The organism is Streptomyces sp. NPDC058221, from assembly GCF_042882365.1.
In the GTDB taxonomy this organism is placed as follows: domain Bacteria; phylum Actinomycetota; class Actinomycetes; order Streptomycetales; family Streptomycetaceae; genus Streptomyces.
On sequence record NZ_JBHVWF010000026.1, the window covers coordinates 1 to 57671 of the forward strand.

Here is a 57671-nt window from a genome sequence, read left to right on the forward strand (position 1 = left end):
GCGTCGCCGCCCGGACCGCGATCACCTGCGCCGACTCCAGCCTGCGCCCCGGCTTCGAGCGCCTCGACAAGGACGCGGCCCGCGTCCAAGCCGCCTCACCCGTCTTCGGCGCGGCCTGGTCCACCGGCGTCTACCTCTGTTACAACTGGCCGTTCGACGGCGAGCGCGCCACGCCCCGGGTGAACGCCGACGGCGCGACCCCTGTCCTGGTGGTCGGCGGCACCGGCGACCCGATCACCCCGTACCCCGGCGCCCGCCACATGGCCCGCGCCCTGGGCGACGGTGTCGGCGTGCTCCTGACGGCCGAGGAGGAGGGCCACGGCACATACCCGCAGAACCGCTGCGTCACGGAGACGGTCGACCAGTACCTCACCACGGGCCGTACCCCGGCCTCGGGGACGGTGTGCCGGGGCAGCATGTCCTGAGGCCCGTACGGATCCGCCGGGCGGCCGTCAGCACACCGGTTCGCTCGCAGGCACCCCGCGCGTGAGCCACCACACCGCCCGGTCCGAGAACGCCTTCGAGTGGGTGCCACTGTGGTGGTCGGGGCAGAGCGGCCGCACGGTGAGCAAGCGGGCCTCCTCCTATGCGGACGCTTCGAAATGGACGGTGCCGTCCTCGTCGAGGCGTGGGTGAAGGGCCTCGGGTCCGTGGGAGTTGATGTCGGAGGGGCGGGGGCCCTCAGGTCCGTCCGGTCCCCAGCGCAGCAGGCGGCGGGTGCGGACGATCCGGGAGACGGTGCCGTCGACCTCGATCTGGTTGAGCCGGCCTGCGCGGAGTTGGTCCGCGGCCTCGGCATACACCGCCAGTTCCGCGAGCGCGGGGCCGGTGGCCTCGACGACGGTGGTGTGCGCGTTGACGTCCACCGGGGCGTCGAGGGGGATCAGACCGCGCTGGCGGGGCTCCAACCAGGTCAGGGAGAAATGCAGGGTTCGGCGTGCGCCGTGTGGGGTGGCGTGCAGACTGCTGCCCGACGTCCAGGCCCCGTTACCGGATCGCTCCACGATCTGGAATGCGGACGGCATGAGCAGAACGTCGGGATGGCTCTCCACAGCACGCGCGGAGTCACGCAGCACAGGGTCGGGGAACCTGGTTCCCGTGTAGGCCAGGGAGCGCAGGGACAGCCTCTCGGCCGCCTGGACAGGGGACAGGGGTGCGTCCGGATCCAGAATCAGGTCCGCATCGACCCTTGGGCCCTGGGCGCCGGGGCCGGGGCTCCAGTCGAGGGTGTGCGGCTCGGGGTCGGTGGGCCGTGGCATCTCGATGTCTCCATGTGTGTCCATGCCGGTGTACTCCTCAGCCCTCACCACCCGGTAGCGAGTACCGAGCACCGTGAGCTCGTCCACGCACTCGGTCTCCAATCGTGCAACGGCCGCGAGCAGCGCACGCCGCTCCGGCCTGTCCTTGGCCTCGTCCTTCGCCCGGAACCAGAGAAGTGAATTCAACGCGTCGCGAGCCTGCTGCGGACAGCTGTGAGTAACTGCGATGGCCACCCGCCAGCGCCGCCCGGCCTCGTTGCCCTGCAAGGCAACCCCGAACAACGGGCCCCGGACGGCCAAGCCGCCATGCCGCACCATCGCGTCGCGGGCATCGGCCTCCATCGCCGCTTCGACGGGTTCCACCGGGACTCTCACCACCACCGGCCGCTCAGCCGGCCGCGTGCCCTCGTCATTCATGCCACCATCCTGGCGCAACTGCGCACCGGCACCCCGGGTTTCGCCGAATCATCCACCGACAGTGCTGTCCTCACCATCCACAGAGCTCGGGCCGAGCTCGGCCGCCGCCAGCACGAACGCCGCGAACGCAGCCGCGCGGCAGCCGACCTCGCAGATCAACGGTGAGCAGCCCGCACGACGTCGATACGCGTGCGCTCCTGAGCTCGCGCGCTGGCGTCAGGAACGAAGGGTGCGAAGGCCGGTGCGGATTTCGCTGACCAGGATCCCGGGCTGTTCCAAGGCCGCGAAGTGCCCACCCCGGTCGGCCTCGCCGTAGTGGATGAGATTGCTGTACGCGTCTTCGATCCAGCTTCGTGGCAGGCGTGGGATGTCCCTCGGGAAGACGGTCACCGCGACCGGAAGCGTCAGCTTCGGGCCGGCGAGAGTCGCGGATTTGTTCTCCCAGTAGATGCGGCTGGACGACGCTGCACTGTTGGTGAACCAGTAGAGGGATATCGCGTCCAGCATGTCGTCCATGCTGAGGGCGTCCTCGGCGAGCCCGTGGTTGTCGGTCTTGGACTGGAACTTCTCGTAGATCCAGGCTGCCTGACCAGCGGGAGAGTCCGCCAGGGCGAATCCGACCGTCTCCGGCTTCGTGCCGTGAAGGTGGTTCGACCCACCGAGATCGCCGGTGTAGAGGGCGAGGGTCTCCACGGCGTAGCGCTGTTCGGGTGACAGGGTGTCGGGGATCTGTGCAGGAAAGGCGTATTGGGTGTTCAGGTGAATTCCGAGAAGCCCTTCAGGTTGCATGGCCCCGAGGGCCGTGGTGACGACGGCACCCCAATCGCCGCCTTGCGCGGCCCATCTCGTGTAGCCGAGACGCTTCATCAGCTCTGCCCACGCGCTTGCGATGCGCGATACGGTCCACCCGGTCTCCGTGGGCTTCTGGGAGAACCCGAACCCGGGGAGCGACGGGACGACGACGTCGAATGAATCAGCGGCGTCTCCTCCGAACGAAACCGGATCGGTCAGCGGGCCGATCAGCTTCAGGAAATCGACGATCGAGCCCGGCCAGCCGTGCGTGAGTATCAGCGGCATCGCGTGGGGGTTCTTGGACCTGACGTGGATGAAGTGGGTGTCCAGCCCATCAATCTCGGTCAGGAATTGGGGAAAGCGATTGAGCTCGGACTCGAAGCGCCGCCAGTCGTAGCCGCGCTCCCAGTAGTCGACCAGAGATCTGGCGTTCTCCACGCGAACCCCTTGCGACCAGTCGCCCACCGTTTCCGGATCCGGCCATCGAGTTCTGGCCAGTCGCCGCTTCACGTCGTCGATCTCCGAATCTGAGATCGAGACGGTGAACGGGCGGACAAAGGCCGAGGTCGCCAACGTCGGTGCAGTCATTGCCTTCTCCACTTCTCCTGGGCTTCGAAAAACAGCGCAACCCTTCGTTGCACACCCATGTGCAACCTACTTCATTGCACACCGGTGTGCAATAATGGTGGCGTGCCCACCGAATCCGCACGCGTGCGCTCGATGAACGAGACACGCGATCGCATCCTCGATGTCGCCCTCGACGTGCTGGGAGAGAACCCCGACGCCGGGATGGGCGACGTCGCCTCCGCTGCCGGCGTCGTCCGCCGCACGGTCTATGGCCATTTCCCCTCGCGCCTCGACCTGGTTAGGACACTCACGCAACGGGCCGTCACCGAGATGACGGCCGTGCTCGCCGAAGTCAACGCCTCCGACGCGGAAGCGGACGCGACGTGGGTCGAATTCATCGCCCGCGTCTGGCCCGTGGCACATCGGTACCGAGTGCTGTTGGCGCTGCGCCGTGGCGAGTACGGCGAGGCGATCCACGGCCTGCTCGGGCCACTCGATGAGCTCCTCGCCGACCTCGTGAAACGGGGCCAGGACAGCGAGGTGTTCGCACAGCACCTGCCGCCAGGAATTCTGAGCCAGGTTGCCTACGGCGTCGTGTTCGCCATCGCTGACAGCGACCTGCCGAACGGGCCCCTCGGCGCCCGAGCAGCGACGATCACGAGCCTGTTGATGCTGGGAGTACCCGAGACGCGTGCGATCGCTCTCGTGGGCGACCAGCCCTGACCCGCAGCACTCGCGCGGAGCCGCATATCGTCCCGCTCCGGACACGACATCGCCATCACACCTCGCACCGGCTGCCAGTGACTACCTGCCACACGATCTTCGGAAGCAGTGCGGGGACCCGCTGTGACGGAAGGCTGCCACCCACGTAACGCCCCTACGTACCTGTGAGCGTGTCACCGTCGTCAATCGCGCGATGTGAGTCCTTCCCCGTGGTCACGTCGGCGCCGCCGCTGGTCAGCCCGCAACTCGAAGTCTCCATAGCTGTTGTCGACCGGGTTGACCGTGACCCCGGGGGTGACGACCTCGTCGACGGCGTCGAGCACGTCGGCCGGCAGCGTGACATCGGCGGCCGGCAGGAACGCCTCCAGCTGCTCCATGGTGCGGGGCCCGATGATCGCAGAGGTGAAGCCGGGGTGGTTGACGACGAAGGCGACGGCCGGCTCGATGAGCGTGAGGCCGGCCTTCTCCGGCAGGACGGCGAGTTGTTCGACTGCGCCGAGCTTGCGCTGGTTGCCGAGGGCACTCATATCGAAGCGGGCCCGGGGGCGCGCCGCGGAGGCCGGGCCCTCGATGACGTTCTTGCGATAGCGGCCGGAGAGCCAGCCACCGGAGAAGGGCACCCCGCAACACCCCTGGCCCGGTCAGAGGCCTACGGTGTCGGCGAGTCCGTCGGTGTGGGCACGGAGGAACTCCTCGGGATCGCTCAGCGTATCCGCCGTGTACTGGCCGAAGGTTTCGAACAGAATGGCGCCGATGACCGCGGACCACAAACCGTAGGCCCGGGAGACGTTGCCCACCGGCATCTCGAAACCGAAGACTCCCCGCAACCGCTCCATGTCCGCGCGGACAGTCGGGTTGAGCGCCGCCTCCACCGTTCTCAATTCGCCCGCTCGCCAAGCGTCATCGACCAGTCCGGCGAGAGCGAGAGCAAATCGTGTGCCGGGCCCCACGGTCTGGTCGCCGGGAGCCGCGTAGCCGGGCACCGGAGTGCCGTAGAGCATGGCGAACCTGGACGGTTCACGAACGGCCCAGGCGCGCGCCGCGAGTGCTGCCACCTCGAGCCGCTTGCGGTACGACAGGCTCGACGCCGCCGCGAGAGCCGCATCGACTTCGTCGGCGAGTTCGTTGTACGCGTCGACGATCAGCAGGGTGATGAGCGCTTCGCGGTCGCGGACATAGCGGTAGAGCGCCGACGGGACGACTCCGATGTCCCGGGCCACTGCCCGTAGGGACAGGTCGGCCGGAAGTACCGTCGCCAGGTGTTCGCGTCCCACACGCACGATGTCACGCATCATCTGCTCGCGTGCTGCTTGCCGTGGAGTGACCATGCATCCACCCTAGTTAACGGTGTGGCCCTCTTGAACCAACAGTCGCCCCTGCTCAGAAGCGGCGGCGGAGCCGCAGCGCCGGGCCGGCGGGTCCTTCCGGCCGCCTCCACGGAGACGAGAGCTCACAGCGCGTTCGTCGGGGCACCGTCACGCTTGATGACCCGCCACGATTCCCACCCGCGGCAGACGATGTACGCGAAGATCGTGAGCGCCGCGATGGTGGAGTCGATGATCGAGGACTGCATGCCCTCGGTGGTGTCCAGGATAGTGAAGGCGAGCACCGCAGCCGCGACCTTGTGGAAGATCACCATTTCCCAGATCGCCGGAACCTGACGTGGCCGGTAGGCGAGCATCGCCCACATCGCGCTGAATACGAGGTATCCGAAGGTTCGCCACCCCTCCACCATCACGCGGTCGTCGCTTGCGTCCGCCATCAGGAAGAGCCCGTTGATGAACACCGCGATGGTGACTACGGAGTTGAGGGCCATCAAGCCACGGCCGATGCGGTCCCAGCGCCGGGGCGGGGTACTGCGGACCGTGATAGTTGCCGTGGTCATGACGGACATCCTTTGCGTGAGGGAACCGAGGGAGCCAAGAAAAGAGAACACTGTTCTCCGTCAAGGGAGACAATGCCTCGCCGTCCGGGCAAAGTCAAGAACACTGTTCTCGTTTGCCGTTGCGCTGAAATGTCTGCTGGCGCCCGCCGCCTCCGCTTCCGCGGGACGGCCGGATTCGGCTACGCGTCGCGTCTCTGCAACAGCAGGCCGCCGACCAGCATCGCGGCCGCGGCCCACACTGTCGTGTGGCCGGTGGGTGTGGGGTGAGTGCGGTTGCTCGACCGCGACCTGCCAGGCATCCACGGCGACACCCTCTGCCGGATGATCACCGCGAGGGACGGCCAGGTGATGGTCCTGATGCTGACCGCCGCCGGCTCACCCGGCGACCTGTCAGCGGCCTGACCCTGGGCGCCGACGACTACCTCGCCAGGCCCTTCCACTTTCCCGAACTCGTCCTGCGCATCCGCGCCCTGGCCCGCCGCCGCCGCGCGGCCCGGTCCCGCATTCTGCGCACGGCGGGGATCGGTCTCGATCCGGTGCGCCGCACCGCCGACCGAGACGGCCGCCACCTCGACCTCTCCGTCAAGGAGTTCGCGCTTCTCGAAGCCCTCCTGAACGCGAGCCCCGCCTTCCTCAGCACGGAGGACCTTCTCGAGCAGGTCTGGGACGAGCACGCCGACCCGTTCACCAGCACTGTGACAGTGACCATCGGCCGCCTTCGCCGCAGACTCGGCGATCCGCCGGTCACCGTCACCACACCCGGCGTGGGCCATCGGATCATCGGTCCACCTGGCCTGCCCGACTGAGCAGTCAGCAGACGTTCGGCGTCGGGCGCTATGACATGGCGTGCCACGGCCCCGGCCTGTTCAACTGCTGGGGCCCGATCGGCGCCCGGGGGCCTCAGCCGGTCGGCGCCGGGGGCAGACAGCCCGTCTCCGGGGCGTGGCCGCCGACGTCCGACCAGATCCGATCCGGGGTGACGGCACCGGTGACGCACGCGGTCCTGCCGATCCAGATCCCGTACATGCTGCCCTCAGCGGGGTTTCCGTTCCCTGGGGTGGGCCGTTCCGTCACCTCCAGGTGAGCGGCGGCGGCCAGTGGCTCAAGAGCCTCCCGGACCTGGCCGGGCCGGGTCCGGTGTTGCCGCCGCAGGTCCTCGAGGGCGTGCCTGACTTCCTCGGCCTTCCGCCGGGCCCGCTCCTCGTCCGCAGGGTCCGGGCGGTCCGGGCGTCGTGCCCGGCTGTTGTCGCCGTAGAAGGGTGGCGCGTTCGGGCCGGTGGCACCGCTGTCAGGGGTTTCGCCGTCGGAGGCGTCGGACGACCTGGTGCCGTTGAGATTGGAGAAGAGGTCGTCCGCGTCCTTCCCACAGCTGGTCAGAGTGAGGACGCAGAGCACCGCGACTGCGGCCGTGCCGGTGCGACGGGTCATCGCATCACTGTCGCTTCGCGCGCGCGGCCCGGCATGAGTACGCGTACTCAACCGTGGCGCGCGTGCGGGGCCCGGCCAACCGGCGGGCGCGGCACGGCCCGAGCCCCCATCGCCTAATCGCGCAGCGCGATCACCGTGGTGCCCGAGCCGACCGGGCCCACCCTCAGGACCGTTCCGGTCAGGTCGTCGAACGACGTCACCCGGGCACCCCCGCCCGCCGCTGCGCCGGCCACCCGGTACGCCGCCGGGTCGGCGTCGCCGATTTCCAGCTCCACCACCGCCCGCGCGTTGGGCGGCACGGTTACCTTGAGGGAGTGCTTCCTCGCGGAACGGCGCAGGGAGACCGAGACCGGGCCGCGCAGCGACGGGACCGTTCCGTCGACCTCGGTCAGCTTCCCGGTCCTGGGCCGGACCCGGAACCCGGCCGCGCCCGCCTCGGTGACCTGGACGCCCAGCACATGCCGGGCCACGGCGTTGGCGGGGGCGGAGGCCCAGGCGTGGGAGAAGGTCATGTTCGACTTCAGCGAGGGGTCCCACGCCTCGCCGACGATGGTGGCCTTCAGATCGTCGATCATGTGCAGCCAGGAGTTGGTGGCCCTGGAGGTGAGCAGCGTAAGCGCTGCGTCGGCGCGGCCGAGCCGGAACAACGCGTCGAGCAGGAACTGCGCGCCGTACACGCTCATCTTCATGCCGCCCGCGGCGAGCGTGTCGCCGATCCGGGCCTGCACCTCGCCGTCGAGGGGGGCGGCGACTCCGAGGGCGACCGGGAAGGCGGTGGCGTGCTGGGCGCTGTGAGTGGTGCCCGCACCGTCGCAGAACCGGCCCGCCGAGGTGTCGAGCAGGGTGTCGCGCATGGCGGCGGCGAGAGTGTCGGCCCGCTCTTTCATCAGCTTTTCCTCACCGCTCCTGCCGAGGGCGGCGGCGCATTTGGCGAGGGCGTCGAAAGCTGCGTACTGGAAGGCGTTGACTACGGTGTTGACACTGGTGAAGACATAGCCGTCGCGGCTTGTGACGGGCCAGTCGACCAGGTCGCCGAGGTCCTCGCTGCTGTTTCCGGGCGACTTGTGGACCAGACCGTCGGCACCCAGATACGAAGTGAGGTTCTTGGCGGAGAGCAGGGCGTAGTCCTTGGCGAGCTGCCGGTCGTCGCCGGTGGCGAGGTAGTCCTCCCAGGCGGAGATCGCACACATCAGCCGGTACTCGGTGGGCCAGGTGCCCTGGCGGACCAGGTAGTCGTTGGACCACCGTGCGAGCGCGAACGAACGCTGCACGCCGTACTCGGAGAGCTGGTTGATCAGCGCGTCGCCCTCGTAGGGTCCGCGCTCGCGCGTCGGCGTGTCCTGATAGAGGTCTCCGCGGGTGGCCTCGATCGAGTAGCGGCACAGGTCCCAGACCCGGTCGAGATCGGGGTCCGAACTGCGGAAGGAGGAGTCGGATACGTCCCAGTCGAGCTTCCAGGCACGGCCCTTGACGGTCGCCCGGGACAGGTCGGCAGAGGTGCGCAGCTCGGCCCAGCGGAAGCCGCGGTAACCCCAGTGCTCGAAGCGCTGGACGCCGTCGCGCAGGGTCCACTGCTCGCGGTAGACGTTGGTGGCCCGCAGCTGGTACTTCACGGTCCCGTCGGCGTTGAGCTCTTCGCCGAGGCGCACCTCCACGGTGTCGCCCGCGCTCCCGGCGACCTCCAGGGCCAGACCGCCGGCGATCTCCCGGCCGAGGTCCACCAGCCAGCGGCCGTCGGCCACCTCGGTCACCGAGGCCGGGGTGACATCGTGCAGCCGTACGGGCTCGATGAGCGCCGGGACCAGGCCGTCGATGTCCGGGCGGGACGCGGGGGCGGCCCATGCCGCGTCGTCGAATCCGGGCTCGGTCCAGCCGACGGGCTCGTTGCGCAGATCCCAGTTCTCCTGGGGCACAGCGAAGAAGCCGCTGCCGGCGCTGCCCCCGGGCGGGAGCAGACCGTCCTGGCCGCGGGCCTTCCAGTCGTCACCCGAGCCGATGGTGGCCCGGCTGCCGTCGGTGTAGGTGATCTCCAGCTGGGCCAGGAACTTCTGCTCCGACGTCGTGTGGCACAGCGCGGCCAGGGCGTTGGCCCGGCCGGCGCGCAGGGTGTCGGTGATGTCGAAGGACTGGTAGGCGACCCCGGACCCGGAGCGTACGGAGGCGTACCCGGCCAGGCTGCCGTTGCTCCATACCTTGGCCACGTACTGGCGGGCCGGGGTGGCGGAGGTGGCGGCGACGTGCAGCACCGCGGCGGCCACCTTCTTGCCGGGCGCCAGGCGGTACTCGTGCCGCAGCAGGGCCCAGGTGTCGTCGGCGCCGTAGGAGGAGAGCGAGGAGGCATCGGCGGGGAAGGTGAGAACGCCGTCGGCGACGGTGCCCGCGGAGAGCGTGCCCGCGTCCGAGGTGAAGTCGTCCTGGACCAGCACGGTGCCGTCGGCCGCGGTGAAGCGGAGGCTGTCGTACGTCTGTGACTCGGTCCGGCCGTTGCGCAGGCCGATGTTGCCCGAGGCGTAGCGGGTGTGGGTGGTGGTGTCGACGACGGTGCCGTTGACGCTGGTGGTGAAGGTGGAGCCGGTCATGGTGACGGAGAGGTCCACCCACTCATCGGTGGCGACCGGGATGGGCAGGGTCACCTCGCCGAGGACGCTGTACGTACCGTCCACGCACACGTGCTTGCGCAGCACTCCCGCGGTGGCGTCCGCCCGCAGCTGCCACAGGTAGTTGTTGGCGGCGTCGGTGGCCCGGAACCAGAGACCGGCGGCCACCGCGGTGATCTTCAGCCGGGTGGTGAAGGTGCCGTCGGTCATGGTGGGCCCGGCAGGGGCCCAGATGGGCTCGGCCTCCCACTGGTCCTCCACCGCGGTAGCCATCAGCACCGGCTTCGACCACGACGACCGCTTGTCCGCCCAGCTGCTGACCCGCCACCAGTAGGCGGTGCGGGGTTTGAGCGGCGGACCGCCGTAGGCCACGGCGGTGGACCCGGCAGCTGCCACCCTGCCGCTGCTCCAGACCAGTTGGCGCTTCCCGAAACCGGCCGGGGTGGTGGCGACCTCCAGCTGGTAGGCACGCTGTCGGGTGCCGGGGCCGAGGTCGGGGACCTGCCAGCTGAACCGGGGCCGCTGCCCGGCGGCGGTACCCAGTCCCTGCGGCAGCAGGTCCGTCAGCAGGCCGGTGGGCGCGGGGTGCGAGCTGTGGCTCTGTGCGGCGGCGAACGCCTGGGGCCCGGCAAGCACGACAGAGGCGGACGCGGCAGCCCCCAGCTGCAGGACGGTTCGGCGCGACAGGTGACTGGACATGGGCCGCCTCGGGAAAATGAAAGGTTTCACATGGATGGCTCGGAGGTTAGACGCTGCCCAGAAATCTGGTCAACAGGTAGGACAAAGGAAGCGGGCCGCAGGTTGAATCGTTTTAGCAAGTGGGCTCCTCACCCGTGCCCTCATCGACAGATCTCGGCCGCCTTCGAACCCCGGCATCCCCGAATCACTTCTGCCCGCCGCAGGGTTGACGTTGACAGAAGCACTTGTTACAACGTTGGAATCAGTCAGCAACGGTACCCCGTGCGGGAGTTCGCGCGTCGGGCTTCTCCCTGCCTGACTCCACGAAAGGGGCCGTGTGCCTGACGTCGCCGTGTACCCGGCCGCTGCACCGCGCGCAGCCCTGTCGGCGTACACCCGACCCGGGCAGCCCACGGTTCGCCCCACGCCCGGCCGGCTCCGGAGCACGACTCCGGAGTCACGGCGGCGCCCGGTTCAGCTGCAGTCGACAACCTGTGATGGAGCGTGGCATGGCCATTGTCCCCAACCGACGTGCCGTCCTCGGTGCCACCGCCGGCGCGGTACTCGCCGGAGCGTTCGCGGCACCCGCCACCGCGTCCACCGCGCCGCCCGACCACGTAACGATCGCCTCGCCGAACGGCCGGCTCCGGATGACCGTGGGGGTGACGGACGGCCGGCTGCGCTATGAGATCGTGCGGCACGGCAAGGTCCTGGTGCCCTCCTCCGGACTCGGGCTCGACCTGGCCGACCGGCCCTCGCTCACCGGCGGGCTGGTGCTGGAATCAGTGCGGCGCAGGGCCGTGGACGAGAGATGGCGGCCGGTGTGGGGGCCCGACGCAGTCGTCCGCAACCACGCACGGGAAGGCGTACTGCGCACCGTGCAGCCGGCGACCGGGCTGCGGCTCGACCTGATCGTCCGGGTCTTCGACGACGGCGTCGGCTTCCGCTACCGCCTGCCGGCCCAGGCCGGGCTCGACAGCTACACCGTGACCGCGGAGCGGACGGAGTTCTCCCTGCCGCCGAGCGCCACGAGCTGGTCGCTGGAGGCGGGCACCGACTGGAACGCCGACGAGCGGCACTACCGGCGGGCCTCGCTGGCGGAGGTGAAGACCGCGCAGACCCCGCTGACGCTGGCCACCCGGGGCGGTGTGCACATCGTGGTGCACGAGGCGGCACTGATCGACTACCCCAGCATGACCCTGGCCGCCGCCGACGACCTGCCCGGCACCCTCACCAGCGAACTGATCAGCCTGCCCGACGGTGCGAAAGCCCACCTGCAGGGCGAATTCTCCACCCCGTGGCGCACGCTGGTCATCGGCGCCCGGGCCGGCGATCTCGCCGAATCGCATCTGATCGAGAACCTCAACGAGCCGTGCGCGCTCGCGGACACCTCGTGGATCTCACCCGGTACGTACGTGGGCGTCTGGTGGGAGCTGCAGCGCCGGGACACGACCTGGACCGAGGGGCCGCGTCACGGCGCCACGACGGAGCGGGTCAAGCGCTACATCGACCTTGCCCGGGAGGCGGGCGCGAGTTCCGTACTCGCCGAGGGCTGGAACACCAACGCCGGCGGAAACTGGACCGGCCAGGACTTCCTCACCCCGCAGGCCGACTTCGACCTGGCCGAGGTGCTGCGCTACGCACGGGCCAACGGCGTCGGGTTCACCGCGCACAACGAGACCCGCGGCTTCGTCGACTACTACGAAGAGCATCTGGAAACGATCTTCGCACGGTACGCCGAACTGGGCATCCACACCGTCAAGACCGGCTACGCCACCAAGTTCGAGCTGGGCGGGGTGAACCGCAGCCACTTCGACCAGGAGGCGGTGCGTCACTACCAGCGTGTCGTCGAGACGGCGGCCCGCCACCGGATCATGATCGTCGCGCACGAGGCCATCAAGCCGACCGGGCTGGGGCGCACCTTCCCGAACATGATGACCGGCGAGGGCGTCGCCGGCATGGAGCAGCAGAACTACAAGGGCCCGCTCGGCAATCCGCCCGAGCAGGCCACCATCCTCCCGTTCACCAGGTTCATGGGCGGGCCGGCGGACTACACCCCGGGCGTGCTCAACGTGACGTGGGACCCGGCGGACCTCGGCACCCGCGTGCAGACGACCTCGGCCGCACAGCTCGCGCTGTACTCGGTGTTCTTCAGCCCGCTGCAGATGCTGGCCGACACTCCGGAGAACTACCACTCCCACCCCGGATTCGCCTATCTCAAGGACATGCCCGCCAGTTGGGACGAGACGCGCTTCCTGGACTGCGTGATCGGCGACTACACGGTGGCGGCCCGCCGCAAGGGGCACATCTGGTATCTCGGTGCCATCACCGACGAGAACGACCGGACGCTGAGGCTGCCGCTGCACTTCCTGGGACGGGGCCGGTACACGGCCGAGATCTACAGTGACGCCGCGGAGACCAGCTGGCACGACAACCCGCTGCCGATCGACGTCCGGACCGAGACAGTGCGTGCGTCCACCCTGCTGAAGCTGGAGCTCATCGCCGGTGGGGGTACCGCGATCCGCTTCCGCCCCGCGCGCTCCTGACCGTTGCGCTCCGAGGGCCGGGCGTCTCCGCCGTGAGCGGCAGTTCCGGCCCTGCTGCGGCGTGGTGCTTCGCTCCGAGGCGCCACGCCGCAGTGCTGTGCTCAGCTCACCGGGACAGCCGCCGTCGCACACCGTCGGTGGACTCCCGCACCTCCAGCCAGTGCGGAGCCATGTACACCTCGAACGGCACCTTCTCATCCGAACGGATGCGAGCCGCCAGGCACTTCACGGCCAGGGAAGCGATGGCGGCCTTGTCGGGGACGACGGAGGTGAGAGAGGGGGTGCTGTAGAGCGCCTCCTCGGAACCGTCCACGCCCGCCAGGGCGATATCACCGGGAACGCTCAATCCCGCTTCGTGCAGGGCGTGCTGAGCGCCGACGGCCAGCATGTCGCTGAAGCAGAAGACCGCGTCGGGCCGTTCCCCGGCCGGCAGGGCGAGAAGACTGCGCATCGCCAGCAGTCCGTTGCGGCGGTCGAATTCCTTGACCCGCGCGGCGAGGCGGGGGTCGTACGTCAGTCCGGCTTCGTGCAGCGCCTGCTGGAAGCCCTCCAGCCGCTGACGGCTGGTCGCCGACTGCGGCTGGTCCACACCGATGGCGCCGATCCGGGTACGGCCCAGGCCGGCCAGGTGCGCGGCGACGTCACGCGCCGCGGCGACGTTGTCGATGAGGACGTGGTCGGCCACGACCCGCTCGTGTTCGTAGCTGCGCTCGCCGAGCAGGACCAGCGGGAACTCGTCCGCCACAGGCGCGAGGTCGGCCGGTGACGCATGCAGGGGCGAGAGGATCACGCCGTCCAGCAGCGACGCGTGCACGCCGGTGGCCAGGCGCAGTTCCTCCCTGGCATCCCCCAGCGTCTCCTCGATGAGGACGGTGAAGCCGTGGGCCGAGGCCTCCGCCCCCACGTGGTGCGCGAGCTCGGCGAAGTAGGGCGTGGCGAGATCCGGGACGGCGAGGGCTATGAGGCCGCTGCGGCCGGTCCGCAGCCGGCGCGCCGACGGGTTCGGCCGGTAGCCGAGTTCGGTCACGGCCTGCATCACGCGTGTCCGCGTGCTCTCGGACACCCGTGGGGCGCCACGTACAACGTTGGACACGGTCTTGATCGACACTCCTGCGCGTTCCGCTACGTCCTTGAGTGTCACTGCCGCCACCGATGGGCCCCCATAACCGTTGTTTTCCTCGATTATGCATGGCCGCACCATGCCTGTCAGCACCCGGGCCTGCCGAAAAGTCCTCTCCGACAGGGGGTTGACCTCAGAGATACACGGCGGTTACAACGTTGGAACCAATCAGAATCGGTCAAGCCACGAAAGGGTGGCCGGCCGCCGCACGCCCGTGGGCCGGGCCCACTCGCGCCCATGGAAGAGCGGCGTACCCAGGGCCCACACGGAAGGCGCCACCACACGTTCGCGCCGCCCGCAGCTGGTCCGCCCGTCTGTCATTCGAGAGGGTTCGCATGTCTTCGCACCATTCGCACGCCCCGCTGCGCGCAGCCGTGGTCGGCACGGGAGGTATCGCGCGTGGCAGCCACCTCCCCGCGCTGATGACGCTCGCCTCCGAGGGCGAGGTGGAGCTCGTGGCGGCGGTCGACGTCGACCCGGCCGCGGCGCGCGCTCTCGCCGACGAGGCGGGATTCGCGTACACATCCACGGATCTCGACGCGATGCTCGCCGAGGTCCGGCCGGACCTGGTGGTGCTGTGCACGCCGCCCGCGCTGCACCGGGAACAGACCGTGGCGGCGCTCAGGGCCGGCGCCTGGGTGTGGTGCGAGAAGCCGCCGTGCCCGTCGCTGGCGGACTTCGATGCCATGGAGGCCGCGGAGAAGGGCGGCGACTCGGACCCGTACGCCTCGATCGTCTTCCAGCACCGCTTCGGCTCCGGCGCACGGCACGTACGCGATCTGCTGCACAGCGGCGCGTTCGGCCGGCCGCTCGTGGCCCACTGCCAGACGACCTGGTACCGGGACCGCGCCTACTACGCCGTGCCGTGGCGGGGCCGCTGGGCGACCGAGGGCGGGGGCCCCGCGATGGGGCACGGCATCCACCAGACCGACCTGCTGCTGGATCTGATGGGCCCGTGGGACGAGATGCGCGGGATGGCTGCCCGGCTCGTGCACGACGTGGAGACCGAGGACGTGTCCACCGCACAGGTCCGCTTCACCGGCGGGGCCGTCGCCACCCTCGTCAACAGCGTGCTGAGCCCGGACGAGGTGAGCCGCATCCGCATCGACTGCGAACTGGCCACCATCGAACTGACCCACCTGTACGGCTACCGCAACGCGGACTGGCACATCACCCCGGCGCCCGGCGTCCCCGACGAGACCGTGGCGGCCTGGCGGGACTTCGGTGCCGACGAGCCGAGCTCGCATCTGGCCCAGCTGCGCGTCCTGGTCGACGACATCAAGAACGGCCGGCGTCACGCCACCAGCGGCGCGGGCGCCCGGCGCACGCTCGAGTTCATCACCGCCCTGTACAAGTCCGCGTTCACCGACACGACCGTGCGCGCGGGCGACATCGGTCCCGGCGACCCGTACTACACCGAACTGCACGGCGGCGCCCCGGGCTGGGCGCCGGCCGACACCCGCAAGGAAGAGGACCACGCATGACGCTCTCGCTGACCCACGCCCACGGTGACCGGATCACCGTGGCCCACGAGGCGACCGGAACCGAACTGTTCTCCTACGTGTACCGCCCCGAAGCCCCGTGGGAGGCGCCCAAGCCCTACCTGCACCCGATCCGGACGCTGTCCGGCGGGCTGGTCACCGACTACCGCCCCAACGACCACCGTTGGCACAAGGGACTGCAGCTGACGGCTTCCCACCTGTCGGGGCAGAACCTGTGGGGCGGCAACACCTATGTGCACGGCGAGGGATACCTCCCGCTGCCGGAGAAGGTCGGCTCGATGGCCCATGTGGCCTTCGAGGACGTCGCCGCCTCGGAGGACCGTGCGGTCATCGCGGAGCGGCTGACCTGGCACCCGCACGACGGCGAGCTGTGGGCCGAGGAGGAGCGCCGCATCGAGGTGCGCGACGTCGACCCGCACAGCGGCAGCTGGACCTTCACGTGGACGTCGGCGGTCACCAACCGGCGTGCGGAGCCCCTGCGTTTCGGGAGCCCCACCACTCACGGCCGTCCTGCGGCCGGATACACCGGGCTCTTCTGGCGCGGCCCGCGCGCCTTCCGCGACGGCCGCGTCTTCACCGCCGGGGCGACCGAGGGAGACCTGATGGGCAGCCAGGCTCCCTGGCTGGCATACGTCGGCGAGCACGACGGGCGGGACGGCCATGCCACGGTCGTCTTCGAACACGCGCCGGCCAACGACCACGCGGGCGAGAAGGGGACGCACCCGGCGCACTGGTTCGTGCGCAGCGACCCGTTCGCCGCGGTCGCGCCGTCCTGGGCGTTCCACGACGAGCTGGTCCTCCCGCCCGGCGAGACGCTCGCCCGGAGCTACCGCGTCCTCGTCGCCGACGGCGCCTGGGACCGCGAGCAGGTCGCCTCGCACCTGGAGGGGCTCTCGTGGTGAGCGCGGCCTACGGCGGTTTTCCGGGTGCGGTCGGCGTGTCCCGCCTGACCGTGTACGACTGGCCGACCATCGAGGGCCTGCCCGGCGGCGGCACACCGCATCTGCACCTCACCTGCAGCGAGGGGTACGTGGTGACGGCCGGCCGGGGCGCGGTGCAGACACTCACCGCCTCGGAGTACCGGGAGACGCCCCTGGAGCCGGGCACGGTGGCCTGGTTCACGCCCGGCACGATTCACCGCCTGGTCAACGACAGCGGTCTCGAAATCACCGTCGTGATGCAGAACAGCGGCCTGCCCGAAGCAGGCGACGCTGTGCTCACCCTGCCGCCCGACCGCCTCGTCGACGGGGACACGTACGCCGAGGCGGTCCGCATCCCCTCCGACGACCCCGAGGCCGAACAGGTGCGGATCGCGCGCGCCCGCCGCGACCTGGCGACCGCGCGCTTCCTGGAGCTCCGTGAGGCCTTCGAGAGCGGCGATCCGGAGCCGCTGGCGGCGTTCCAGCAAGCCGCAGCCGAGCTGGTGCGGCCGCGGCTTGACGACTGGGAGCGGCGCTGGCGCGACGGTGCCCACGCCGCCTCGGAGGCGACCCGCTCACAGCTCGACGCGCTGCGCGGCAAGGACCAAGGACATCTGTCGGGTGCCCGGGTGACAGCGACCGGGCCCACCGCACGCGGCCGCTTCGGAATGTGCGGCCGGCTGGACGTCTACCCGGGCATCTGACAGCCCCGGACCACCGCCCCATCCACGTCTCATCCCTGGAAGGCCCTCATGCCCGTGCCCCGAAGTGGCCGGCGGCTGCGCCCAGGCCGCCGGGCCGTCCTGGCCGCAGCCGCCGTCGGTCTCAGCACCGCCCTGACGGCGTCGCTCTCCGCCTGTTCGGCCGGGAGCGACACAGCGTCCTCCGGCGTCACCCTCACCTTCTCCTGGTGGGGCAACGACGACCGCGCCCAGCGCACCAAGGAAGCCGTACAGCTCTTCGAGAAGGAGCACCCCGGCGTCACCGTCCGCACGTCGAACTCGGACTTCGGCTCGTACATGCAGAAGCTGGCCACCCAGGCCGCGGGCGGTGGCATCCCGGACGTGGCCCAGCTCGACTACCGGCAGGTCTCCCAGTACGCCGGCGGCGGCGCGCTCCGGCCGCTGGACGGCGACGTCAAGAACAAGGCGATCCGCACAGCCGAGATGGACAAGGAGTTCCTGCGCACCGGCACCTACGAGGGCAAGCAGTACGCAATGCCCATGGGCCGCGGCGTCACCGGATACGCCTACGACTCCGCCGTCTACAAGAAGGCGGGCATTCCCACGCCCAAACCCAGCTGGACCTGGGAGGACTGGGCGCAGGCCAACGAGAAGGTCGCCGCCCTGGACCTGCAGGCGCCCGACGGACGCGACGTGGCGGGCGCCAACGACAACGGTGTCAACGAGGACATCTTCGAGGACTGGCTGCGCAGCCGGGGCGGGCAGCTCTACGCCAGCCAGACGAAGCTCGGCTTCACCGAGGACGACCTCACGGAGTTCTGGACCTTCTGCGACAAGCTGCGCGACAAGGGCTCCACCGCGCAGGCCAAGGACACGTCGCAGGCCACCACCACCGAGACCAGCCCCATGGGCCGCGGGCTCGCCGCGGCCGACTTCACCTGGGACGCACCGTTCCCCGGGTACCCGGCGCTGCTCGGTGACCAGGTCCACTTCGCGCCGGTCCCCACGACCGGCGGGAAGCAGGGCGCGTACTTCAAGCCCTCCATGCTCGTCGGCGTCGGGGCTAACAGCAAACACCCCAAGGAGGCGACCGAACTGGTCGACTTCCTCCTCAACGACCCGCGGGCCGGTGACGCCCTGGGCTTCACCCGGTCCACACCCCCCAACCGGACGCTCGCCACCCGCGTCGGCAAGACCCTCAAGGGGCCGGAGCGGGAGATCTACGCATACGCGCAGCGGTTGGAGAAGTACGGCCTGGACGCCCCGCCGACCGCACCACCGCGGGGCGATGTCGCGATCCAGACCGCTTTCAACCGGGCATACCAGCGCGTGATGTACGACCTGGCCTCTCCCCGGCAGGCGGCGCGCGAACTCATCGACGAGGCCAACAGGGAGCTGCGGTCATGAGCACAGTGTCGACCAGGGCGCCCGCGCGCGCCGACCGCACGACAGAACCGGAGAAGCCGGCCCGGCGACGGCGCTCCCGCCGGGAACAGCAGTGGCCCGCCTACGTCTTCCTGACGCCCTGGATGCTCGGCGCCGCCGTGCTGACCCTGGTGCCGATGGGTGTGTCGCTGTACCTGTCGTTCACGGACTACAACCTGTTCGACCCGCCGAAGTGGGTGGGGCTGCGCAACTACACCGACATGTTCACCGAGGACCCCCGGTTCTGGCGCTCGGTCGGCACGACGCTGAAGTACGTGGTGGTGGCCGTGCCACTCAAGCTGCTGCTCGCGCTCGGGGCGGCGATGCTGCTGAAGAACCTCGGCCGTGGCCGCGCCTTCTACCGCTCCGCCTTCTACGCGCCTTCCCTGCTCGGGGCGAGCATGTCGATCGCGCTGGTGTGGCGCGCACTGTTCAACGACGGGGGTTCCGTCTCCCATGCGCTGAGCGCCGTCGGGATCGACGTCGGCGGCTGGGTCGGCAATCCCGATCTGGCCTGGCTCGTGGTCGTACTGCTCACTGTGTGGCAGTTCGGCGCCCCCATGGTGATCTTCCTCGCGGGGCTGCAGCAGATCTCGCCCGACCTCTACGAAGCGGCGGCGCTGGACGGCGCGGGCAAGTGGCGGCAGTTCGTCTCCGTCACCGTGCCGATGCTGTCCCCGGTCGTCTTCTTCAACCTGGTGCTGGAGATGATCCAGTCCTTCCAGGTGTTCACCCCGGCCTTCGCCATCAGCGGCGGCAACGGCGGCCCCGCCGACTCGACGATGTTCTACACGCTGTACCTCTACGAACGCGGCTTCACCGCCTCCCACATGGGCTACGCGGCGGCCATGGCCTGGCTGCTGCTGATCACCATCGGCATCGTCACCCTGATCCTGTTCAAAACATCCCGGTCCTGGGTCTTCTACGCGGACGAGGAGGGGCGATGAACCTCACCAACAAGCGGTGGCTGCCGCACACGATCGCCGTCGTGGGCCTGCTCGTCCTGCTGTACCCCCTGGCATGGCTGCTCGCCACGTCACTCAAGCCCGCCGACGAGGTGGTCACCAGCCTCGATCTGTGGCCCAGCCATCTGGAGTGGTCGAACTTCACGACCGCCATGGACGGCGTGTCCGACGTCTCCGTGACCCGGCTCCTCAGCAATACGCTGCTGATCGCCGTGGGCGCCGTCCTCGGCAACGTCATCTCCTGCTCGCTGGCCGCCTACGCGTTCGCCCGGCTGCGCTTTCGCATGAGCAAGGTGATGTTCGCCTTCATGGTGGCCACGCTGATGCTGCCGCACCACGTGGTGCTGATCCCGCAGTACATCATCTTCAACCAGCTCGGCATGGTGGACAGTTACTGGCCTCTGGTGCTGCCCAAGTTCCTCGCCACCGATGCGTTCTTCGTCTTCCTCATGGTGCAGTTCATGCGCGGACTGCCACGTGAGCTGGAGGAGTCGGCCCGCATCGACGGCTGCGGACCGTTCCGCACGTACTGGGCCATCACCCTGCCGCTGACCCGGCCGGCGCTGATCACCACGGCCATCTTCACGTTCATCTGGACGTGGAACGACTTCTTCACGCAGATGATCTATCTGTTCTCGCCCGACAAGTTCACGATCACGCTGGCCCTGCGCAGCTTCGTCGACCAGTCCAGCACCTCCGCCTACGGACCCATGTTCGCCATGTCGGTGATATCCGTACTGCCGATCGTGCTGTTCTTCTTCGTGTTCCAGCGCTACCTGGTGCAGGGCATGGCCACCTCCGGACTGAAGGGCTGAGGCGCCATGGCACACGCACCCGCACTGCCTCCGAGCGACCGCCGGGAGCCCGGCGAGATCTTCGGGTCCCGCTTCACCCTCTTCGCCGACATGCTGTTCATCGGCCTCCTCACGGGCGTCGCCTGTCTGCCGGTCATCACGATTCCGGCCGCGTTCACCGCCGCGTCCGCGACCCTCCGGGACACCGCCGGCCATGGCGCTCCGGCCGGAGCCGGTGTGTACGTCCGCCATCTGCGGGCCCGCCTGACGGCGGGCACGCTGGCCGTGGGTCTGGTCCCACCGCTTCTCGTCCTCGTCCTGCTGGTCGACGCCGCGCTGGTGCGCAGCGCGCTGCCGGGGGCGGCCGTGATGGCGCCCGCCCTGGCCCTCACGACCCTGGGCATCGCGGTCGTGGGGCTGCGCGCCACGGGCCTGGACGCCCCGCAGCGGTCGGCCCGCGAGAGCCTGGTCCGCTCGGTCGCCGACCCGCGCGGCACGCTCCTGCTCGCCGCCGCCGTGGTGCTGGCCGCGCTGCTGGCCTGGTCGATTCCGCTGCTCCTGCCCCTCCTGCCGGGGCCGCTCGCGTTCGCCGCCACCGCCGTGGAGCTCCGCTCCACCGCGGACGGCTGAACCGGCCCCTCCCCCGGTCCTCCTCGTCCCCGCCCAAGCACGCTCCACCGGAGAACTCGTATGCACCACACCCATCTGAACGCCGCCGGCCATCCGAGGCCGCAGCTCATCCGGGACCCCGACTGGCACGACCTCAGCGGTCCGTGGCAGTTCGCCCACGACGACGCGGACGTCGGCCGGTCCGACCGCTGGATGGACCCGGACAACACCGAGCCCTTCACCGCGACGATCACAGTGCCGTATCCGCCCGAGTCCGGGGCCTCCGGAATCGGGGACACCGGCTTCCACCCCGTGCACTGGTACCGGCGCACCCTCGACGTGACCCCACCGGCCGCCGACCGGCGCCTCCTCCTGCACTTCGCGGCGGTCGACTACCGTGCCGAGGTCTGGCTGAACGGACATCCGGTCGGCCGCCACGAGGGCGGCCACACGGGCTTCAGCTGCGATCTCACCGACGCCGTCCGGCAGGGCGGGGAGCAGGTGCTCGTCGTCCGGGCCGAGGACCAGCCGCTCGACGCCACGCAGCCCCGCGGCAAGCAGGACTGGCGCCGGGAGCCGCACGCCATCTGGTATCACCGCACCTCCGGCATCTGGCAGCCGGTGTGGTGGGAGGAGGTGCCCGACGAGCACGTGACGTCGCTGCACTGGACGCCCGATGTCGCCGGGGCCCGGGTGCGCTGCGAGTTGCGCCTCGGCAAGTGGCCGCGGCGAGCCCTTGATGTGAGGGTGCGGCTGGCTCTGGGCGATCGGGTACTCGCCGAGCAGCGTGTCCTGACCGACGGGCAGGAAACGGTGTTCGACATAGCGGTGCCCGCTCTCCGCCACGGGCAGGCGCTGGACGAGCTGCTCTGGAGCCCGGAGCATCCGCATCTCGTGGACGCGACAGTCGAGCTGAGCGACGCGGCGGACCACACTGCGGTGGACCGTGTCACGTCCTACCTCGGACTGCGCGAAGTCGGCTGGGACAGCGGGCACTTCCTCCTCAACCACAAGCCGTACTTCCTGCGCTTCGCACTGCAGCAGGGGTACTGGCCGGGGTCCCACCTCTCCGCGTCGGACGACGAACTGCGCCGGGACGTCGAACTCGCCAAGGACGCCGGGCTCAACGGGCTGCGCATCCACCAGAAGCTGGAGGACCCCCGCTTCCTCTACTGGGCCGACCGCCTCGGTCTGCTGCTGTGGGAGGAGATGCCCTCCGCCTATACGTTCGGCACAGCCACGGTGCAGCGGGTGGTCGCCGAATGGACCGAGGCGATCTCCCGTGATCTCAGCCATCCCTCGATCGTCGCGTGGGTGCCGATCAACGAGTCCTGGTCCGTCCCGAACCCCGCCCTCGTCCCCGCACAGCGTCACTTCATGGATGCCCTCTACCACCTGACCAAGTCCCTCGACCCGTCACGCCCCGCGGTCTCCAACGACGGATGGGAGATCTCCGCGGCCGACATCTGGGGCGTCCACGACTACACCCAGCGCGCGGAGGTGCTGCGCGAACGCTACGGCCACGACTCGCTGCGACGAGGAGATCTCACGGATCCGTGGCCCGGTCCGAAGCAGGTCCTCCTGGACGGTGTGCGTCACCAGGGACAGCCTGTCGTGCTCAGCGAGTTCGGCGGGGCCACCTTCGAACCGGCCGAGGGCGCCGAGTGGTTCGGCTACGACACCGTTGCCACGAAGCAGGAGTTCGCGGAGCGTCTGGCCGACCTGGTGGGGGCCGCTGTGGACTCCGGACTCGCCGGCTTCTGCTTCACCCAGTTCACCGACACGGAGCAGGAGATCAACGGCCTGTTCACAGCGGACCGCGGGCTAAAGATCCCCATGGATGAGCTGCGCACCATTCTCACCCGGCCCCACCGCAGGTGAGCGCAGCCTGAACCCGGCGTGCGCGGGAGCCCCTTGCTCTTCCCGGCCGGTCCTGCACCGGGGCCGGCCGCACCCGGACGCGGTCCGGGACCCGTCCCCGGACACCGGCCGTAATCTGCCGCCGCAAGGGGGAGGCGATTCCCCGGGTCGGATGACGGTGGCAGGTGATGACCGATGGCTGACGACGCACATTTTCCGGAGTATCGGGCGGGAACGGGGACAACGGGTGCCCGTGGTCTGGGGCTTCCCGCGCTGGGGACGTTCGGGATCCTCGCCGGGATGGCCCAGATCGCGAGGAACGGTGCACCTCCGCTGGTGCTCCTCGGACTGCCGGTCCTCCTGGTCGTGCTGTATGTGCTGATGCGCGTTGCGGCCAGGCGGAGTGCGACGATCACCGGGCCCGAACACGTGCTGGTGCGGGTGCCGTTCCGTACCCGCAGGACGACGTGGCGCGACATCCAGGCCATCGAGATCCACTCCAACCCTGCCGCGGTCGGCGACAGCAACGTCATGGCGGAGTACGCCGTGCTCTACGACTGCCACGGGCGTCAGACGTCCCTTCCGCATCTCAACAGCAGGGCCCAACTCGCGCTGCACGACGAGGTGCGCGACCTGCGCGCGCTGTGGGAGCGGCTGCGCGGGGACGACTGGGTTGCGCTCCCTGAGGTCGCGGCGAAGGTGGTCAAGGTGCGCCGGACGACGGACAGGGCGCGCGCGTGGACCGTCGCGAGCCTGGCAGCGGGGGGCGCCATGGTCGGCACCGTCGTGCTCTTCCTCGTCCTGGTGCTCAGCGGGGCGCTGGACGATCTGGACGGGCCCATGACGGTGCTGCTCTCACCCGGGATGATCTTTGTGGTACCGGTCGTGGTGTACGCCGCCGTGCTGGTGTCCTACTCCCGCCGCAGGCGCAGGGAGCGGAACACGGAAATCCGGTGAAGACCGCGCGTGTCGCCGCGCTCTCTCCGTATGGTCGGTTCACACGCGGCATGCTGCGGTGTTCCGGATCATGGCGGAGGGGAAGTCGCAGTGCACCTGGGCAGGACGGTCGGTGGCCGCTACCGGCTCACGCACGGCCCGCTGAGAGGCGGAACCGGCGAGGTATGGCTGGCCCGTGACCGGCAGTTGGACCGCGACACGGTACTGAAGCGGGTGACGACGGGCGACGAGAGCGGCGCCGGTTTCGACCGGCTGCGGACGGAGGCCCGTGTCCTGGCCCGGTTCAGTCACCCGCATGTGGTGACCCTGTTCGACGCGGTGCGGTTCGGCCGGGGGCGGCGGGCCGCGTCCTGGCTCGTGATGGAGTACGTGTCCGGCGGCAGCCTGGAGGACCGTCCGCCGCTGGCACCGGAACGCGCCGCACGCATCGGCGTTCAGCTCGCGGACGCACTGGTCGCCCTGCACGCCGACGGGATCGTGCACGGTGACATCAAGCCCGGCAATATCGTGGTCACCGGCGACGGGCTTGCCAAACTGGCCGACTTCGGTGCCGCCTACCGTGTCGGCGGTACGGAGACCATCACGTTCAACGGTGCCGTCAGCTACACGCCCGACTTCGCGTCGCCCGAAGTCGTCCGCGGACAGCCGGAACCCGCCTCGGACATCTTCTCCCTCGCGGCCACGCTGTGCGCTCTGGTGACCGGCGAACCACCGCGTCCCCGCGGCGCCGGCGCCACCGACCGCTACGTCGCGGAGCGTCGGGCGGCCCGCGGCGTCGTCGAACTGCACGCGGTCGCCGACGAGATCGGGCCGCTGGGCGACATCCTCCCGGCCATGCTGGACCGCAGCCCGGGGAACCGGCCCGGTGCGGCCGAGGTCCGCACGCGGCTGGAGGAGATCGCGGGACTCCAAGAGCCCCTTCCGCCTGCCCGCAGTGCGCAGGATCCGCCGCCGTCCCCCTCCCGGGAAGGCGGCGGGGGGACGAATCCGGACGGGAGCAACACCCGAGGCGCGCAGGGCTGGTGGCGCCGCCCTGCGGCACTGGTGTCGGCCCGCGGGCCCCGGCCGCTCGTTCTCGGAGCTGCGGCCGTCGCCGTCGTCGCGGCTGTGGTGTGCGCCGAATTCGCGCTGCCTGCGAAGGGGCCCGGGCCGGAGGGGCAGAAGGAGGCGGGCTCCTCGGCTTCGCAGGCGGCGGACATGCTGTCCGCCATCGGGGATCACCGTACGGCCGACCCCTGCGCCCTGATCAGTCCGTCCGCACTCGCGCGATTCGGTGAGGCACAACTCGACCCGGCCTACGGCAACTTCGACCGGTGCGACGTGCTGGTGGACACCGGTTCCGGTGCTCCCGTCGATGTGAAGGTCACCTTCGTCGACGGTGGCCGATCGGAGCTGTCGAGCGTGAAGAGGAACACCGGGACGGTCAGCGTGGCCGATCTGCCCGCCGAAAGCGGGGCGTGCGGCAGGACGCTCCAGCCGGTCGGCGACGACGACGTGCACATCGAGGTCGTCGCGGAGCGGGACGGGGGGACGACGCAGCTCTGCGCTATGGCGGAGGTGGCCACCTCCGGAGCCGTCAAGGCCCTCAACCAGGGTGAGATCGAACGGCGTTCACCATCGGCCGGCTCGCTGGTGCATGAGGACGCGTGCACCCTGCTGGACGCCGACGCACTTGAGGCCGTTCCCGGCATCGACGCGAGACGGCCACGTATCGGGTTCGGGAACTGGGACTGCGAATGGGAGAGCACCACCAACGGCATGTGGGTCGAGTTGCGGTTCGATCGGGGACAGCCTCCGACTGCTGCCGACGGCACGATCACCCGTATCGGCGGTCGCGACGCCGTGGTCCAGCCGGACGCGGAGGGCGAGCACACCTGTCTCGTCCGGCTGGTTCACCGTTCGTACGACGACCCGGACGGCAACCCGGTCGTCGAGACGTTGAACCTGGCCGTCGGCGGCGACCGTTCGGCCGATCGGCTCCGCAGAACGGCGATGGACCTTGCGGCTGCGGCGGCCTCGGGCGTCGGGGCGGGGTGACGAGGTGGGGAGCGACGCTGCCGTCTCCCCCGGTGCTGTCTCCGCCGACCGGGGCGGGCCCGGTGGGGCTGTCATCGGGATGGCAGATTCGGAGCTGCTGGAACCTGCACGGTGGGCTGATCGTTAAGCCCGATATGCCTTCTGTTCTCGTTCTTGGTTTCGACCCTCACGCGGTGCCTGGCATGGACGGTGACGCCATGCGCGCGGTCCTGGACAAGGAACTGACCCGTTTCGGCGAACATGGCATCGCCGCTTCCATGACGCTGGTCGCGCCGGATGAATCAGCCGAGTCCGCGGTGGTCGCGGCACTGTCCGAGCAGGACTGGGACGCCGTCGTCATCGGCGGCGGGATACGCAAGCCTGAGCCCCTTGTGACGTTCTTCGAGCAGGTCGTGAACCTGGTCCGGCGGCATGCTCCAGGAGCCGCGATCGCGTTCAACACCAGCGGCGGCGACAGCGTCGAAGCAGCCGAACGGTGGCTGTGAAGCCCAGCCCCTGAGCTGAACCACCCTGCCGGGCCTGTGGACCCTGGCCGACGTGTCCGCCCACGCGCAGCCGCGAACGTGAAGCCGGGGGTCGACGGCAGGCCCGCTGGCGTCGGCCACAGCCGCTATTTCTCCGGGTAGAAGACGAGCACAGCGGTCCCCTTCACGAGCGACTTCAGCCGGAACCCGAGCTTGTTCAAGCCGCCGGAGCCGCCGGGCCCGATCTCCGTGCTCATGAAGGAGCCGCCCTTGCCGGTCGCCTCCAAGGTCACCGAGTGGGCCGCGACCCGTGCGACCGAGACTCCGGTGACCCCGAAGCGGGGGTCGACATCGATGGGCGTCGCCTTCGACACGGCGATCTCACACCGCCCGTCGGCGCACGCCCCGACGTCGGTGCCGTCAGCGGCTGCGGTGTCCGTCACCGAAGGCTTGCTGGAAGGCGCGGGCGAGGAGGCGGCGGCCTCCTTCGTCGTGTGCGGCGAACGCGTCGCCGCGGGGCCCGAGGAGGACGGCTCCGCCCCCCGTGCGGAGCCGTCGTCCTCGGAGTCCGTTCCGCAGCCCGCCAGGACCACCAACAGGCTCAGCGCTGCTGCGGCGGCCGCGTGCCGCTGCCGGTATCCGACGCCAATCATCGGTCGCTCCCTCTCTCTCGTGGGCCCGGCCGGGCAGCGGCCGTTCGCTCGGGGACAGTTGTAGCGCAAGGATCTCGGGACGGGTCCCGACCGGACAGGGGAGACTGGCGCACGACGCCCGGCACGAACGCGACGTGCCCGAAGAGGAGGCCGATGATGAACAGTCCTGCCAGCCTGGCGCGCGGCGTCGACCCCGCCGGGCCCGGCACGCTCCACGCCCGCTCGGTCGCCGGCGGCATCAAGGTCACCCCGCAGCCCGGCCGTACCATCCGGTTCGGCCGCGGTGAACACCCCGAGACGGACCTGCCCGTGGGCGACGACGACCTACGGGTCAGCCGCAGGCACGGGGAGCTGACCTACCGCAAGAACCTGTGGTGGCTGCGCAACACCGGAAGGCAACTCGTCCGGCTGCCGCACGGCCGGCTGATGCATGCCAGCTCCGAGCCGATCCCCCTGGCCACCGGCTACACACCGCTGTTCGTGAAGGGCTCGGGCTACCGGGAACATCTGGTCGAGCTCTACGTGACGGGCCACGACGAGCCGGGCCTCGTGCCGCGCCGCCGGATGGACACCCTGCCACCGAAGGTCTGGCCGCTGGACGACGACGAGCGGCTTCTCCTGGTCGTCCTGGGTCAGCACTATCTCCTGTACGAGGACGGCCCCCGGCCCCTGTCCTACCGTCGCGCAGCCGCCCAGCTGGGCTACCTGTGCCCTGCCGCCAACTGGAGCGAACGCAGGATCGAGCACAGGATCGTCGCCGTGCGCCGCCGCCTCCAGAACGCGGGCTTCCCCCACCCGCTGCTCCACGACAAGGAATCCGGCGCGCCCAGTGACAACAACCTCCTGCACAACCTCCTCAAGGGCCTGGTCGAGTCCACCACTCTCGTACCACCCGACCTGGAGCTGATGGACGACTAGGACGCGGGGGTGTCCACCGGTAGGACGCGGGGGTGTCCACCGGCGAAGTCCGGGGACACCGGCCGCTTCTCCCCACTGGCCCGGGCGTCCTCGAAGAACTGGGACCGTGGCCTTGACGGGTGAGGCCACGGTCGGCCGATCATGGCCCCATGACTCGCGCTCTCTCGACGCAGCCCGCCATCACCGCAGGCTCGCTCGCCAGTTCGCCCCAACCCGTGCTCCCGGCCGCCGGTGGCCTGTTGCTGCGCCCCTGGGGCGGAGGCGACGTACAAGGATTCCTCTCCGCATACCGCGACGCCGACATCCGTCGCTGGCACACCCGACGGCCGTCGACCGAGGCGCAGGTCCGGGAGTGGTTCGACGCCTACAGCCGGGACTGGCAGCAGGAGAAGGGCGGCCACTGGGCGGTAACCCGTGACGGCGGCGAGATGGTCGGACGGATCGCCCTGCGCTGCCTGGACTTCGACGACGGCGTCGCCGATGTCGCGTACTGGGTGCTCCCTGCCGCCCGCGGCGCCGGCGTCGCCACCCGTGCCGTCGCCACGCTCACCGACTGGGCCCTGGACGAGGTCGGTTTCCACCGCCTGCAGCTGGACCACTCGACACGCAATGCGGCATCCTGCGCGGTCGCCACAAAGTCCGGCTACCTGCTGGAAGGCACCAAGCGCAGCGCCGCCGTGCACGACGACGGACGACACGACATGCACCTGCACGCCCGCATCCGTGGTGACGATCCCGGCCTGCCCCTGACCGGCGGAGCCTGATCGGGCCCGGGAGCCGGAAGGGACAACCCCACGTGGTTTCAGGGGTTTCCCAAAGTGTTCGGAGGCCTCCGTCCTCCTAGCGTGCAGCATGGCAACTTCCCTGCCGGTGCGAGCACGCCCACGGTGACGTACTGCCGTACGTCACCACCCGCAACACCTCCCGCGACATGGACGTCATCCGGGCCCCCTCGGCGAGGGCTTGCCTGCGTCAACGCGTACCTGCGGACGGGGCGGCTCCCCGCGCACGACCTGTCCTGCGGGGCGTAGTTCCCTCGGCAACTCCTGCTGTTGATTTCTGATCGTTAACGCAGGTGACTGACGTTCACATACGTAGAAAGAATGCCGTTGATCTGGGTCTCTCTCGCGCTAATCCTCAACACCTTCCACTCATTCATGAACCGGGCCGGAGAAGATCCAGAATCTCGATGTTACTTTCTGGTCGACTATGTTGACACCCGTCTGAGCGCATGTGACCGTTACGGCACTTGGCCCTGGCCTGCACGTGCACTGTTCGTCCCTCGACGGAAGTGAGAGACATGAGCTCAGGAATACGCCGCCGCAGCATCCTCACAGCGGCCGCGATCGCAAGCGCAGCGGGCTCGCTCGCTCTGGCCGCACCGGCTTCGGCGCAGCCGGTCCCCGCGGCCGACGGCTCGTCAGGCGGCGTACTGCCCGCCGAGGACGGCTACGAGCTGTGGCTGCGTTACCGGCGGATTCAGGACCCCGATCGGCTCAGGCGGTACCGGGACGCGTTGGGCTCCCTGGTCTGGCAGGGTGGCGGTCCGGTCCAGCGTTCGGCCGTGGACGAGTTGGTTCGCGGGCTGTCCGCTCTGCTCGGCACCCGGGTGACGCCGCGCGCCCAGTCCTCTTCGGACAAGGGGCTCGTGGTGGGCACGCCGGCGAGTTCGGCCCTGATCCGTTCTCTCGTCCCCGCGGCCGACCTGGCGGAGCTGGGCGACGAGGGCTATGTCATCCGCCGGGTCACCAAGGCCGGCAGGACCCGCATCGTGGTGGCGGCCCGCGCCGACCGCGGCGTGCTCTACGGCGCCTTCCACCTGCTCCGGCTCGTACAGACCCAACAGCCCCTGGAACACCTCGCGCTCACCGAACGGCCTGCCGCGCCGCTCCGTGTGGCCGACCACTGGGACAACATCGACGGCTCGATCGAGCGAGGCTACGCGGGCCGGTCCTTCTTCGACTGGGAGAAACTGCCTCAACTCGACGACCGGTACACGGACTATGCGCGCGCCCTGGCCTCCCTCGGCATCAACGGCGCCGTGATCAACAATGTCAACACGCCCGCGACATACCTCGCCGAGCCATTCCTCACCAAGCTGGCCGCTCTGGCGGGCGTACTGCGCCGCTACGGCGTGACCCTGTACGTCACGGCGAACTTCGCCGCCCCCATCGACCTGGACGGGCTCGACACCGCCGATCCGCTGGACCCGGGGGTGCGCAGTTGGTGGGCGAAGAAGGCCAAGGAGATCTACGGCAGGATCGAGGACTTCGGCGGCTTCCTGGTGAAGGCCAACTCCGAGGGCCGTCCGGGCCCGTTGGACTACGGACGCACCCATGCCGACGGCGCCAATCTCCTCGCGGGCGCGCTGAAGCCGTACGGCGGCATCGTGATGTGGCGTGCGTTCGTGCACGACACCGACGCGAAGTGGGACCAGCAGGGCTACCTCGACTTCACTCCGCTGGACGGGAAGTTCGCGGACAACGCCGTTGTGCAGATCAAGAACGGGCCGATCGACTTCCAGGTCCGTGAACCCGCCCACCCGCTGTTCGGCTCCCTGCCGCAGACCAACTCGATGATCGAGTTGCAGGTGACACAGGAGTACACCGGCCACTCCACGCATCTGTGCTACCTGGTGCCTCAGTGGAAGGAAGTCCTCGACTTCGACACCCTCAAGGCCGGACCGGGCAGCACCGTGGCCCGTGTCGTGACCGGCCGGGTCCACTCCTACGCGCACTTCGGATTCACCGGCGTGATCAACTTCGGTGACGACAGGACCTGGACCGGCTCCCACCTCGCCGCTGCCAACACCCACGGCTACGGGCGGCTGGCATGGAACCCGGATCTGTCGGCGGCCGAACTCGCCGCGGAGTGGACCCGGATGACGTTCGGCAACGACCCGCACGTCGTCAGTACCGTCTCCGACCTCCTGCTCGGCTCCTGGCACACCTACGAGGAGTACACCTCACCGCTGGGCACGGGGTACATCACGCATCCGCCGGACGGCTCGGTGACCGGGCACTTCGATCCCAGCCCGACCACGACCACCCAGTTCCACAAGTCGGACCGCGAGGGCCTCGGCTACGACCGCACGGCCGCAACCGGCAACGGCTACACCGAGCTGTACGAGCCGGCGATCCGCGACGCCTACGAGTCCCTGGACGACTGCCCGGAGGAACTGCTCCTCTTCCTGCACCACGTGCCGTACACCCACCGGCTGGACAGCGGGAAGACGGTGATCCAGCACATCTACGACACCCACTTCTCCGCCGCGGAGCGGGTATCGGACATGGGCGAGTCCTGGCACGGGCTGCGCCGCCGCATCGATCACCGCCGGCTCACGGAGGTGCACCGCCAGCTGGGCGAGCAGTCGGTCCAGGCGGCACGGTGGCGGGACACCCTGGTCGCCTACTGGTTCGATCTGAGCCGGATCCGTGACGCGCGCCGCAGCTGGCTCCAGGCCTCCGTCGCCCCGGCCGACACGGCACTGCTGGGCGGCGAGCGCAATGAACTGCCCGTGCAGGTGGTCAACGCGACCGGCTCGGGGCTGCGCACGGACATTGCGCTCGATGTGCCCGAGGGCTGGAGCTCCGAAAAGGCGACGTGCTACGTGGCCTCCGAAGGGGACGAGACGGTGAAGGTGACCGTGGTGCCTCCGGCAACCCCGGCGCTCGCCACCCTGCACGCGCGCCCGAGCTCGGGTTCGGTGCAGATCCTCGACTCCTCGCTGCGCAGCCTGGCCAAGGCGGTCGTCGTCCCGCCCGCCGCCCGCTGCGTGCACGCGCTGGACGCGGGACCCTCCACCGCACCGGTACTCAAGGACTACACCCGCCTCGCGCCCGACAGCAGTTGGCAGGAGGGCGCCGGCTTCGGCTGGGTGGGCAACACACCCGACGCCACCGACACCGGACTCTTCGACGTCGTCCGGCGGGACTACGTACGGGACAGCGCCCCCGCCGTGCTGCGGTTGAAGCTGCCTGCGGGCGGCTGCACGGCGCATCTGCTCACCGGCGACCCCAACACGTTCAACAGGCCGCTGATCGTCCGGGTGGACGGAGTCGAAAGGACCCGCAGCGAGCAACTCGACGGCCGGGAGTTCAGCTGGCTCCGGATCCCGCTGGACGGCGGTTCCTCCGGACGGGAGGTGGACCTGGAACTGTCCGCGCAGGAGGACCAGACCTGGCATCTGAGTGCCTGCGTCGTCCTGGCGGACGAGTCGTCGCCGTAAGGAGCCGCCCCGGGCGGCCTCGCGGGTCGCCCGAGGCTCCCCGTGGGGCCCTCGGCGCCCTCGGTCACCGGCCCTCGGCCCCGCGCATTCACTAAGGCAGGTTGATAAAGTAGCCTTAGTACATGAACGATGACCTGAACCCCGATCGAGTCGCCCCGGCCCTGCTGGCGAGCATCGGTGTGCTGGTACGCCGGGTGCGCCAGGTGCCGGTCGACGGCGGGCTCACGATGCCCGAGCGGACCGCACTCTCGCACCTGGACCGCTCGGGCCCCACCACCTCCTCGGCCCTGGCCCGCGAAGTGCAGATCACCGCACAGGCCATGGGGGCGACGCTCAGCGCGCTGCGGGTGCGTGGCCTGGTCGAACGCCGTCCGGATCCGCAGGACGGCAGACGCGTGGTACTGACAGTGACCGACGCCGGCGTGCAGGCTCTCAAGGACAAACGCAACGCGCGGGCCGAACTCCTGGCCCGGGCCCTGACCAGCAGCGCGTTCACCCAGGCGGAGCTGGAGCAGCTCGCGGCGGCCGCGCCGCTGCTGGAGCGGCTGGCCCGGAACATCTGATGCGCCGACGCAACCATCAGGAAGCAAGCTGATGACGGACCCTCCCAAGACGCGCGCCCCGCGCCGCCCGGCCGATGCCGACCGGTACAAGTGGACGGCGCTGTCGAACACGACCGCCGCGGTCTTCATGTCCGCACTGGACGGGTCCATCGTGCTGATCGCCCTGCCGGCGATCTTCCGCGGTGTGCACCTGGACCCGCTGGCTCCGGGCAACATTGCCTATCTGCTGTGGATGATCATGGGGTACCGGCTGGTCCAGGCCGTCCTGGTGGTCACGGTGGGCCGCATGGGAGACATGTACGGCCGGGTCCGGATCTACAACTGCGGGTTCGCCGTCTTCACCTTCGCCTCCATCCTGCTGTCCTTCGATCCCTTCGAAGCCGGCCACGGGGCGATGTGGCTGATCGGCTGGCGCCTGCTGCAGGCCGTCGGCGGGTCGATGCTGACAGCGAACTCGGCCGCGATCCTGACCGACGCCTTCCCCGAGGAGCAGCGCGGCTTCGCCCTGGGCATCAACCAGGTCGCCGCCCTGGCCGGGATGTTCATCGGCCTGGTCGCCGGCGGTCTGCTGTCGGCCTGGGACTGGCGGGCGGTGTTCTGGGTGAACGTGCCCGTCGGCGTGTTCTTCACGGTGTGGGCCTACCGCACCCTGCGCGACACCAGTAAGCGCGGCGGCGGCCGGATCGACTGGTGGGGCAACATCACCTTCGCGGTGGGCCTCAGCGCGGTCCTGATCGCGGTCACCTTCGGCCTGCAGCCCTATGACGGGCACACGATGGGCTGGACCAATCCGCTGGTGGACGTGATGGTCGTCGGCGGGCTGGTGCTCCTGGTGTCGTTCGTCGCCATCGAGAAGCGTGTCTCCGCGCCGATGATCCAGCTGAGTCTCTTTCGCCTGCGAGCCTTCACCTTCGGGAACCTGGCGGGCCTGGCCATCTCGATCGGCCGGGGCGGGATGCAGTTCGTGCTGATCATCTGGCTGCAGGGCATCTGGCTTCCGCTGCACGGATACGACTACGGCGATACGCCGCTGTGGGCCGGCATCTTCATGCTGCCGCTGACCGCGGGCTTCCTCGTCGCGGGCCCGGTCTCCGGATATCTCTCCGACCGGCTCGGCTCCCGGGGCCTGGCCACCGGGGGCGCCCTGCTGTTCGGCGCCAGCTTCCTCGGCCTGATGCTGCTGCCGATCGACTTCAGCTACTGGATCTTCGCCGTGCTGATCGCGCTCAACGGAATCGCCAGCGGCATGTTCGCCTCCCCCAACTCCTCCTCGATCATGGGCAGTGTGCCCGCGCAGTTGCGCGGGGTCGCCTCCGGCATGCGCGCCACCTTCCAGAACTCCGGCACCGCTGTCTCCATCGGTGTGTTCTTCTCCCTCATGATCGCCGGGCTGGCCGGCAGCCTCCCGCACACCCTCACCAGCGGACTGGAACAGCAGGGGGTGCCGGCCCACGTCGCAGCACAGGTAGGCAGTCTGCCTCCGGTCTCGTCGCTGTTCGCCGCCCAGCTCGGCGTCAATCCGGTCCAGCATCTGCTGGAGCCGAGCGGGGCCCTCACTCACCTGACGGCCACTCAGCAACAGGCACTGACCGGACGTGAGTTCTTCCCGGGTCTGATCTCGGGACCCTTCCACTCCGGTCTAGTCATCGTGTTCGCCTTCGGCGCCACCCTCGCCCTCCTTGCGGCGCTCGCCTCCCTGCTGCGCGGCAACGGCCACGCAGCAGGGATCCCACTACCGCACACTCCCGCCACCGGCGACGCCTCCGCCGCTGCGCCCGACGGCCGGACAGGGAAAGCCGCGGGCAGGACCGGCTCATCACCCGCTTCCGGCACCCAGCCGCCACCCACAGGAGAACCATCCCCATGACACTCACCGCAATCGACCCGATGCCCGCACTGGTCGTGATCGATCTTCAGAACGGCATCGTCCGGGCCCACAGCAACACTTCGGTCACCGCCTCCGTCCAGCAGTCCAGCCACCTGGCCGCCGAGTTCCGGCGGCTCGGACTGCCCGTGGTCCTGGTCAACGTCACCGGACGCGCGCCGGGGCGCACCGAGGCCGGACGGCCGGGAAGTACGGACACGCTGCCGCCCGGCTGGGCCGATCTCGTCGACGCCCTCGAAGTCCGGCCGACGGACCATCTGATCTCCAAGCGGCGGCGCAGCGCGTTCCACGACACCGGGCTCGACACGCTCCTGCGCGATCTCGGTGTCACCCAGATCGTGCTGGCCGGCATCTCGACCAGTGGAGGCGTCGAGTCGACGGCCCGTTCGGCTTCCGACCACGGCTACCACGTCGTCCTGGCCACCGATGCCATGAGTGACCCCGATGCCGACGCCCACCACCACAGCGTCGGGCGCGTCTTCCCCAAGCTCGGCGAGACCGCCACCACCGCCGAGGTCGTCAAGATGATCGGGGCAACGCGATGACCCTGCTCGGCCGGCTCCTGAAGAACCGCAGAGCGGGCGAGGCCCATGCGGCATGGAACCTGCCCAACCTGATGGGTCCCGAGTTGCCGGCCCTCACCAGCCGGGGCTTCGGCGACGGCGGGACCATCCCGCGGGCGCACTGCGCGAAGAGCGTCGGTGGCGACGACCTCTCCCCCCACCTGGTCTGGGGCCCGCCGCCGCCCGGCACCGCACAGCTCCTCCTGGTCGTCGAGGACCTCGACGTTCCCCTGTCCAAGCCGGCCGTGCACTGCGTCGCCCTGATCGAACCGTCAGCCGGTGACCTGGAGCCCGGCGCCCTGGCCGCGCGCCGGCCCGGCCCCGGGGTGCGGGTGCTGCGGTCCACCGTCGGACGCGGCTACCACGGCCCCGCTCCCGTCAAAGGACACGGTCCGCACCGCTACACCTTCCAGCTGTTCGCCCTGTCGGAGCCGGTGGACGGCCCCGGTGCACCCCGGGTGGGCCGGGCACGGCCCCGCGCCCTCCTGCGCGGCATTGCCGCACCGGTCCTCGGCCGCGCGCGGCTGACCGGCCTCTTCGAACGCTGACACCTGAGACGCCACGGGCCGAGAACCGGGCGGCGAAGGAGGGCCGGGTCCGCGACGGGCAGGCGCATGCCGCCCTCGTCGGCAAGAACCACTGGGTGATCACCAAACCCTGGAGTGAGGGAGAGGGGCGACCGCCCCAGGGGGGAACACAGCGGTACTCCCCCGATTTCCGCGCGGGGGGCTACCCGGCCGGCGCGTAGTTGTAGATCGAGGGGACGGCCATGCCGGACTGCGGGGTGATCTTCACGGTCCCGTCCGAGACGTGGAGGTAGCTCATCCGGTAGAAGGGCACGAACCAGCCCTCCTGGACAAGGTGCTCGTTGAGCTCGTGCGCGGCCGTCTTCGCCTCGGCTCCGCTCCCCGTCTGGATACGGGGCAGCAGTTTCTGCGTCTCGGCGTCCGTGGTGCCGAACATGTTGAACGCCCCTGGTGCGACGAGGTCGTTGGCCGCCGCCCAGTCCGATGGGGGCTGACCCATGTTCATGACCATGCCGGAGTAGCGACGGTCCGTGAAGACCTTCTGTACGGCGGTGGCGGCGTCCAGCGTGTCCCACACGAGTGTGACGCCGATGGCCTTGAAGTCGGACTGGAGCGAGGCGGCGAGGGCGTCGTTGACGATCGCCGGGATGCGGGGCAACTTCAGGGTGAACCCGTCGGCGTACCCGGACTCCTTCAACAGCGCCTTGGCCTTGACCGGGTCGTGGGAGTAGTACGAGTCGAGCTTCTTGTCGTACGCCTGTGTCTCGGGGCCGAAGATCTGCGCGGTGGTCTCGCCGCGTCCCTGACGGATCCGGTCGAGCATCGTCCCCCGGTCCACGGCATAGTTCAGCGCCTGCCTCACCCGCGGGTCGCGCAGGGCCGGCGTCACCTTGCCTCCCCGGTCGAAGAGCAGGAGCCCTTGGAAGTCGATCTCCTGTTTCTGCGTCGTGACCCCGGGGTCGGACTCGATGGCCACCTGCTGGTCGGCGGACTGCAGGAGTGCCGCGTCGACCTGTTTGGTCCTGAGGCCGTTGGCTATCGCGGTCTCGTTGTCGAAAAAGCTGATGGTGATGTTCTTGTACGGGAGTTCCTTGCCCCAGTACTTCGGGTTGCGCCGGTAGGACCACTTCGTGCCGACCGTCGTCCTCGTCTTGTCGAGGCGGTAGGGGCCCGTGCCGTCCGGCGTCGTCTTGAGGGTGTCGCCCTTGGCGAACTGCTTGGGATTCGCCATCAGGCCGGGGGCGTCGCTCAGGTAGAACTCCATGGCCGGGTTGGGCTGCTTGAGTTTCAGCGTCACGTGCCCCGCGTCGGCGACTTCGACCGACTCCAGGTCGCCGAGCCACTTGGCGTCGGCTCCGCCGGCCTTCTTGAAGCGCTCCACGTTCGCCTTGACCGTTGCCCCGTCGAAGGCGCTGCCGTCGGCGAACCGAACACCCTTGCGCAGCGTCAGGGCGAGTTCGGTGCGATCCGCGTTGTACGTCCATCGTGTCGCCAGCATCGGGCTGAAGGCGCCGTCGGGCTCTCGCTTGATGAGGGTGTCGTACACCGGTTGGAAGAACGGCAGGGCGCTCCCGGTGGCGACCGCCGGGTCGAGGCTCTGCGGGAGAGTCATCGTCGCGATGTTCAGGGTCGAGGATCCGGTGCCCCTGGCGCCGGCGTCGGTGCCCCCGCATCCCGCGAGGGCGAGTGATGCCGCGACGCAGGCGGCCACTGTCACGGTTCGGGCGTTTCTGCTCATGTCTTGCGCTCCGTCTGGAGAGCCGGGGCATGACCGCCCCGGCGAAGATTGGGGGTGGGACGGCGAGGTCAGTGGCCGAGGGCGGAGAGGACCGCGTCGGCCATGCCCCTGTGGCCGGCCGTGTTCGGGTGGAAGCCCGCACCGTCGCCCGTGTCCGCCGGTTCGATCCAGCGGACACCCGCCGGCTCGCAGGCGTCGTGTCCGACGGATCGCCCATAGGTGTCGACGTATCCGGCGTCGTAGACGTTGGCCTGCTGCGCCAGCATCGTGTTGAGGTACTTTTCCTTGTCCCGGAACCAGCCTAAGTCGCCGTCCGCCAGCGGAACCTCCGACCGGCAGGGCGTGCCGTCGTCCGGCAGAAGGGCGGGATAGCCGACCAGCAGGACCCTGGCCTGCGGGGAACGGGCGTGGATCTCGTTCAGCACCGCGTCGATCTTCGGTGCGGTGGCGTTGATCCTGGAGTCGATCCCGTCCGTACCGATCAGGTTGAAGCTGTGCTTGCAGGGCGATCCGTGCGGCGCCAGGTAGGCCACCAGGACACATCGGGTGATCGCACCCGTCAGGTCGAGATCGTTGCCACCGATCCCCAGGGTGACCAGCGTGGTGTCGGGGCGCAGGGCGTCGAGCTGAGGCGGCGCGGACTCCTGCCGGCCTGTCATATGGGTGGTGTCGGCGCCGGCGCACGTCACATCGGTGAAGACCTCGGCTCCGACCGCGCTCGCCACGAGTGACGGGTAGTTCCGGTCGGAACGGCCGCAGACGGTATCGGTCTGCTGCGGGATTCCCGGCCCGGAACTGTACGAGTCGCCGAGGGCGACGTAGTGGGCTCCCGTGTCTGTCGGCCCGCCGGCCGGTGCTGCGATGCCCGGCGACGCGGCGCCGAGCAGCAGTGCGACCGTCGCAGCCGCGGCGAAGGCCGACCGGGTGGCGCCTGCGCGGACGCCGTCCCGCCGCAGGGCCGGAACCGGATGCTCCGCCTCTCGGCGCGCCGGGATGGATGACCGACCGGATACCGACATGACCGTTCCTCGATTCGTGGCAGAGCGGAGCCGACAGCCGGGCAGCGGAAGACAGCTCACCGAAGCCGGCCGCCCGATCACAAAAACCGTACGATGATCGGTTTCTGGCCGTCAATAGTCCCGCAGAAAAGAAGTTCCGGCAGCCAGGAGGCCCGCCGCAGCGGCAGGCTCGAACCCTTGACAACCCAAAACCGATCACCATACGTTTTTGGGTCGCATGCCACCCTGCTCCCGTTCGCGGCAGCGGACCGGCGCGGCCGCACGTCCCCACCTGCCACGCCGCACTTCCGGTCACCCCTCTACGAAAGCCCGACAGGTACGCCGTATGACTCAGCAAGACCCGTCCAGCCCGTCCACCGCAATCGCCCTCTCGCTTGCCGAAAGGGCATCGCTCACCAGCGGGGCCGGTGACTTCGTCACCCACGAGTCGGTGGTGGCCGCCGTTCCGGCCGTCACCGTCTCCGACGGCCCGCACGGTCTGCGGCTGCCCAAGGAGAGCGGTGACGGCGGCCAGCTCGACCTGCACAGTGCCGCGCCCGCGACCTGCTTTCCGCCCGCCGTCGCCCTCGGCAGCAGCTGGAACCCGGACCTCGCCGAGCAGGTCGCGGGCGCGATAGCCGCCGAAGCCGTGGCCCATGGCGTCGGCGTCGTGCTCGGCCCGGGCATCAACATCAAGCGGTCGCCCCTGTGCGGACGCAACTTCGAGTACTTCTCGGAGGACCCCCTGGTATCGGCCGAGCTCGGTGGCGCCATGGTGCGCGGCCTGCAGAACGCCGGGGTGGGGGCGGCCCTCAAGCACTATGCCGCGAACAACCAGGAGACGGACCGGATGCGGGTCAGCGCCGACATCGACGAGCGGCCGCTGCGCGAGATCTATCTGCGCGCCTTCGAACGCGTCGTGCGCCGGGAGCGGCCCTGGTCGGTCATGGCTTCCTACAACGGTGTCAACGGCGTTCCCGTGTCGGAGAACAGCCGCCTGCTGACCGGCATCCTGCGGGGCGAGTGGGGTTTCGACGGGATCGTCATGTCCGACTGGGGCGCGGTACGCGACAGGGTTGCCGCCCTGCGCGCCGGACTCGACCTGCAGATGCCCGGCACCGGCGGGCGTACGGACCGCGAGGTCGTCGCAGCCGTGGAATCGGGCGCCCTTGACCGCGCGGTTCTCGACCGTGCCGTCGACCGGCTCGTCCGTTTCGCCCGGCGCACCACCGCCCCGGCCCCCTCCCCCGGAGTTGGCGACGCGGCCGTCCGGCACCGGCTCGCCGGCCTGGCGGCGGACCAGTGCATCGTGCTCCTGAAGAACGAATCGGCGCTGCTGCCGCTGGATCCGGCCACCGGCAGTGTGGCCGTCATCGGCGAACTCGCCCGCACCCCGCGGTTCCAGGGGGCCGGCAGTTCACAGGTGACCCCGACCCGGCTCGACGTGCCCCTGGACAGCCTGCGCGAACAGGCCGAGGGCGCCCATGTGCGCTTTGCCGCCGGCTATCCCTTCCCCGGCCCGGAGGACGAACCGGAGACGGACGCCGGCCAACTGGCCGAGCAGGCCGTTCGGCTGGCGGAGGACAGCGGGGCGGTGGTGCTCTTCCTGGGGCTGCCTCCGCAGGACGAGTCGGAGGGCTTCGACCGCGACCACATCGATCTCCCGGCCGCCCAGATCAGCCTGCTGGAACGGATCCTGTCGGTCAACTCCCGTGTGGTGGTGGTGCTTTCCAACGGCGGCGTGGTGCGTACGGCCCCCTGGCAGGAGCAGGTGCCCGCGCTGGTGGAGGGATGGCTGCTCGGACAGGCGGGCGGGGGCGCGATCGCCCGGGTGCTGTTCGGGACGGTCAACCCGTCCGGCAAGCTCGCCGAGACCATCCCGTTGCGTCTGGAGGACTCCCCCAGCCATCTCTCGTTCCCGGGCGAGGAAGGCAGGGCCCGGTACGGCGAGGGGATCTTCGTCGGGTACCGCGGCTATGACGCCGGGCGCCGCGAGGTGGCGTTCCCCTTCGGCCACGGCCTCTCGTACACCACGTTCGGCTATCGCGGCATGGACGTGACCGAGGCCGGCGAGACACTTCGCGTCGCAGTGACCGTCACCAACACCGGATCCCGGGCCGGCCGAGAGGTCGTCCAGATCTACGGCAGCGGCCCGGCGGACTCGCGGATCCTGCGGCCCCTACGCGAACTGCGCGGCTTCGCCTCGCTCTTCCTGGAACCCGGCGAGAGCCGTGACGTCGTCGTGGAGCTGGCACGCCACGATCTCGCGTACTTCAGTGAGCGGGAGAACGGCTGGAAGGTCGAGGGCGGCACGTACCTCATCGAGGCCGGCGCATCCTCACGCGATATCCGCACCTCGGCCGAGGTCACCGTCCAGGGGGATCCCTCGGGGCTCCGGCTGACCGGCCGCAACACCCTCGCCGAGTGGCTCGGCCACCCGGTGGGCGGGCCACTGCTGCTCGACCGGTTCGCCCGGGCCCGCTCGGACGCGTCCCAGGAGGGGCCCGGAGCCATGGCCGATCCGGTGATGCGGCGGTTCCTCGCCGATGTGCCGCTCGACGTCATCTGTGAGTTCCCGCAGAGCCCCGTACCACCGGAAGGCCTGGCCGAGCTGTCCGATGCGGTCGAGGCACGCCGTACGGCCGGCCCGGCAGAGCGAGGTGTCTGACATGGCCGGGCAAGCGGCGGTGAGCGGGCGGGTGGCGCCCGGCTGGGAGGCGGTGCGCGACGCGTTCGCCGAGGGGCAGGCGGACGACCCCGGAGCCGCGCAGCTGGCCGTCCACCATCACGGGCAGCTGGTGGTGGACCTGGCCGCGGCCGGCCGGAGACCGGCCGAAGGGGCGCCTTTCGGGCCGGAGTCGGTGGGTGTGCTGATGTCGGCCACCAAGGGACTGGTCGCCGTCTGCGCGCATCTGCTCAGCCAGCGCGGCGTCCTGGACCTGGATGCCCCGGTGGCCCGCTACTGGCCGGAGTTCGGCGTGGCGGGGAAGTCGGGAACCACCGTGGCCGACCTGCTCACACACCGGGCCGGGCTGCCCGCGTTCTCCTCCGGCGGTGTGGGGGTGGGGCTTCCCGGACTCTATGACTGGGACGCCCGGGTCGCCGCACTGGCGGCGATGCGGCCGGTGTGGGAGCCCGGCTCCGCGTATCTGTACCACGCCCTCACGTTCGGCCACTTGGTCGGCGAGGTGGTCCGGCGGGCAGCCGGTATGAGCGTCGGCGCGTTCTTCGCGGCGGAGGTGGCGGGCCCGCTGGGCCTCGACCTGTGGATCGGGCTGCCGCCGGAGGAGGAGCACCGTTTCGTACCGCAGTTCTCCGTGCGGCCTGCTCCTTCACCGGCGCAGATCGCCGGATTCATCGAGGGTCTCGGACTGTCGCCCGACGACGGGCTGCACGCCGCACTCCGTGCGTCGGCGGCGGAACTGGCCGCGGTGACCGACGGGCTGACAACCTGTCGGGGCCGCAGTGCCGAGCTGCCGGGTGCCGGTGGCATCGGCAACGCCAGGTCCCTGTCCCGGCTGTACGCCGCACTGACCGGGCCGGTGGACGGCGAACGGCTGCTGTCCCCGCTGACCGTGGACCGGGCCCGGGCCCCCCGGAACGACGACGTGGCGCCGCCACCGCCGCTGGACGGCGGCGACGGCTCGGGCCGCACCCGGTTCGGGCTCGGATTCGAACTGCCCCGCCCCGGGCTGCCCATGCTGGGCGAGGGCTCGTTCGGGCACGCCGGGGCGGGCGGCCGGCTCGGCATGGCCCGTCCCGAGAGCGGTCTCGCGGTGGGGTACGTATGCACCGCGATGTCCTGGGAACCGGCAGCGGGCCCCGATCTGCGCTGGACGGGCTGGACCGATGCCGTACGGGCCGCGGCCCAGGCACAGGGCTGACCGGTACAACGCGGCAGGGGGCGGAGCCGGTGTCGTCCGGCTCCGCCCCCTCCAAGGCCTGCTGCGGCGCGCTGACCCGCTCAGGAAGCCTCCGGCCCCTGACCCGGATCGAGAATCGCCAGAAGGTCCTCCACGGGCTGCTCCATGTCCGTCGAACGGTCGATCAGCCACTGCAGCTGGACGCCGTCGGCCACCGCGATCAGGAGCAGAGCCAGCCGGTCGGGCGGCACGAGGGTGCTGATCCGCCCCTCGTCCACGCGTCCTCGGACGAACGCCGCCACCCGGTCGCGCAGCACCGGGTAGCGCTCGGCGAAATGAGGGTGCGCCGGATGTGCCGGATCGCCGGCCGCGGCAGCCATGGACACGAAGAGCTCCACAAGGCCCGGGGTTCTTGCGGCCTCCCGGATGATCTCGCGATAACTCTGCGGATCGCCACGTTCCACCTGTCGCACCCTGGCCGTCTCGTCCCGCACCCGCAGCACCTGTGCGAGCAGGTCCTCCTTCGAGTCGAAGTAGTGCATCAGCCCCGGCAGGCTCAGACCGCATTTCGCCGCCACCTTGCGCAGCGAGGTGCCGCGGTAGCCCTCGGCGGCGAAGATCTCCAGTGCGGCGTGCAGAATCTCGCCGCGCTTGGCCTCGCCCTTCTCGTACGGGCCCCGTTTCGCCACGCGGGCCGCCTATCGCGCAGAGGCGACGGAAACCGGGCCGGGCTCCTCGGCACCGGGCAGCCGCCTGGCCCGCGACAGGGCGCCCAGCCATCGCGCGGACCCCTTCGGGGAGCGGGCGAACGTGGTCCGGTCCACCGCGATGAGCCCGAAGGTGGGCCGGTAGGTGCCCCACTCGTAGTTGTCCAGCGCGCTCCAGTGCAGATATCCGCGTACGTCCACGCCGTCCCGCATCACGTCGGCCAGGCTCGCCAGCGCGCGCCGGGTGTAGTCGATGCGGCGCTCGTCGTCGCCGGTGGCGATGCCGTTCTCCGTCACCACGATCGGCACGTCGGGGCCGACCACGTCCGCGGTGTGCCGGACCGCTTCGCCGAGCGCCTCGGGGTAGATCTCCCAACCGGTCAGTGTGGTCTCGGTACCGGCCGGCAGCGGCAACGCCCCGTCCGCGCCCATGCGGTGACGGGTGTAGGCCTGGACGCCGATCCAGTCGTCGTCGCGAGCCGCGTCGAGGAAGACGTCCTCGCGTGGCCAGGCATACGCGTTCACCGCCGCCTCGGCACCGGGTTCGGCCTGGTAGACCTGGTTGGCGACGGTCCAGCCGACCTGCAGGTCCGGGTCCGCGGCCTTCAGAACGGCCGCAGCGGCCCGATGTGACCGGATCAGCGCCCGCACCACCTCGGGCTCGGGTTCGAACGAGGCCGGATCGACAGCTGCGGCGCCCTGTTCCCGCGCGGTGTCCGGACCATGAGCGATGCTCTGCCAGCCGTGCTGCGCCGCGTGGCGCTTCAACGCGTACATCAGGGCCATGATGTTGGGCTCGTTGATCGTGGCGACGTAGCGGACCCCGTCCCGGAGGATCTCGGTGGCCGTGCGCGCGTATGCCGCGAACAGTTCGGGCGCCTGCGGTGCGGACCAGCCCCCGAGATCGCTGAACCACTGCGGCGAGGTGAAGTGATGGAGCGTCACCACCGGCTCCAGACCACGCTCCCGCGCCCCGCGCACCATGGCCCGGTAGTGCTCGACGGCCGCCCGCGAGACCGCGCCCGGCCGGGGTTCGATGCGGGCCCACTCGATGCCGAACCGATAGGAGTCGAATCCGAGGTCGCGCAGCAGATCCATGTCCTCGGGCCATCGGTGGAAGCTGTCCGCCGCATCGCCGCTGGGCTCGGTGACGAAGCTGTCGGGATGGTTCTCCAGAGTCCACCAGTCGCTGGTGACGTTGTTCCCCTCGACCTGGTGGGCGGAGGTGGACGCTCCCATGAGGAAGCCCTCCGGCAGAGCGAGACCGGGTCCGGCCGGGTTCGCCATCAGGGGTGCTCCTTTCCATCGGAGACGGGCTCGGCCCGCACTCCACAAAAAGCGTTCATTGATCGGTTTTCGTGTTAGCGTACAGGCGGCAGCGACCCCGGAGGAAGAGGCGGCAGGGCCGAACTCGATCCGGGCCGGCTCGCACCTCAGGGATCCGGGACGCGGAACCGACGACGCCGTTCCGGCCCCTGGGCCCACCGCACACAGGGAGCAATCCATGAATGCCGTCATCCCGCAGCCCACCACTTCCCCGGCCACAGGCGTCGGCCCGGGAGAGCTCAGCGCAGCCGGCCCGTGGCGGGTGCGTGCGGCCGACCCGGCTCTGGAGCCGGTCGCCGAAACCCTGCGGGCGCTACTCGCCCCCCATCTGCCGGACCGTCTGCTCCAGGCCGGGACCGCCGCACCGGGCGCCGGGGAACTGGTTCTGACCCTCGACGACTCACCGTCAAACGCGCCTCGTACCACCGTGGGCGTCGCCCCGGACGGCGCTCCGGACCCGGCCGACGAGTCCTACCGGCTCACGGTCGCAGCCGGCTCCATCACCTGCCGCGCCGGCACCCACGAGGGCGTCTTCCGCGCCGCCACGACCGCCGCCCAACTGATCATCACAGCCCCCGAAGGCGGCACACTCCCCTGCCGGGAGTTCGCGGACGCCCCCCGCCACGCCTGGCGCGGACTCCTGCTGGACCCCGCCCGAGCCTTCCTGCCCCCGGACGAGCTGCGTCGGCTGATGGACCTCGCGGCGCTCTACAAACTCAACGTGCTGCACCTGCATCTCACGGACAACGAGGGCTGGCGCATAGAACTGCCGGGCACGCCCCGGCTGACAGAGCCCGGCGAGGACGGCACGGCGGGCGATTTCTACACCGTTGCGGAATTCCGCGAACTGCAGGAGTACGCGGCCCGCCGCTTCATCACCGTCGTACCCGAGATCGATCTGCCGGGGCACTGCGGCACCCTCCGTGAAGCCGTGCCCGGACTCCGCGAGGCCCCGTCACCTCCCGGCCTCCGGGCGCGGTTCCCGTTCCTGCCGCCCCTGGACCTGACCGACGAAGAGACGCACACGGCGGTCGGCCGCATCCTCGCGGACGTCTGCCGCCTGACGACCGGCCCCTTCGTGCACATCGGAGCGGACGAGGCGTTCGGCGCCACTGAGGAGAGCTTCGCCGCCTCCGTACGCGAACTGCGCGCGCTCGTACGCGCATACGGTAAGCGCCCGCTCGGCTGGCAGGAGTCGTCCCGGGCCGGGGTGGAGCCGCAGGACATCGCTCAGCACTGGGTGGACGTACCGATGATGGACCTCCCGGACACACAGGAGCAGCTCGCGAACCGGCCCGAACTCCTGGCCGCAGGACACTCCGTCGAGTTCATCCAGGCCCTGAAGACGTTCTTCGCTCCCACGAACGACGACGTCGGCCGGGTCATCGCGGGAGGCGGCCGGCTGCTCCTGTCTCCTCAGTCCCACCTCTATCTGGACCGCCCGTACGCGGCGGAGTTCGCCCCGCCCGAGCAGGCCGAGGCCGCGGGGGCTCTCGGCTTCGGCAACTACCGCCCGTCGGGCGTCCGGCACACGGCGGCGTGGGAACCCGCGCTCTGCGGGGTCCCCGAGGCAAGCATCGCGGGTGTGGAGGCCACCGTGTTCGCGGAGCGGTTCAGGGGCCTCGACGACGTCACCGTGCTGCTCCTGCCCCGGATCGCCTCGGTGGCGGAGGCGGCCTGGTGCGGGCGGGCGCCGGAGTGGGCGGAGTACCGCACACGGCTGGCTCACCACGGCCGCGTCTGGAGCGAACGCGGTCTGGCCTACTTCGCCACCACCGAGGTCCCCTGGCGCTGACCGCCGCTCCCCCGGTGCGCACGGCGCGCCTGCGGGCGGTCGAGTGCGTCGATGAGCCAGTCGTGGCCCGCCTGGCCCACGGACACGGTGTTGGTCAGGGATCCCAGCCCCTCGACGGTCGTCTCGACGAGGTCCCCGGCACGGAGGCTGAAGTCGAGGCCGGGCACGATGCCTGTGCCGGTGGACAGGACGGCGCCGTCGGGGAAGGGCTGGCAGCCCCACAGGTGTTCCACCAGCCCCTGCGGGGACCGGTGGAACGCCGCGGTGGAGGTGGTCGCGCGGTACACGGCCACCTCGTCCCGCCACACGGCGAGGGTGATCTCCAGTGCGTCGGGGGCAGCGATTTCCCAGGCCGGGACGATGGCCGACGAGACGGCCGCGCTCCCGGCGTAGATCTTGGCCTGCGGCAGATAGAGGGGGTTCTCGCCCTCGATGGAACGTGAGCTGACGTCGTCGACGATCAGGTAACCGACCGTCTCACCCGTCCGGTTGAGGACGAGGCCGAGTTCGGGCTCCGGGACGTTGAGCTCCGAGTCGCTGCGGACGGCGATCGGCTCGCCGTCCGTCACCAGGCGCCACGGCAGCGCCTTGAAGAAGAGTTCGGGGCGCTCGGCCTCGTAGACCCGCTCGTAGACCGACTGCTCGGTGCTCTCCTCGACCCGGGCCTCCCGCGATCGTTCGTACGTCACGCCCGCGGCCCACAGCTCCGTCAGTCCGTCCACCGGGGGCAGGATGAGCACGGTGTCCTCATCGGTGTCGGGCCGGCGGCCGGCAGCCTCCTCGACGAGAGAGCGCAGCCGGTCCAGCGGCAGCCGCAGCAGGTCGGCGACGCGGGGCGTGCCGAGGCTCCTGATGCCGCCGGATCCATCGGAAATCCCGGTCCGGACACTTCCGTTGTCATCGGCGAATCGGACGATACGCGTCATGCGTGGTCCCCTCTCCTGAGGCCGGTTGCGGTCGTATGCGGTAGGTGCGGGGCGGGAGACGGTCCGGTCACGACGGGACCGGTCCGCCGGTCGACTCCCTGGCCCGGAGGGACGTACGCAGGACCACCGTCTGCAGCGGCTTGTCCGCGCCCGCGATGCGTTCCTGCAGAAGTCCCGCTGCCGTGAATCCCAGCTCGTACGAGGGGAGTTGGACCGAGGTGAGCGACGGGGTGACCAGCTCGGGCCAGGGGACGTCCCCGAAGGAGAGCAGTCCGGTGCGCGGGGGCTCCCGGCCCGCGTCGCGCAGGGCCGCCAGGGCGCCCACCGTCATGAGGTTGTTCGCCACGAACACCGCGTCCGGGGGCTCGGGCAGGGCGAGGAGAGCCTCCATCGCGGCTCGCCCGCCCTCGACCCGGAAGTCGCCGTGGCAGACGTATTCGGCGGGCGGCCGGCCCTGCCCGGTCTCCCGTTGGTGGTCCTGGAGCGCCGCACGGTATCCGGCGAGCCGCTCGTCGGACGTGGAGGCGCCCTCGGGCCCGGCGATGCAGGCGATACGCCGGTAGCCGCGGGCGAGCAGGTGTGCGGTGGCCTCCTCGCCGCCGTGCTGGTTGTCCATCATGACGGCGTCGACCGAGGCTCCTCGGGGACGCCGGTCGACCGCGACGACCGGGGTGCCGCGATCGACGAGCACGGAAAGGTCCGTGCGGTGGCGGGACGCGGCGGCGACGATGACACCGGCCATCTGCTCGGCCGCGGCGACCTCCAGATAGCGGTGCTCCTTGTCGACGTCCTCGTCCGTGTTGCACAGCACCACGGAGAGGTTCGTCTTCTGCGCGGCGTCCTCCACCCCCCTGGCGAGGGCGGTGAAGAAGGGGTTCCCGATGTCCGGGATGATCAGACCGATGACCGAGGCCCGCTGCGTCCGCAGGGAGCGGGCGACCCGGTTGGGGGCGAAGCCCAGCGCGGCCGCGGTTCTGCGGACGTTCTCAGCCCGCTCCGCCGTCACCCGGCCGCCGTTGAATACACGCGACACCGTCGCCGGGGAGACCCCGGCCGCACGCGCCACGTCGTAGATCGTCGCCACTGCCCTCTCACTCAACCCCTCGTCCGGGCGCGGGCGGTGGCCTCGCGCTGCTGTGCCGGTCATTGTCCGCTCCAGTCGTACGAGCGGTCGGGCCGGTCCCTCGCTCAGGTTCCCGCGCATCCTCTTGACAGCGTCTGGCGGGAAACCTACGTTCCCGTGAAACGGATTTCAAGATGTCCCCGTCAAGCCCTCATGCGGGAGACGTGTTCCGTACCCACAATGCAGGACATTCATGGAGGGCCTCCCCCTCCTACCTCATGAAATCGATTTCACGACGGAGCTTTGATGAGCATCGCCCCCGGACTGGCCGGACTCGCCCGTACCACCAGCGCGGTCACGCGTTCCATCAGCGCGGAGAACGTCACCGGAGCCAAGGGATCCGGCGGCATGGCGACCGACGGCACCGGAGCTCTCGCCGCCGGCCGGCTGGGACGCGGCTGGAAGATCTCCCCGAGCATCGACATCGCGGCGGGCGAGACCGTTGTGCTCGCCGACATCGACGGACCCGGGACCCTCACCCACATCTGGTGCACCACGGCCCCGCACGCGGCCTGGCGCCAGACGCTGCTGCGCTTCTACTGGGAAGGGGAACAGACCCCCGCGGTCGAAGTGCCCCTCGGCGACTTCTTCTGCAACGGCTGGAACGTCTTCAGCCAGGTCAGCTCCATCCCGGTGGCGGCCAACCCGAACGGAGGCTTCAACGCCTACTGGCCGATGCCCTTCCACCGCAGGGCCCGGATAACGCTGGAGAACCTGGCCGCGGAGCAGATGACGCTCTACTACCAGATCGACTACGAGCTGGGCGAAGTGCCGGACGACGCCGCGTACTTCCACGCCCAGTGGCGGCGCAGCAATCCGGTGACACCCGGCACCGACCACACACTGCTGGAGGGCGTCGAGGGCGTGGGCCAGTACGTCGGCACCTATCTGGCCTGGGCCGTCAACAGTCCCGGCTGGTGGGGCGAGGGAGAGCTCAAGTTCTTCCTGGACGGGGACGAGGAGTGGCCGACGATCTGCGGCACGGGCACCGAGGACTACTTCGGCGGAGCCTGGAACTTCGACGTCCCCGGCCAGGGCTACACCGCGTTCACCACGCCGTATCTCGGCCTCCACCAGATCCTCGCGCCGGACGGGCTCTACGACAGCCAGCAGCGTTTCGGAATGTACCGCTGGCACGTCCTCGACCCGGTCCGTTTCCGGGAGGACCTGCGGGTCACCGTGCAGTGCCTCGGGATCGCCCGGGGCCACGGGAGCGGCCTCCCGCACCGCTACCGGCAGAACCACGACGACATCGCGTCGACCTCCCTCTTCTATCTGGACCGGCCCGCGAGCGCGTCCCTTCCGGCCACGCCCGGACTGCTGGAACTCGAAGTCGACACACACATGTAGCCGCAACCGGGCGTCCGTGGCAGCCCGCACCCCGGCGACCGCAGCTTCGCCCGGCACACACACGCATCACCCGGCCGGCCCGCCCGGCACCCGCACCATCCCCGGACAGGCACGCACACACACAGAGAGACGGGAGCACGCCATGCTCCAGCACGGCAACGGCGCCGTCGTCCCGGCTGCGCCATCACGCCGCCGCTTCCTCGGCACAGCGGCAGGGGGCGCAGCGGCAGCTGCCGCCGTACCGCTGCTCACCGGTTGCGGCGGCTCGGCCAAGGCCGACAGCGGCACGCTCAAGTTCTGGCACTTCTACGACTCCCACTCGTCCGACCCGGCGATGCGGGGTCAGGCGAAGTGGTTCAACGACCTGATCAAGGACTGGAACGACACCCACGACGTCAAGGTCGAGCCGTTAGTCGTCCCCGTTATCAGCTTCCAGGGCTCGAAGATGGTCACGGCCTTCGCCTCGGGGACGGGCCCCGACATCTTCCTGCTCAGCCCCGGCGACTTCCTGCGCTACCAGAACGGGGGCATCCTCGCGGATCTGACGCCGCACATGGACAAACAGGCCGTCGCGGACTACGGGACCGCGCTGACCAGCCGCATGGTCGACGGCAAGGTCTACGCCCTGCCCATGGAGGTCGAGCCGCTTGCGATCTTCTACAACGTGCCCAACTGGGAGCGGGCGGGTCTGTCCGAGGCCGACATCCCCACCACCTGGGACCAGTTGCTCGACGTCGGCGACAAGCTCCGCGCCAAGGGCGGTGGAGCCGGTCTCGTCTTCGAGACCGATCCGGGCTACTTCCAGAACTTCACCTGGTACTGCTGGATGTGGCAGGGCGGCGGAGACGTCCTGGACAAGAACGGCAACGTGGCGTTCGACTCCAAAGCGACCCGGCAGGCTCTCGCCCTCTGGCAGGACGCCGTACGTCACGGCATCACACCGCGTACGAAGCCGGCCGCCGGCGACCAGCTGAGCGCCTTCAAGGCGGGTCAGGCCGGTATGTGGCAGAGCGGCATCTGGATGGTCTCGACCTTCAAGGTGGCCGCGCCCAAGCACAAGTACGGAGTCTTCAGGCTGCCGACGCCGCCCGGCGGCCGGTACGTGACCGCTCTGGGCGGCTGGTCGTTCTGCGCCAGCACCCAGTCCCGCAACCCCGATGCCGCGGCCGAGTTCTGCGGCTGGGCGCTCGGGCGGATGAACGAGCAGTCCGTGAACCGGACCGTCACCTGGTGCACGGGCGTCAAATCCGATGTGTCGCCCCGCAGTTCGGCGCTCAAGTCGGCGACCGGCAAGGGCGGCTACGACTCCTGGGCCATGAAGAGGTTCAAGGACGACATCTTCCCCGGTGGCAGGGCCGAACCTCGCTACCCGCCCGTCGTGTACAAGGCGATCTCGGACGCCGTCCAGGCCACCATGCTCGGCGGCAAGGGTGTCGACGGAGAGGCCGACCGGGCCGCGCAGACCATCGAGGCATACATGAAGAGCTACCAGGGGGCGAGCCTGATATGAGCAGCATCGCAACCCGGCGGCAGCCGGCTGCTCCCGCGTCCGCCGCCGCGGAACAGCCCGTGCGACGCACGATGAGCCGCAGACACCGGGAGTGGCTCGCGGCCGGGCTCTTCCTCCTGCCGGACGGCCTGGGCCTGTTCGTCTTCGTGGTCCTGCCGATGTTCTTCTCGGTCTTCCTGAGCTTCTTCCAGGTCTCCGGCTTCGGCTCGTACCAGTGGATCGGCCTCGGCAACTACGAGCGGATGTTCAACGACCCGTACTTCTGGTCCTCCATGCTGGTGACCGCGAAGTACGTGGTCATCATGGTGCCGGTGCTGTTCGTGGTCAGTCTCGGGCTCGGCATCCTGATGAAGCAGAAGCTTCCGGGCATGGCCGTCTACCGGACCGCGCTGTTCATGCCGTACATGCTCAGCCTGGTCGTCGCGGGCCTGCTGTGGAAGTTCATGTTCGACGAACAGACCGGCGTCGCGAACAAGGCGGTCGGCAAGCTGGGCATCGAGCCCCAGTCCTGGCTGGGCGACCCGAACCTCGCCCTGTACTCCGTCATCCTCGTCACGGTCTGGTACATGATGGGGTACTACATGATCATTTTCCTTGCGGGTCTCAACGAGATCCCCAAGGAGTACTACGAGGCGGCCAAGATCGACGGGGCCGGGGCATGGACCTCCTTCCGGAAGATCACCTGGCCGCTGCTGCGCCCGACGAGCTTCTTCGTCCTCCTCATGACCACGGTCGCCGCCATCACCGGCACCTTCGACCTGGTCTACGTTCTGACGGCCGGCGGTCCGGCCAACGGCACCGCGGTGGCGATGTTCTACATCTACCAACAGGCCTTCGTCTTCGGCGAGTACGGCTACGCCTCGGCCCTCGGCACCTTCCTGGTGCTGATCATGATCGTGCTGTCCTGGGTCATCTTCAAGCTCACGAAGGGCGGGAGGTTCGACGATGGCGAGTGAAACCGTCACCCCGGTCCGCAGGCGCGTCGGCAGGCGTGGCGGGCTCACGGCCCTCGCGGTCGTCCTGTCGCTGCTCAGCCTCTTCCCGGTCCTGTGGATGATCTCCTCGTCCTTCAAGACACGGGCCACCGTCACCGACGGGAAACTGCTCCCGCAGGACTTCACCTGGGACAACTTCACCTACGTCTTCACTCAGGTGCCGTTCGGCCGCTGGCTGCTGAACAGCTTCGTCATGGCCGCCGTCATCACGGTCGCGGCGCTGTTCTTCCACTCCATGGCCGCGTACGCACTCGCCCGGCTGAGGTTCCCGGGCCGCGACTCGATCTTCGCGGTCATCTTCTCGACGCTGCTGATCACCGCACCCGTGATCCTCATCCCGCTGTTCATCATCGTCCGCGAGCTCGGAATGCTGGACAGCTACGCGGGCCTGATCATCCCGCTCATCTTCAACGCGTTCGGGATCTTCCTGCTCCGCCAGTTCTATCTGGGGATACCCAAGGAGCTGGAGGAGGCGGCGATCGTCGACGGCTGCGGCTACTGGCGGGTCTACTGGAACGTCGTCCTGCCGCTCTCACGGCCCATCCTCTCGGCGCTGGCGGTGTTCTTCTTCCTCGCGAACTGGAATCAGTTCGCCTGGCCGCTGGTGTCCACGAGCAGCGCCGACCTCACCGTCACCCAGGTCGGAATCGCCTCGTTCACCAGCCAGTACGGCGCGAACTGGAACTACATCCTGGCCGCCGCCGCAGTCGCCGTACTGCCCATGCTGGCGCTCTTCCTCGTCTTCCAGCGCCAGATGGTCGAATCCATCAAGACCTCCGGCCTGAAATGAACCGGTCCCCCTGGCGGCCATCGACCGAGAAGTGGTGCGTGCATGCCCTCCTCAGCAGTCATCGGTGTGGACATCGGAACGTCGAGCAGCAAAGGCGTCCTGGTGGGCCTCGACGGCACCCTGCTGCACACAGCCGTCCGCGAACACTCCGTCGACCGCCCCTCTCCCGGGCACGTCGAAATGGACGCCGACGTGTGGTGGGACGAATTCGTCTCCCTCAGCCGTGAGCTGACGTCGGCACACGACACGGATGTGGTCGCGGTGGGCGTCAGCGGCATGGGGCCCTGTGTGCTGCTCACCGACGCCGACGACGACCCCCTGCGCCCCGCGATCCTGTACGGCGTGGACACTCGCTCCGGCCGTCAGATCGAGCGGCTGGAGAAGGAGCTGGGCGCCGAAGAGATCGCCCGCCGCTGTGGCTCGCGGCTCTCGACCCAGGCCGCCGGCGCCAAGGTGGCGTGGGTCGCCGAGCAGGAACCGGAGCTCTTCCGACGGGCCCGCAGGCTCTACATGCCCAGCTCCTGGCTGGCCCGCAAGCTCACCGGCGCCTACGTCCTCGACCATCACTCCGCCAGCCAGAGCACCCCCCTCTACGACACCCTGGCCCGCGACTGGTACGCCCCTTGGGCCGACCGGATCGCCCCGGGCGTCGAACTCCCTCCGCTGAGCTGGTCCGGTGACGCTGCAGGCAGGGTGACCGCCGAGGCCGCACGCCTGACCGGCCTGCCGGCGGGCATCCCGGTCACCACGGGGACGATCGACGCCTGGGCCGAGGCGCTGAGCGTCGGCGCCCACGGCATCGGCGACCTGATGCTCATGTACGGCACGACGATGTTCCTCGTGCACACCGTGCCCGGACTCCTGCGCGACCCCTCACTGTGGAGCACCGTCGGCGCCCTGCCCGACACCCGCAACCTGGCCGGCGGGATGGCCACATCCGGCGCCGTCACCGGCTGGCTGCGCGAACTGTTCGGCGGCGACGACTACCGTCAACTGCTGCGGCTGGCACAGGAGTCCGGCCCCGGAGCGGGCGGCCTGCTGATGCTCCCGTACTTCGCCGGGGAACGAACCCCGGTCACGGACCCACGGGCGCGCGGCGTCATCGCGGGTCTCACGCTGTCCCACACCCGAGGTGACCTGTACCGGGCCGCCCTGGAGGGCACGGCGTTCGGAGTACGGCACAACATCGAGGCGATCGGGGCGGCCGGCGGGGACATCCGCCGCGTCGTCGCCGTCGGCGGCGGCACCCAGGGGCGTCTGTGGACCCAGATCGTCTCCGACGTCACCGGCAGATCCCAGGAGGTGCGCACCACCACCGTCGGCGCCTCGTACGGCGGAGCACTGCTCGCCGCCCAACTCGTCACCGACGCCCGCATCGACACCTGGAACCCGGTCGAGGAAGTGGTCACCCCCCGTCCGGAGGTGACGGCTCGCTACGACGAGCTGTACGCCCTGTACCGCGAGCTCTATCCGGCGTCGTCCCACGTCGTGCACGCTCTGGCCGATCTCCAGACCCGCTGAACCACAGGAGAGCCCCGGCCCGACGCCTCTTTCCGGTCCTGCCGGGGCAGCCGACCCATCCCCTTGCGCACACCTTTGGAGCATCCGCATGTCCTACGTCGTCCCACAGCCCGTCACCCCGCCCGCTGCCGAGCCCGGCGTCGTGTACACCGTCGCCAGCGGTGATCTGCGCCCTGCGGCCAACGTCACCGGATGGCCCTCCCAGCAGAAGCTCGAAGCGGATCTGGCCGCCGCGCTCACCGACCTCGGCCGCACGGTGCGCCGCGGCCACCCCGTCGACGAGGAGAAGGGGCACGGCTTCATCGACAGCCAGCGCGCCGGCATCGAGGTCTTCGGCCAACTGCCGCCGGACGCCCCGCTGATCGTCGTCGAAGGAGTCTGGCAGTACAGCCACCACGTGCTGGCCGGGCTGCGCACCCACCGTGGGCCCATACTCGTCGTCGCCAACTGGAGCGGTGAATTTCCGGGCCTGGTCGGCCTGTTGAACCTGACCGCGAGCCTCACCAAGGCAGGCGTGTCCTACTCGGCACTGTGGAGCGAGGACTTCACCGACGCGTGGGCCCGCGACGGTCTGCGTACCTGGCTGGAGACCGGGGTCCTCACCCACGACACCTCGCATGTGCGGCCGCTGCCCGCGTTGCCGGGCGACGCGGAGACCGAGCTGGGTGTCGCCCTCGCCCGTCGGCTGCGTTCGGAGAAGGCCATCATCGGCGTCTTCGACGAAGGCTGCATGGGCATGTACAACGCGATCATCGACGACGAACTGCTCAACCCGCTGGGCATCTACAAGGAGCGTCTGTCGCAGAGCGCTCTCGTCGTCGAGATGAACAGGGTCACCGACCAGGAGGCCCAGGCCGTACGCGACTGGCTGGACGCCGCCGGCCTGACGTTCCACACGGGCGCCGACGAGGCGACGGAACTCACCGACGCGCAACTGCTCAGCCAGTTCCGGATGTACATCGCCGCGCTGCGCATCGCCGACGACTTCGGGCTCGACGCCGTCGGGATCCAGTACCAGCAGGGCCTCAAGGACACCGTCCCGGCAAGCGACCTCGCCGAGGGCCTGCTCAACAACGTGGAGCGTCCGGCGGTGTTCTCCCGCGACGGCTCCCGGGAGCTGTACCCGGGCGCCCCGCTGCCGCACTTCAACGAGGTCGACGAGGGCGTGGCCGTCGACTCGCTGGTCACCAACCGGATCTGGACCGCGATGGGGATCGACCCGGCGACGACCCTGCACGACATCCGCTGGGGAGAGGAGTACGACGGCCGGTTCGTCTGGGTCTTCGAGATCTCGGGCTCGGTGCCCGCATCGCACCACGGTGGCTACGACAAGTCGTGGTCGATGCGCCAGCCGCCGATGTTCTTCCCGCTGGGCGGCGGCACCCTCAGCGGGGTCTCGAAGCCGGGGGAGATCGTCTGGTCACGCGTGTTCATCATGGACGGCTCGCTGCACGTGGATCTCGGGCGGGCGAGCGTGGTCCCGCTGCCCGAGGAGGAGACCAGGCGGCGGCTCGACGCCACCAACCCGCAGTGGCCGATCATGCACGCGGTCCTGCACGGAGTGACGCGTGACCAGTTCATGGCCCGCCACAAGGCGAACCACCTGAATGTGGCCTACGCCCCCGATGCCGCCACAGCGGACAAGGCCCTGCGGGCCAAGGCCGCACTCTTCGCCGAACTGGGACTCCAGGTCCATCTGTGCGGCGACGTCCGGCTCTGACCGGCGATCGGAGCGTCCGGGGGCGGCGGCGCCTGCCCTGCCCGGGCGCCCGACCGCCCCTTTCCCCGACCGGGCCGGCGGGACGGCCCCTCGCCCCTCACCTCTCACCGGCCGCGAGCAAGGCCGGTGGCCTCCCAGGCCGCTTCGATCATGCGGAAGATCTCGTCAACAGCGGCCTCCGGATCGGCCGCCTCGCGGCCCAGCGAGTGGGCGTCGACCACGAACCTCGCGATCGTCCGGCAGGCCGTCGTGGCCGGTGGCAGGCCGAGATCGGCGGCGATGGCCGTTCCCAGCGACTCCGCGTGGCGCAGCCGCATCGACTCCTCGTACTCCCGCAGTGCGGGTGACGCGTCGACCATGTGCCAGATCGGGGCGGCGCTGTCCGCCGTGCAATGCCGCACCATGGCCTGCATCTCATGACGCAGCGCGGGAATGAGCGGCTCGTCCGGCGGCCTGCCGATGACCGCCTGCGCGAGGCGGTGCTCGAAGTTCTCGTCCTGCTCGAACACCAGGGCCTCTTTCGAGGCGAAGTGAGAGAAGAGCGTGGTGACGGCCACGTCGGCCTCGGCGGCCACGTCACGGATGCCCACCGCGTCGTACCCACGTTCCAGGAAGAGCCGCAGGGCGGCTTCTGCGATCTTCTGGCGGGTCGCGGCCTTCTTGCGCTCTCGGCGTCCGGACGGCTCAGTCATCCCCCGACGCTACCAAATACAAAGCCGCAACCGTTCTTAAACACTAACGGTTAGTGCTACGGTCGCGGGTATGAAAAAGGTGAGCTTCGCCGAGTTCGGCGGTCCGGACGTTCTGCAACTCATAGACACCGAGGAGCCCCACGCGGGCCCCGGTCAGGTGCGCATCGCCGTACGGGCGGCGGGCGTGAACCCCGTGGACTGGAGGATCCGTGAGGGCCAGGTCCTGGGGGCCCATCCGGTGTCGCTGCCTGCCGGCGTCGGGCAGGACGCCTCCGGGGTGGTGGACGAGATCGGTGACGGCGTCGAAGGGGTCGCGGTGGGCGACGCCGTGTTCGGCGAGGGACTGAGCACGTACGCCGAGTTCGCCGTGCTGTCAGCCTGGGCCCGTATGCCCGAGGGTCTGACGTTCGAGGAGGCGGCCGGGTACCCCTCCGTGGTGGAGACGGCGCTGCGGATCATCCGTGAGGTGGGCGTACAGCCCGGGCAGACGCTGCTGGTCAGCGGCGCGTCCGGTGGAGTCGGGTCGGCGGTGCTGCAGATCGCAGGCGCACGCGGCATCAGGGTGATCGGGACGGCCGGCGCCGCCAGCCAGGAGTATCTGCGCGGTCTGGGGGCCCTGGCCACGACGTACGGCGAAGGCTGGGTCGAGCGGGTGCGGCTGCTCGGCACGGTCGACGCGGCACTCGATCTGGCCGGCTCGGGCGTGATCCGCGAGCTCGTCGAACTGACCGGGGATCCGCAGCGGGTCGTCTCCATCGCCGATCTCGATGCGCCGAAGTCCGGTGTCCGGTTCTCCGGCGTGGCCGGGAGCGTGCCCGATGCGCTCGCCGAGGCCGCCGGGCTCATCTCGCGGGGGAAGCTCCACATTCCGGTCGACACGTCGTACACGCTCGCCGGGGCCGGGGCCGCGCACATCGACAGCCAGGCCGGTCACACGCGCGGACGCCGGGTCATCGTGGTCCGCGCTGCGGATGCTCTGCCCGCCGGCGAGGCTGCCGGGTAAGGGCTGTCCCGTGATCCACCAGGGATTACGGGACAGCCCTCAGGGGCGG

49 protein-coding genes are annotated in these 57671 nt (G+C 69.9%); 33 read left to right on the forward strand and 16 right to left on the reverse strand.

The window, feature by feature from the left end; genetic code table 11:
- A partial coding sequence (locus ACFVW8_RS11505; protein WP_389688557.1) for an alpha/beta hydrolase occupies positions 1-425 on the forward strand: 425 nt, incomplete at its 5' end.
- 159 nt (positions 426-584) lie between these two features.
- Here ACFVW8_RS11505 and ACFVW8_RS11510 read toward each other — a convergent pair.
- Positions 585-1676 (reverse strand): DUF5954 family protein, encoded by a 1092-nt coding sequence (locus ACFVW8_RS11510; RefSeq protein WP_389688558.1) that lies wholly within the window; start codon positions 1674-1676, stop codon positions 585-587.
- Between the two features lie 216 nt (positions 1677-1892).
- On the reverse strand, positions 1893-3056 hold the full coding sequence (locus tag ACFVW8_RS11515; RefSeq protein ID WP_389688559.1) for an epoxide hydrolase family protein: 1164 nt from the start codon (positions 3054-3056) through the stop codon (positions 1893-1895).
- 102 nt (positions 3057-3158) lie between these two features.
- Between ACFVW8_RS11515 and ACFVW8_RS11520 the strand changes: the two genes are divergently transcribed.
- Positions 3159-3758 (forward strand): TetR/AcrR family transcriptional regulator, encoded by a 600-nt coding sequence (locus tag ACFVW8_RS11520; protein WP_389688560.1) that lies wholly within the window; start codon positions 3159-3161, stop codon positions 3756-3758.
- A 182-nt stretch (positions 3759-3940) separates the two neighbouring features.
- On the opposite strand, the gene ACFVW8_RS11525 is transcribed toward ACFVW8_RS11520, so the two are convergent.
- The 3 genes from ACFVW8_RS11525 to ACFVW8_RS11535 form a co-directional block, all read right to left on the reverse strand.
- Positions 3941-4378 carry an aldo/keto reductase gene (locus ACFVW8_RS11525; protein WP_389688561.1) on the reverse strand — a complete coding sequence of 146 codons (438 nt, stop codon included), beginning with the start codon at positions 4376-4378 and terminating at the stop codon, positions 3941-3943.
- A gap of 21 nt (positions 4379-4399) precedes the next feature.
- Complete coding sequence (locus tag ACFVW8_RS11530) at positions 4400-5086, reverse strand: TetR/AcrR family transcriptional regulator (RefSeq protein ID WP_389688562.1); 687 nt, start codon at positions 5084-5086, stop codon at positions 4400-4402.
- 122 nt (positions 5087-5208) lie between these two features.
- Positions 5209-5643: a hypothetical protein gene (locus ACFVW8_RS11535; RefSeq protein ID WP_389688563.1), complete on the reverse strand. Its 435-nt coding sequence runs from the start codon at positions 5641-5643 to the stop codon at positions 5209-5211.
- 273 nt (positions 5644-5916) lie between these two features.
- On the opposite strand from ACFVW8_RS11535, the gene ACFVW8_RS11540 reads away from it, so the two are divergent.
- Together ACFVW8_RS11540 and ACFVW8_RS11545 are read left to right on the forward strand one after the other, a co-directional pair.
- Positions 5917-6045 carry a hypothetical protein gene (locus ACFVW8_RS11540; RefSeq protein WP_389688564.1) on the forward strand — a complete coding sequence of 43 codons (129 nt, stop codon included), beginning with the start codon at positions 5917-5919 and terminating at the stop codon, positions 6043-6045.
- A gap of 134 nt (positions 6046-6179) precedes the next feature.
- On the forward strand, positions 6180-6449 hold the full coding sequence (locus ACFVW8_RS11545) for a winged helix-turn-helix domain-containing protein (protein WP_389688565.1): 270 nt from the start codon (positions 6180-6182) through the stop codon (positions 6447-6449).
- Between the two features lie 94 nt (positions 6450-6543).
- On the opposite strand, the gene ACFVW8_RS11550 is transcribed toward ACFVW8_RS11545, so the two are convergent.
- Positions 6544-7071 (reverse strand): hypothetical protein, encoded by a 528-nt coding sequence (locus tag ACFVW8_RS11550; RefSeq protein WP_389688566.1) that lies wholly within the window; start codon positions 7069-7071, stop codon positions 6544-6546.
- 113 nt (positions 7072-7184) lie between these two features.
- Positions 7185-10367: a family 78 glycoside hydrolase catalytic domain gene (locus ACFVW8_RS11555; RefSeq protein WP_389688567.1), complete on the reverse strand. Its 3183-nt coding sequence runs from the start codon at positions 10365-10367 to the stop codon at positions 7185-7187.
- Positions 10368-10855: 488 nt separating this feature from the next.
- Here ACFVW8_RS11555 and ACFVW8_RS11560 point away from each other — a divergent pair, with 488 nt between their 5' ends.
- Positions 10856-12892, forward strand: a complete 2037-nt coding sequence (locus ACFVW8_RS11560) for a glycoside hydrolase family 97 protein (protein ID WP_389688568.1) — start codon at positions 10856-10858, stop codon at positions 12890-12892.
- Positions 12893-12998: 106 nt separating this feature from the next.
- Here the strand turns inward: ACFVW8_RS11560 and ACFVW8_RS11565 are convergent, their stop codons facing one another.
- On the reverse strand, positions 12999-14042 hold the full coding sequence (locus ACFVW8_RS11565) for a LacI family DNA-binding transcriptional regulator (RefSeq protein ID WP_389688569.1): 1044 nt from the start codon (positions 14040-14042) through the stop codon (positions 12999-13001).
- Between the two features lie 305 nt (positions 14043-14347).
- Between ACFVW8_RS11565 and ACFVW8_RS11570 the strand changes: the two genes are divergently transcribed.
- The 11 genes from ACFVW8_RS11570 to ACFVW8_RS11620 all read left to right on the forward strand — a co-directional run bounded on the left by ACFVW8_RS11570 (position 14348) and on the right by ACFVW8_RS11620 (position 26249).
- Positions 14348-15496, forward strand: coding sequence for a Gfo/Idh/MocA family protein (locus ACFVW8_RS11570; protein ID WP_389688570.1), 1149 nt, complete (start codon positions 14348-14350; stop codon positions 15494-15496).
- Positions 15493-16416 (forward strand): PmoA family protein, encoded by a 924-nt coding sequence (locus ACFVW8_RS11575; RefSeq protein ID WP_389688571.1) that lies wholly within the window; start codon positions 15493-15495, stop codon positions 16414-16416. The genes ACFVW8_RS11570 and ACFVW8_RS11575 overlap by 4 nt, the downstream gene beginning before the upstream one ends.
- On the forward strand, positions 16410-17138 hold the full coding sequence (locus tag ACFVW8_RS11580; protein WP_389688572.1) for a cupin domain-containing protein: 729 nt from the start codon (positions 16410-16412) through the stop codon (positions 17136-17138). The genes ACFVW8_RS11575 and ACFVW8_RS11580 overlap by 7 nt, the downstream gene beginning before the upstream one ends.
- A gap of 48 nt (positions 17139-17186) precedes the next feature.
- A complete protein-coding gene (locus tag ACFVW8_RS11585) occupies positions 17187-18524 on the forward strand; it encodes an ABC transporter substrate-binding protein (protein ID WP_389688573.1) in 1338 nt (445 codons plus the stop codon).
- Complete coding sequence (locus ACFVW8_RS11590) at positions 18521-19489, forward strand: carbohydrate ABC transporter permease (RefSeq protein WP_389688574.1); 969 nt, start codon at positions 18521-18523, stop codon at positions 19487-19489. The genes ACFVW8_RS11585 and ACFVW8_RS11590 overlap by 4 nt, the downstream gene beginning before the upstream one ends.
- Positions 19486-20322 (forward strand): carbohydrate ABC transporter permease, encoded by an 837-nt coding sequence (locus ACFVW8_RS11595; protein WP_389688575.1) that lies wholly within the window; start codon positions 19486-19488, stop codon positions 20320-20322. Before ACFVW8_RS11590 ends, ACFVW8_RS11595 begins: the two co-directional genes overlap by 4 nt.
- 6 nt (positions 20323-20328) lie before the next feature.
- Positions 20329-20931: a hypothetical protein gene (locus tag ACFVW8_RS11600; protein ID WP_389688576.1), complete on the forward strand. Its 603-nt coding sequence runs from the start codon at positions 20329-20331 to the stop codon at positions 20929-20931.
- Between the two features lie 60 nt (positions 20932-20991).
- On the forward strand, positions 20992-22791 hold the full coding sequence (locus tag ACFVW8_RS11605; protein ID WP_389688578.1) for a glycoside hydrolase family 2 protein: 1800 nt from the start codon (positions 20992-20994) through the stop codon (positions 22789-22791).
- A gap of 279 nt (positions 22792-23070) precedes the next feature.
- Complete coding sequence (locus tag ACFVW8_RS11610; protein ID WP_389688581.1) at positions 23071-23727, forward strand: hypothetical protein; 657 nt, start codon at positions 23071-23073, stop codon at positions 23725-23727.
- 90 nt (positions 23728-23817) lie between these two features.
- Positions 23818-25764, forward strand: a complete 1947-nt coding sequence (locus ACFVW8_RS11615) for a serine/threonine-protein kinase (RefSeq protein ID WP_389688583.1) — start codon at positions 23818-23820, stop codon at positions 25762-25764.
- Positions 25765-25898: 134 nt separating this feature from the next.
- Complete coding sequence (locus tag ACFVW8_RS11620) at positions 25899-26249, forward strand: hypothetical protein (RefSeq protein ID WP_389688584.1); 351 nt, start codon at positions 25899-25901, stop codon at positions 26247-26249.
- Between the two features lie 125 nt (positions 26250-26374).
- On the opposite strand, the gene ACFVW8_RS11625 is transcribed toward ACFVW8_RS11620, so the two are convergent.
- On the reverse strand, positions 26375-26881 hold the full coding sequence (locus ACFVW8_RS11625) for a hypothetical protein (RefSeq protein WP_389688585.1): 507 nt from the start codon (positions 26879-26881) through the stop codon (positions 26375-26377).
- Positions 26882-27037: 156 nt separating this feature from the next.
- On the opposite strand from ACFVW8_RS11625, the gene ACFVW8_RS11630 reads away from it, so the two are divergent.
- From ACFVW8_RS11630 to ACFVW8_RS11660, 7 genes are all read left to right on the forward strand, one after another.
- Positions 27038-27799 (forward strand): FHA domain-containing protein, encoded by a 762-nt coding sequence (locus ACFVW8_RS11630; protein ID WP_389688586.1) that lies wholly within the window; start codon positions 27038-27040, stop codon positions 27797-27799.
- 149 nt (positions 27800-27948) lie between these two features.
- Positions 27949-28563: a GNAT family N-acetyltransferase gene (locus ACFVW8_RS11635; protein ID WP_389688587.1), complete on the forward strand. Its 615-nt coding sequence runs from the start codon at positions 27949-27951 to the stop codon at positions 28561-28563.
- Positions 28564-29099: 536 nt separating this feature from the next.
- Positions 29100-32027 (forward strand): alpha-glucuronidase family glycosyl hydrolase, encoded by a 2928-nt coding sequence (locus tag ACFVW8_RS11640; protein WP_389688588.1) that lies wholly within the window; start codon positions 29100-29102, stop codon positions 32025-32027.
- A gap of 122 nt (positions 32028-32149) precedes the next feature.
- Positions 32150-32590 carry a MarR family winged helix-turn-helix transcriptional regulator gene (locus tag ACFVW8_RS11645; protein ID WP_389688589.1) on the forward strand — a complete coding sequence of 147 codons (441 nt, stop codon included), beginning with the start codon at positions 32150-32152 and terminating at the stop codon, positions 32588-32590.
- A gap of 31 nt (positions 32591-32621) precedes the next feature.
- Complete coding sequence (locus ACFVW8_RS11650) at positions 32622-34457, forward strand: MFS transporter (RefSeq protein WP_389688590.1); 1836 nt, start codon at positions 32622-32624, stop codon at positions 34455-34457.
- Positions 34454-35020, forward strand: a complete 567-nt coding sequence (locus tag ACFVW8_RS11655; protein WP_389688591.1) for an isochorismatase family protein — start codon at positions 34454-34456, stop codon at positions 35018-35020. The genes ACFVW8_RS11650 and ACFVW8_RS11655 overlap by 4 nt, the downstream gene beginning before the upstream one ends.
- Entirely contained in the window at positions 35017-35586 is a 570-nt protein-coding gene (locus tag ACFVW8_RS11660) for a YbhB/YbcL family Raf kinase inhibitor-like protein (RefSeq protein WP_389688593.1), read from the forward strand. Before ACFVW8_RS11655 ends, ACFVW8_RS11660 begins: the two co-directional genes overlap by 4 nt.
- A 181-nt stretch (positions 35587-35767) precedes the next feature.
- Here ACFVW8_RS11660 and ACFVW8_RS11665 read toward each other — a convergent pair whose 3' ends face one another.
- Positions 35768-37303 (reverse strand): ABC transporter substrate-binding protein, encoded by a 1536-nt coding sequence (locus tag ACFVW8_RS11665; protein ID WP_389688595.1) that lies wholly within the window; start codon positions 37301-37303, stop codon positions 35768-35770.
- 68 nt (positions 37304-37371) lie between these two features.
- Positions 37372-38322 carry an SGNH/GDSL hydrolase family protein gene (locus tag ACFVW8_RS11670; protein WP_389688597.1) on the reverse strand — a complete coding sequence of 317 codons (951 nt, stop codon included), beginning with the start codon at positions 38320-38322 and terminating at the stop codon, positions 37372-37374.
- A 325-nt stretch (positions 38323-38647) separates the two neighbouring features.
- On the opposite strand from ACFVW8_RS11670, the gene ACFVW8_RS11675 reads away from it, so the two are divergent.
- Complete coding sequence (locus tag ACFVW8_RS11675; protein WP_389688599.1) at positions 38648-40969, forward strand: glycoside hydrolase family 3 C-terminal domain-containing protein; 2322 nt, start codon at positions 38648-38650, stop codon at positions 40967-40969.
- 1 nt (position 40970) lies between these two features.
- Positions 40971-42185, forward strand: coding sequence for a serine hydrolase domain-containing protein (locus ACFVW8_RS11680; RefSeq protein WP_389688601.1), 1215 nt, complete (start codon positions 40971-40973; stop codon positions 42183-42185).
- An 80-nt stretch (positions 42186-42265) separates the two neighbouring features.
- Here the strand turns inward: ACFVW8_RS11680 and ACFVW8_RS11685 are convergent, their stop codons facing one another.
- Both ACFVW8_RS11685 and ACFVW8_RS11690 read right to left on the reverse strand, forming a co-directional pair.
- Entirely contained in the window at positions 42266-42853 is a 588-nt protein-coding gene (locus ACFVW8_RS11685; protein WP_389688603.1) for a TetR/AcrR family transcriptional regulator, read from the reverse strand.
- A 9-nt stretch (positions 42854-42862) separates the two neighbouring features.
- Positions 42863-44158 carry a glycoside hydrolase family 1 protein gene (locus ACFVW8_RS11690; RefSeq protein WP_389688605.1) on the reverse strand — a complete coding sequence of 432 codons (1296 nt, stop codon included), beginning with the start codon at positions 44156-44158 and terminating at the stop codon, positions 42863-42865.
- Positions 44159-44375: 217 nt separating this feature from the next.
- Between ACFVW8_RS11690 and ACFVW8_RS11695 the strand changes: the two genes are divergently transcribed.
- Complete coding sequence (locus tag ACFVW8_RS11695) at positions 44376-45992, forward strand: family 20 glycosylhydrolase (protein ID WP_389688607.1); 1617 nt, start codon at positions 44376-44378, stop codon at positions 45990-45992.
- On the opposite strand, the gene ACFVW8_RS11700 is transcribed toward ACFVW8_RS11695, so the two are convergent.
- Both ACFVW8_RS11700 and ACFVW8_RS11705 read right to left on the reverse strand, forming a co-directional pair.
- A complete protein-coding gene (locus ACFVW8_RS11700) occupies positions 45959-46918 on the reverse strand; it encodes a fumarylacetoacetate hydrolase family protein (RefSeq protein ID WP_389688609.1) in 960 nt (319 codons plus the stop codon). The two genes, ACFVW8_RS11695 and ACFVW8_RS11700, sit on opposite strands and share 34 nt — an antisense overlap.
- A 67-nt stretch (positions 46919-46985) precedes the next feature.
- Positions 46986-48002 carry a LacI family DNA-binding transcriptional regulator gene (locus tag ACFVW8_RS11705; RefSeq protein WP_389688611.1) on the reverse strand — a complete coding sequence of 339 codons (1017 nt, stop codon included), beginning with the start codon at positions 48000-48002 and terminating at the stop codon, positions 46986-46988.
- 285 nt (positions 48003-48287) lie between these two features.
- On the opposite strand from ACFVW8_RS11705, the gene ACFVW8_RS11710 reads away from it, so the two are divergent.
- From ACFVW8_RS11710 to ACFVW8_RS11735, 6 genes are all read left to right on the forward strand, one after another.
- A complete protein-coding gene (locus ACFVW8_RS11710; protein WP_389688613.1) occupies positions 48288-49391 on the forward strand; it encodes a glycoside hydrolase family 172 protein in 1104 nt (367 codons plus the stop codon).
- Between the two features lie 142 nt (positions 49392-49533).
- Positions 49534-50901 (forward strand): ABC transporter substrate-binding protein, encoded by a 1368-nt coding sequence (locus tag ACFVW8_RS11715; protein WP_389688615.1) that lies wholly within the window; start codon positions 49534-49536, stop codon positions 50899-50901.
- Positions 50898-51857 (forward strand): carbohydrate ABC transporter permease, encoded by a 960-nt coding sequence (locus tag ACFVW8_RS11720; RefSeq protein WP_389688617.1) that lies wholly within the window; start codon positions 50898-50900, stop codon positions 51855-51857. Before ACFVW8_RS11715 ends, ACFVW8_RS11720 begins: the two co-directional genes overlap by 4 nt.
- A complete protein-coding gene (locus tag ACFVW8_RS11725; protein WP_389688619.1) occupies positions 51847-52686 on the forward strand; it encodes a carbohydrate ABC transporter permease in 840 nt (279 codons plus the stop codon). The genes ACFVW8_RS11720 and ACFVW8_RS11725 overlap by 11 nt, the downstream gene beginning before the upstream one ends.
- Positions 52687-52728: 42 nt before the next feature.
- Positions 52729-54207, forward strand: coding sequence for an FGGY-family carbohydrate kinase (locus tag ACFVW8_RS11730; RefSeq protein WP_389688621.1), 1479 nt, complete (start codon positions 52729-52731; stop codon positions 54205-54207).
- An 88-nt stretch (positions 54208-54295) separates the two neighbouring features.
- Positions 54296-55927, forward strand: a complete 1632-nt coding sequence (locus ACFVW8_RS11735; RefSeq protein ID WP_389688623.1) for a fucose isomerase — start codon at positions 54296-54298, stop codon at positions 55925-55927.
- Between the two features lie 104 nt (positions 55928-56031).
- On the opposite strand, the gene ACFVW8_RS11740 is transcribed toward ACFVW8_RS11735, so the two are convergent.
- Positions 56032-56619: a TetR/AcrR family transcriptional regulator gene (locus tag ACFVW8_RS11740; protein ID WP_389688625.1), complete on the reverse strand. Its 588-nt coding sequence runs from the start codon at positions 56617-56619 to the stop codon at positions 56032-56034.
- 70 nt (positions 56620-56689) lie between these two features.
- Between ACFVW8_RS11740 and ACFVW8_RS11745 the strand changes: the two genes are divergently transcribed.
- Positions 56690-57622, forward strand: a complete 933-nt coding sequence (locus tag ACFVW8_RS11745; protein ID WP_389688627.1) for an NADP-dependent oxidoreductase — start codon at positions 56690-56692, stop codon at positions 57620-57622.
- Positions 57623-57671: the final 49 nt, after the last annotated feature.

Excerpts from the sequence above, each read along its gene's own strand:
- ACFVW8_RS11510 (WP_389688558.1), bottom strand. The coding sequence starts at position 1,676 with ATGAATGACGAGGGCACGCGGCCGGCTGAGCGGCCGGTGGTGGTGAGA.
- ACFVW8_RS11515 (WP_389688559.1), bottom strand. The coding sequence starts at position 3,056 with ATGACTGCACCGACGTTGGCGACCTCGGCCTTTGTCCGCCCGTTCACC.
- ACFVW8_RS11530 (WP_389688562.1), bottom strand. The coding sequence starts at position 5,086 with ATGGTCACTCCACGGCAAGCAGCACGCGAGCAGATGATGCGTGACATC.
- ACFVW8_RS11535 (WP_389688563.1), bottom strand. The coding sequence starts at position 5,643 with ATGACCACGGCAACTATCACGGTCCGCAGTACCCCGCCCCGGCGCTGG.
- ACFVW8_RS11550 (WP_389688566.1), bottom strand. The coding sequence starts at position 7,071 with ATGACCCGTCGCACCGGCACGGCCGCAGTCGCGGTGCTCTGCGTCCTC.
- ACFVW8_RS11555 (WP_389688567.1), bottom strand. The coding sequence starts at position 10,367 with ATGTCCAGTCACCTGTCGCGCCGAACCGTCCTGCAGCTGGGGGCTGCC.
- ACFVW8_RS11560 (WP_389688568.1), top strand. The coding sequence starts at position 10,856 with ATGGCCATTGTCCCCAACCGACGTGCCGTCCTCGGTGCCACCGCCGGC.
- ACFVW8_RS11570 (WP_389688570.1), top strand. The coding sequence starts at position 14,348 with ATGTCTTCGCACCATTCGCACGCCCCGCTGCGCGCAGCCGTGGTCGGC.
- ACFVW8_RS11575 (WP_389688571.1), top strand. The coding sequence starts at position 15,493 with ATGACGCTCTCGCTGACCCACGCCCACGGTGACCGGATCACCGTGGCC.
- ACFVW8_RS11585 (WP_389688573.1), top strand. The coding sequence starts at position 17,187 with ATGCCCGTGCCCCGAAGTGGCCGGCGGCTGCGCCCAGGCCGCCGGGCC.
- ACFVW8_RS11590 (WP_389688574.1), top strand. The coding sequence starts at position 18,521 with ATGAGCACAGTGTCGACCAGGGCGCCCGCGCGCGCCGACCGCACGACA.
- ACFVW8_RS11595 (WP_389688575.1), top strand. The coding sequence starts at position 19,486 with ATGAACCTCACCAACAAGCGGTGGCTGCCGCACACGATCGCCGTCGTG.
- ACFVW8_RS11600 (WP_389688576.1), top strand. The coding sequence starts at position 20,329 with ATGGCACACGCACCCGCACTGCCTCCGAGCGACCGCCGGGAGCCCGGC.
- ACFVW8_RS11605 (WP_389688578.1), top strand. The coding sequence starts at position 20,992 with ATGCACCACACCCATCTGAACGCCGCCGGCCATCCGAGGCCGCAGCTC.
- ACFVW8_RS11610 (WP_389688581.1), top strand. The coding sequence starts at position 23,071 with ATGGCCCAGATCGCGAGGAACGGTGCACCTCCGCTGGTGCTCCTCGGA.
- ACFVW8_RS11620 (WP_389688584.1), top strand. The coding sequence starts at position 25,899 with ATGCCTTCTGTTCTCGTTCTTGGTTTCGACCCTCACGCGGTGCCTGGC.
- ACFVW8_RS11625 (WP_389688585.1), bottom strand. The coding sequence starts at position 26,881 with ATGATTGGCGTCGGATACCGGCAGCGGCACGCGGCCGCCGCAGCAGCG.
- ACFVW8_RS11630 (WP_389688586.1), top strand. The coding sequence starts at position 27,038 with ATGAACAGTCCTGCCAGCCTGGCGCGCGGCGTCGACCCCGCCGGGCCC.
- ACFVW8_RS11635 (WP_389688587.1), top strand. The coding sequence starts at position 27,949 with ATGACTCGCGCTCTCTCGACGCAGCCCGCCATCACCGCAGGCTCGCTC.
- ACFVW8_RS11640 (WP_389688588.1), top strand. The coding sequence starts at position 29,100 with ATGAGCTCAGGAATACGCCGCCGCAGCATCCTCACAGCGGCCGCGATC.
- ACFVW8_RS11645 (WP_389688589.1), top strand. The coding sequence starts at position 32,150 with ATGAACGATGACCTGAACCCCGATCGAGTCGCCCCGGCCCTGCTGGCG.
- ACFVW8_RS11650 (WP_389688590.1), top strand. The coding sequence starts at position 32,622 with ATGACGGACCCTCCCAAGACGCGCGCCCCGCGCCGCCCGGCCGATGCC.
- ACFVW8_RS11655 (WP_389688591.1), top strand. The coding sequence starts at position 34,454 with ATGACACTCACCGCAATCGACCCGATGCCCGCACTGGTCGTGATCGAT.
- ACFVW8_RS11660 (WP_389688593.1), top strand. The coding sequence starts at position 35,017 with ATGACCCTGCTCGGCCGGCTCCTGAAGAACCGCAGAGCGGGCGAGGCC.
- ACFVW8_RS11665 (WP_389688595.1), bottom strand. The coding sequence starts at position 37,303 with ATGAGCAGAAACGCCCGAACCGTGACAGTGGCCGCCTGCGTCGCGGCA.
- ACFVW8_RS11670 (WP_389688597.1), bottom strand. The coding sequence starts at position 38,322 with ATGTCGGTATCCGGTCGGTCATCCATCCCGGCGCGCCGAGAGGCGGAG.
- ACFVW8_RS11675 (WP_389688599.1), top strand. The coding sequence starts at position 38,648 with ATGACTCAGCAAGACCCGTCCAGCCCGTCCACCGCAATCGCCCTCTCG.
- ACFVW8_RS11680 (WP_389688601.1), top strand. The coding sequence starts at position 40,971 with ATGGCCGGGCAAGCGGCGGTGAGCGGGCGGGTGGCGCCCGGCTGGGAG.
- ACFVW8_RS11690 (WP_389688605.1), bottom strand. The coding sequence starts at position 44,158 with ATGGCGAACCCGGCCGGACCCGGTCTCGCTCTGCCGGAGGGCTTCCTC.
- ACFVW8_RS11695 (WP_389688607.1), top strand. The coding sequence starts at position 44,376 with ATGAATGCCGTCATCCCGCAGCCCACCACTTCCCCGGCCACAGGCGTC.
- ACFVW8_RS11700 (WP_389688609.1), bottom strand. The coding sequence starts at position 46,918 with ATGACGCGTATCGTCCGATTCGCCGATGACAACGGAAGTGTCCGGACC.
- ACFVW8_RS11710 (WP_389688613.1), top strand. The coding sequence starts at position 48,288 with ATGAGCATCGCCCCCGGACTGGCCGGACTCGCCCGTACCACCAGCGCG.
- ACFVW8_RS11715 (WP_389688615.1), top strand. The coding sequence starts at position 49,534 with ATGCTCCAGCACGGCAACGGCGCCGTCGTCCCGGCTGCGCCATCACGC.
- ACFVW8_RS11720 (WP_389688617.1), top strand. The coding sequence starts at position 50,898 with ATGAGCAGCATCGCAACCCGGCGGCAGCCGGCTGCTCCCGCGTCCGCC.
- ACFVW8_RS11725 (WP_389688619.1), top strand. The coding sequence starts at position 51,847 with ATGGCGAGTGAAACCGTCACCCCGGTCCGCAGGCGCGTCGGCAGGCGT.
- ACFVW8_RS11730 (WP_389688621.1), top strand. The coding sequence starts at position 52,729 with ATGCCCTCCTCAGCAGTCATCGGTGTGGACATCGGAACGTCGAGCAGC.
- ACFVW8_RS11735 (WP_389688623.1), top strand. The coding sequence starts at position 54,296 with ATGTCCTACGTCGTCCCACAGCCCGTCACCCCGCCCGCTGCCGAGCCC.
- ACFVW8_RS11740 (WP_389688625.1), bottom strand. The coding sequence starts at position 56,619 with ATGACTGAGCCGTCCGGACGCCGAGAGCGCAAGAAGGCCGCGACCCGC.
- ACFVW8_RS11745 (WP_389688627.1), top strand. The coding sequence starts at position 56,690 with ATGAAAAAGGTGAGCTTCGCCGAGTTCGGCGGTCCGGACGTTCTGCAA.